Genomic DNA, 55,627 nt, shown 5'->3' with positions numbered 1-55,627 from the left:
CACTTGCACGGCACGATCCGTATCTTTCTGATGAATTCCAAATACAAGACTTGTTTCTGAAGAACCTTGATTGATCATTTCAATATTTACTTGTTGATTGGCAAGAGCTGTTGCTGCTCGAGCCGTTACTCCGACTGTATTGTTCATACCTTCTCCTACCAACATCACCATAGAGAAGTCATGTTCAATATGCACATCATCTACCTCGAGCTCTTGGGAGATGCGCTCAATGATTCGTTGCTCAAGAGCAGGAGTTAATTGTGCTTGTCGAATAATGACGCTTGTATCATCAATTCCAGATGGAATGTGTTCATACGATATTGATACATCCTCAAGAATTTCTAATAGCCTCCGACCAAAACCAACCTCTCTATTCATTAAATATTTTCGAACGTAAATCGTTGCAAATCCTTCATCAGCCGCAATCCCGATCACCGGGTTTAAAGAATACTCTCTTTCCGCAACAATAAGAGTCCCACTACTTTTAGGGTTATTCGTATTTTTTACACAAACAGGTATTTTGTTGCGAAATGCAGGTATTAATGCTTCATCGTGAAAAACGGAAAATCCTGCATAAGACAATTCTCTCATTTCTCGATAGGTCATGCGTTTAATCTCAACTGGATTTTTGACGATTGCTGGATTAGCAGCATAAACCGAATCAACATCCGTAAAGTTTTCATAAAGTTCTGCTTGTACAGCAGCAGCTAATATAGCACCCGTGATATCCGATCCACCTCTAGGAAATGTCACTAAAATTCCATTTTTTGAATACCCAAAAAAGCCAGGAAATACGACGACTTCTTTGCGTTCTCGTAAGCGATAAAGATAATCATAGGCTTCAGGCAAGACCTGAGCATTACCAGCCTCATCACTAACGAGTAAACCTGCGTCCTTTGGATTGATGTAAACGGCATCCTGTCCAGTACTGTTTAAATAAGCAGCTACCAACTTGGCATTATTGTCTTCCCCACTTGCTTTCAGTGTATCTAAAAATCTGCCATCGTTTTCATATGTAGAATGTAGTTTCGTACGTAAATCATCTTCAATTTCCTGAAGGATTGCCTCATCTAGCTCAAGCTCAGTCGCAATTTCCTCATAGCGTGTTAGTACGGCAGCTAATTCTAATTCACTATTTTTATTCTCAATAGAGGCTTCGCCTAATTTAATTAATAAATCTGTTGTTTTTTCATCATTTTTATGTCGTTTTCCTGGTGCTGAAACTACAACAATTTTACGATCTTTGTCCTCTTTAATGATTGCCGCGACTTTTTTTATCTGTTCAGCGCTAGCAACCGACGATCCTCCAAACTTTGCAACCTTCATTCTCTCCCCAGCCCCACTCTCTTATCTCTAACTTCAGAATTAATTATACATGTTACCATAGTGTGTTATTAGTGCCAACTAAAAATCAAAAAAAGAGCCCATAACTGAGCTCTAAGGTTTGTGCTTATCCATCGTACTTGATTGATCTTTTGTTGCTTTTTTATCCTGTTCTTCCTCTTTTTCTTTTTTTATTTCATCTAATGGTAATTCGTCATGAGGCGACTCTAATAAATCATTATCTTTCGTTTCTTTCCAAGCTCTTTTTTCGTCTTCTCTTTTTCTGGTCACTTATATCACTCCTTCTCTTATAAGGAAGATTTCCTAATTAGCGCCATTTCAAACCTACATGAACCAAGCAAACCATAAAGGACCTCTTTGAGATTGTAGTTCTACGGCTGTACAAGATGATTCAGGTAAAAATACACTATGGTCATCAACTTCTCCATATGTTGTCTCATCAATATTATTTGTAAAACCAGCCGTATCAAAGCAGGCAATTGCGCTATATTGGTTTAATGTATAATCAATAATAACTCGTTCCTCTTCCCCTGGTCCATGTTCAACTTGAATAATAAACCCCATTGCCACAATAATGAGGCTGGCTATTAATCCTACTACCCATCGGTGCTTTCTCATTTTTCACCCTCCCACGCTTCATTTTCATTTTATACACAATCCCATTAACGTTCAATTCTTTTTCTCAAATAGAGAAGTCGATGAAGAATGTTAGATTTTCTAACAAAATGATTCACACATCTCTGTGAATTGTGATATATTATTACACATTAACCAACGTGGCTTTTACTTATTAGCGAGGTGGAGTGGCTTGTCTTATAAAGATAAAAAAGTAATTACGATTGGTGTTGTCAGTGAATTAACAGGTCTTACTGAGCGTAAAATACGTTATTATGAAGAAAGAAAGCTTCTATTTCCTGAACGTTCAAAAGGCGGAACCCGTAAATATTCTTTTTTAGATGTTGAGCGGCTTGTTGATATCGCCAATAAAATGGAAGACGGTATGCAAACATTTGAAATTCGCAAAATGGAACAAAAAGCCATACGAAAACAAGAAGTACGAGAGCGCATGTTGCGTGGGCAACTTAATGCTGCTTTTAATATTCGAAAATAAAAACCGGGTAGATCGAGCGAATCGATCTACCCGGTTTTTCCTTTATCTACCTTACATGATCTAGTCAATAGTTGAGACAAACTACGTAAAAAGGAGGCAAATCATAATGGTAAAGCATTTGGTAAAGCAAGCTGTAATCGTTCTAACATTATGCCTTCTTCTACCTAATTCTGTTTGTTACGCCGCTGAAAAACAAGTCGCAATTGTTATTGATGATTTTGGTAACGATGTAAAAGGAGCTCAATCTTTTTTACAAGGAAATTTTCCTATAACAGTAGCGATTATGCCTTTTCTAGATCAATCAACAGAACAAGCAGCTATTGCAAGTGAGAATGGGCTTGAAGTCATTATTCATTTACCACTTGAGCCTAAGAAAGGAAAAAAATCGTGGCTTGGACCTGATGCAATTACAACAGACTTAAGTGATGAACAAATAAACGACCGTCTTCATCGTGCTTTAACTCTCGTTCCTCAAGCAAAAGGACTAAATAATCATATGGGATCAAAAGTGATGGAGGATCGAAGAATTGTTACTTTAATCGTTAAATTTGCTAAAGATCATAACCTTTACTTAATCGATAGTAAAACTACTCCTGACTCTGTCATGCCAGAAATTGCGAGCGATCACAATGTACCCTGTTTTCCACGCTCAACCTTTTTAGACGACACACTTTCGTCTTATTCACATGTAAAAAAACAGTTAATTAATTTTGCAGAAGAAGCGCCTTTTTATGACCATCCGATTGCGATTGGTCACGTCGGCATTAAGGGTGAGCAAACTTATAATGCCATTACCGATTCTTTATCGATGTTAGCAGAACAGGATTTAAAACTTGTGTTTCCATCAATATGGACCTACCCGCAAGTTGAGCAAGATCTAATTTCTTTAACGAAAGGAGAATACGATTTTAATGAAACAAGGAATTAAATGGGCAATTGGCCTTAGTCTCCTGCTAATAGTGGCTATGGTTTCCCTAGGACCAAGTAAACCGTACAGCACAGAACAATTAAAAACACTTACGACCGATCGTGTAACAAATGCTTCAATGGATCATTTAATGGCTGAAGATATCGCTAGAACAACTTCCTTACTTATTGCCTCTTTGACAGGACAGATGGAAAAATGGGGTGATGTCGATGTTGAAACATTAACTGCTGATATTGCAGAAGAATTAAATGAACACCCATACATTAAAGGAATTGCCATTCGAGATAAAGACAATCGGATAATTGATGGTCTAGGTACTCTTCAAACCGTTTCTTCTGAAGATATCTCGTTCTCAAATCAATATGACGGGATTCTTTATTCCAATCCTTATCAGGTAAATGGTGAAAATCATCTTTTTGTGGGAAAAAAATTGGACAATCAACACCAATTGATAGGTGATGTCGATTTACGATTTATTCAATCATACTTAGCTGACTTCGCTGCCATTGCCGATAGTAATGGAACGTTTTTTGTTTCCGGCTCACATCCAAATGTTCAGTTTTCAGCGATGAATGAATTACCAGATCAAGCTGAAACTGTTTCTGTACCAGGACTGAATTGGAATATTGTTGTTCAATCTGAACCAAAGAAATTGGATCAAAAAGTATACAAGCATCAAGTAGTTGCTAAACTTCATTCATCAACAAATATTCAGGAGTGGGCAGCGAAACATCAATACGAAGTAATCAGCTGGAATCGCCCGTTTATTGTAATTGGCAAAGAAGGCGTGCACGAAGATGAGCTTGTCAATGCCTTAAGACAGGATAACGCCGTGTTGTATGCTGAACCCAATTTTGCTTTTGCAAATCAAGCCGTGATTTCCCAAGCAAAGGTTGAGCCAAATGATGAGTTTTTTAAATCCTATCAATGGAACTTAGAACAAATTCAAGTTGAAGATGGGTGGAACGTGGCCAATGGCGCAGACGTAACGATTGCCATTATTGATTCTGGTGTCGACTCAAATCATATTGATCTTAAAGATAAATTAACAAATGGATATAATGCTATAACTGATACAGAAGATTACGCTGATGGCAATGGACATGGAACGCATGTTGCTGGCATTGCAGCCGCTATTACAAACAATGTTGAAGGTATTGCCGGCGTTTCTTGGCAAAGTAATATTATGCCCATTAAAGTATTAGATGATAATGGTGAAGGCTCTTCCTACGCTGTTGCACGTGGCATCTATTGGGCCGTTGATAATGGAGCAGATGTTATTAACATGAGCCTTGGTGATTATTATCACTCCGATGTTTTGTACGATGCCATTGAATATGCTTATGAAAAAGATGTTGTTCTTATAGGAGCTTCCGGCAATGAGAATACAGGCGATTTAATGTACCCTGCCGCGTACCCGCAAGTGATTACTGTAGCATCCGTTAATGAAGATCAGAATCGTTCCTTTTTCTCAAATTATGGCGATCATGTTGATGTTGCCGCTCCTGGAGAACATATCCCTAGTACGTATGTTGATGATCAGTATGTTATGCTTTCAGGGACTTCAATGGCCTCACCTCATGTTGCTGGTTTAGCAGCTTTATTACGCTCTGTTAATCCAAGTCTGACAAATGAAGAGGTTGGTAATTTAATTCTTGGAAATGCCAAGCAACTTGGCGATGGTGAATTTAATGTTTATTATGGTTATGGAGAGATTGACGTAAACAAAACGTTACAACACCTTATTAACGAATAAAAAGACGGAAGTGAGTCAATCGTTGACTTCCTTCCGTCTTTCTTTTACTGAATCCATGCGCATAATTGTTGCGGATTTTCGTTTAACAAACTCACAAACATATCCTTCTCTTTGTCGTTTAATAAACGTCATTCGACTGATTGGTTTTAGACTAGACCAAGCTACTGAATCTAGATTAGACCATTTGTCATGCGTAATATACTCTTGTTTAAAATAGTACGTATACCCTGATGTAAACTCTTCACAAACATACTTAACAGTTTGTTTTGAATGCATTGGTCACCCAGCTCCATTTCAACATTTTTCTGCAGTAAATGATAGTATTGACCAATTTAAACGTTTTTATTTTCGTCTCCTCTTTTCTTGACGGGTGATACAAAAAGCGTTTACCATTAAAAGAGAAGGTTTAAGAAAATCTAATACAAAGAAGTGATACATGTATGAATTCATTAAAAGACAGACTTTTAACCGATAATGAAATTGCACCGCTTATTATTTCTGCTGATAAAGTTGCTCATGTTCAAATGAATAATCCCTTACAACACGCCCTCTTAGTCTTAATTAAATCAGGCTATACAGCAATTCCTGTTCTTGATTCGACTTTTCATTTACGTGGCATGATTAGTAAATCATTAATTCTCGATTCATTATTAGGTGAAGAAGATTTTGAGCTAGATCGCTTGTCAACATTAACTGTAAGTGACTGCATGATGAAAGATGTCCCATGCATTAAACCAGACGCTCCATTTTCAAAAGCATTATCTTTATCAATTAATCATCCGTTTTTATGTGTGGTTGATCAAAACCAGTCATTTTCTGGGATTTTAACAAGGCGTTCCATACTTGCTCTCATTAGCAAATATCTTCACCAACCACCCTATTAAGAGGAAAAATACGAAAGAAGTTTCTTCTCTCTCGTTTTGAACATTTGTGTTAGTCCAGAAGATAGAATGGATGGAAACCATTTTGCTTGAAATGAAACTTGATCGATCATTTCCGTATGGTTTCCATTTCGTTGAAACTGATGACGATGTTCCCAAAACGTAAACGGATAAGGTGGCTTCTCCATGCGGTCAACAAAATAGTCTGGTGCACTTATGTCAAGTATTTCCGTATTAATTGACATAAGTCCACACGTCAAAGGAACCGTAACTTTTATGTTCTTACTAGTGACAGCTACGCGCACAGGAGGAATTGTTTGAATGATTTCCATATTTTTCGGCTCTGAAAAAAATTGCCACGCCTCCTCCTGACTTATAGGCAAATTCGTATGATAGCGATAAATGTATGTATCCAATTTAAAACTCCTTATACATAAAATTGAATAATTAAACCCTGTAATTCCCCAATTCTTTTTAATAAATCAAACTCCGTCTTCTGTTGATTAAAGACATCTTTAGTTAAAGCTTCTAACTCATAATCAATTGTTTTTACTAATTGATGATGCTTAAACCTTCCACTAGCCATACTTGTTGTCCGCTCTAACTCTAAACCCTCATTTACTAAATAATCAAGACAAGCGCGCACTTTAGCACGATAGTTTTTTAAGTCACCCGCTGTTCTGCTCTGAGCTAGTCGCTTTCCATCTTCAAGTAAATCTTCAATTCTGTCTGAAAAAGTTTGTTTTGAGTGAACGTGCATCGCTTGATTAAAAGACGATTTAAATGCTTTTGTACCTACTGTTTTTTTAGGTACGAAATTGGTTTGATTTAAATGATTTTTTTGCGTTCGTTCAATATCAATCAACAGGTTGTCCCCCAGTTTAAAAATGTGAAATGGATTGTACATGTATTATACTAAAACAAAAGGATCCCTTCCAGTTGATAACTAAAAAGCTTTGCACTCTAAGTGGAGGTGCAAAGCTTTTTTTACTGACTTATGATTTATTAGTAGCTGTCTTTATAATTGCAACAACAACTGTTGCTACTTTTTCAAGTGAATCGATTGAAATTCGTTCATTTGTTGTATGAATTTTTTCATAACCAACCGACAAATTAATTGTCGGTATGCCAAATCCAGAAATAACGTTGGCATCACTTCCACCACCGCTTGATTTAATGGAAGTTTTTAATCCGCAGCTTTCAATCGCTCTCTTGGCAACTTGTACGACTTGAGCCTGGTCTGACTCTTTATAGCCCGGATAAGCATGTCTTACCTCCACTTCACATGAGGTGCCCATTTCTTCTGCTGCCAGCTCAAAGCCCTTTGTCATTGCTGCTACTTGTCGATCCAGTTTTTCTTTTACTAAGGAGCGGGCCTCTGCTGTAATTTCAACGTAATCACAGACAATATTTGTTTGTGTACCTCCCTCAAATCGTCCAATGTTCGCAGTTGTCTCATTGTCTATTCTACCTAAAGGCATCTTCGAAATAGCTTTCGATGCAACTGAAATCGCCGAAATCCCTTTTTCTGGTTCAACGCCGGCATGTGCGGTCTTACCAAAGATTTTTGCAATAAGCTTTGCTTGAGATGGAGCAGCTGTAATCATGCCGCCAACTTCACCATCACTATCTAACGCATATCCGTAGACAGCCTTAACACTTTCTTTTTCTAAAGCTTTCGCGCCAACTAATCCTGATTCTTCTCCAACTGTAATCACAAACTGGACTTGTCCATGATCAATCTGTTCTTCTTTTAATACTTTTATCGCCTCAAGCATTGCGGCAATACCTGCTTTATCATCTGCACCTAATATGGTTGTTCCATCCGTTTTTATGTAACCAGCCTCTATAATAGGCTTTATTTGATTTCCAGGAACGACCGTGTCCATGTGAGAAGTAAAATAGATCGGATCGAGACCTTCCTTTGTAGCAGGAAGCGTACAAATCAAATTCCCAGCACCATGGCCCGTTTTTTCTTTTGCATCATCCTCTTGTACTTCGAGACCAAGCTCTGTAAATTTTTGCGTTAACAATTCTGCAATTTCTGCTTCATGCTTTGTTTCTGAGCTTACTTGTACAAGCTCAATAAATTCCTCTACTAATCGACTCGTCACTTTCATTCACTCCATTATGTATTAGATTCTTTTCAATCATATCGCATGTTTTCATTTGATTCACGTTATTCGCCTCACATAGTTCAATAAGTATGCCGTTTGTATAGCTTGGTTTTATAAAACTTATGAGCCGATTATGACTTCCTCGCTCTATGGTATGCGTAAACTCGAAACCATTAGCTTGAAAAAGATTCCGAGCTCTTACTAAATGAGGAACCGAATAAGCTAGATGATGAAAGCAAGGGGTCCGATGCTTCTTTATAAAGCGAATCAAGGACTGATTGGCTGCAAGTGGTTGAATCAACTCAATTGTAAAAGCGTTTGAATATAAAAAAATAACATCGACCCCTTGATTCTCAATTCTTTCTTCTTCTGAATCAATAATATTAAACCTTTTTGTAAATAGTTTCACCTGTTCTCTTGATTCAATGGCATAAGCAATATGATCGAAACGGAGTGAATTCATAAAACACCTCTTGCTAGCTAGGTTTATAATCAGTTAAACTATGGATAGATTATTAGTAGGGGGAATTTGTATGCCACGTAAATTTCAACGTGTCATTGTGTATATTATGATTGGAACCCTTGTTCTTGGAGGCATTTTAGGTGGCGCCGCAGGTCTGGGAATGTTTTAAAAGCAGGCATATGCTTGCTTTTTTATTTACTCTCCTTTATCAAGCCATAATTCTGAGCAATCACTTTAAATGATTTTGCTTCGTTGACAATCACTACAGCGCTGCCAATTTCAAGTTTCTCATAGAGACGCTCAACCGACGTGTTCGCTAATCGGATGCAACCAAGAGAAGCATGATAACCAATTGAACTAGGACGGTTTGTTCCGTGCAAACCAAAGGTTCTTCCCTCTGTTCCATTTGCATCAAATCCAATCCACCTTGTTCCTAATGGATTATCTTTGTCTCCTCCTTGAATATTCTTCTTTCGATAATAAGGCTGTTTTGCCTTTACCAATACATGAAAATGACCAACTGGCGTTTCTTCACCTTTTTTTCCAGTGGCGACAGGATGAATTTCTGAAATGTGATTCGCTTCTATTAACGCGAGCGTATTTGTATGAATATTAACAATTACGCTAGCTTTTTCTATTTCAAATTCTTCAGCCGGGAGAGTGACTGGATTTAATAAAAGTAGTAGGAAACATAAAAAAGACCATTTCACCCAAAGCATCTCCTTTCATTGATCACTTTAGGGTTTACGAAATAGTCTTCTCTTATCCGATTTATGTGTCCATAAAGCTTCTTTCGTTAACAAATATTGCTCTAATTCAAAAACAACATACATTAACGAGGACCTTGTTTCAAATTCTTCACGAGATTTTGGCAACGGCATTTCTCTGAACGCTTTACGCATTTCTTCTAAGCGTAACAAAAAATAAGGGACCGAGTTTGTAGGACTAACAGCTTTACTTAATTCATTCAAGAAATTAGCAACTTCCTCTCTCTGCGAGAAAGATCCCGTAATTCGTGTTAAATGGGGCATAATTCGTTCAATTATATCTAATTGACGCTCACGCATTCCGAAATAATGATAGAAATGATCCTCCTCACGCAACAGATGATTATTCATCGATTGCATCGCTTGCTGTTTACTTTCTTTTAAAAGCGCATCAGCCTCTGAAAGCTCTTTTCCATCCCATTGACTCTCTCCATGTTGAATATAAGCGGATAGCTCACGTAAAATAATCACAAGCTTTTTCTCAATTAATAAGCGTTTTGACCGTAGCTCTTTATCTTTTGACGGCATATATAGATTCATTAACAGAGCTGTTCCAATTCCTATTAAGATAAGTTGTAATTCATTCCAAAAAAAAGCGAGCGATGCTTCTCCTACAACGTATAGATGTAGGACGATGACTGAACTAGTCACGATGCCATCAGTAGCCCGAACGATTAACATGACGGGAATAAACAACAGAATAAATAGTCCTAAACTAAATGGATGATAGCCAATCGCTTCGAACAGTACTGCACTCATCCCTAACCCAATCATGCACGCAATAAAACGAGCCCATGATACAAGCAATGAGTTTTTTCTTGTAACAGAAATGCAGAGAATGGTTATAATTGCTGCAGATGAAGCAAAATCAAGCGCTAATGCTTCCGCAACGCTTAAGGCAATAATTACGCCTACAGCCGTTTTTATCGTACGGTATCCAATTCGAAATGACATCTAATCCCTATTTTCTGTATATGATAGACATAGTCTACCATGAACCGTTCTTAAAATCGAACAGGACCTAGCGATTACGAGCGCGAAAAGGACACCCACCTTGCACTGGTTCACAATCATCTCCAATAAAAAATTGTTTCCATTCACGGTGATCTTTATCGCCGTAGTGACTAATATCGGGATGCTTAGGAATTTGATCCCATGCTTCGACGCGTTTACGAACGGCTTCACGTGAATTAATGCCTTTCGGTTCCGTCCCTTCTAAGCCTTGGAAAATTTCTCTTGGTTGAAAGCCTAATATTAAACTCTGACCTAAATCACGTGTAATGCGTTGTTTATACGCTGGAGCATTGGCAAACGCAAACATCGATCTTCCTGCAAAACAGTAAGACCATAAATGATGGTCCGGGTCTTCAGGTGTATGTTCTGGCCACCCCTTCTCGTCATTTTGGTTACAGTATTGCAAAATATCCCAAAAGTAACGACGGTAATAGTCCAAATTCTGTTCTTTTTCCTCTGGCTCAACAAATACAAACAATCCCCTGCGCACAAGGGGCATTTGATTCATCAAAAGCAGAAATTCTTCTAGCGTTTGTGGCAAACTAGACCAGTCATTATGGTCAATATACGAATAGCGTAACTCCCCTTTCCTCTCTCCCTTTTGTCCAAAAAAACAAGGAAATGTTGGTTTTGTTACAACTTGTTCATACTGACGATAAGACTCATTCACCCATTTCGGCACTTCATTTGATTTCATTTCAGCAGTTGTTAACAAACGAGATTGTCTCATTTGATTCCTCCTCTTCCATTTAATCCTATGAACGCCTCCTGCTCCTTAGACATTTAACTACATAAAAAGCATGTCTACTTTTCATCCATACATCATTATGTAGTAAGAGACTTGTACGATGGATGGGAGGATTTTTGATGATTGAAGCTCTTTCAGCAATAATTTTAGGTCTTTCACTTGCCGTACCAGTAGGACCAATCTGTCTAGAAATTATGAAACGAGGGTTATCTTATGGTTTCTTTAGTGCCCTATCTGTTGGTATAGGCGGTATTACTGCCGATTTCTTCTTTATGATTTTAATCTATTTTGGTTTGGCTCACTTCATCATGATCGATACAGTTCAGCTTGTGTTGTACTTTTTTGGGTCAAGCTTTTTACTTTATATTGGTTTTCAAACAATTAATCATCGCCACCGTCCTGTCATTCAGATGACGACTGAAAATAGAAACAGCCATCTTTTTTCATCTTATTTTACTGGATTAACAATTGCTCTTATTAATCCAATCAATCTCATGTTTTGGTTCGGTATTTATGGTTCTACCCTCGCTAATTTATCTACTAATAACTCCACCGCTACTTTCCTCACCATGACGGCGTTTTTATTTTTAGGAATTCTTATTTGGAACGTTTGTCTTGCTTTTTTAGCAAGTTTCAGCGGACGATTTTTAAGTACAACACTATTTCCAATAATTAATATTGGCGCAGGGATCTGCCTTTTAATTTTCGGTTTTCATTTTGCTTATAAACTTGCTGCTTTACTATTCATTTAAAAAGAAAAACAGTCGACCTTTTGTCGACTGTTTTTCTAATGAAGATGAGATGTCATCTTGTTGATATACTTTTGTTCATGCCGCATTACCTAAAACTAAAATAGAACAAATAGAAGATGAACAAAAAATAATCCACCGATCGCATACATTGTTTTTGAAACGTCTTTTGCCTTGCCCATTGCCAGCATCAAGATTGGGTAGGCAACAAATCCAGCTGCTATTCCATCGGCAATGGAGTAGCTCAATGGTATACCTGCGATAATCATGTATGCGGAAAACCAGCCAGCAAATGAATCAAATGATAACTGGGCCACTTCTTTAAACATCAAACCACCTACAATAAGTAGGATTGGCGCAATCGCACTATCAGGTATTGCACCTAAAAAAGGAAGAGCAATAATCGTCAGACCAAATAAGAGACCTGTTGTAACTGTCGTAAGCCCTGTGCGCCCTCCTGCAGCAATCCCTGCCGCTGTTTCAGCAGTAGAAACCGTTGGGCTTGTTCCAAAGAAGCCAGCACTCATCGCAGAAACAGCATTAGCCTGAAGCGCTCTTGTTGCCTTTTCAGGTTGATTTAACGTTTTCGTGTATCCAGAGATTAAACCAATATTCTCAAAGGTAAGCACCATCGTTAAAGCAAAAACAGAAGTCCAGAATGGAATCGTCAGGATGGCGCTAAATGATAATTGTCCAATCACAGCTGTTGCGTCACCTAGCGAAAATGTAATCGCACTAGCTGCAGTTGTTACATTTAACACAACTCCGATTATAAAACCAATTATAATTGTCCATAAAAAATGACCTGGTATTTGCTTTACAAATAAAACGACTGCTACAAGTAATGTTAATAAGGTTGCTAAAGGCATGGGCTCAGTCAAATTAGCTAATTGAACAAACGTGTCCGAATTGCTTTCAATTAACCCACCTTTTTGTAAACCAATGAAGGTTAAAAATAAGCCAATACCAGCTGTAATACCTGCCTTAAGTGTATCGGGAATAGCTTTAGTCAGACTTGCTGCAATTGGAGTAAATGCAATAACCATGAATAAAACGCCAGCAGTAAATACAACAGCCAAAGCTTCTTGCCACATCAACCCAGACCCTTGAACAAACGTATACGTAAACATCGCATTAATACCCATCCCAGGTATCAACAAAATAGGAGCATTGCTCCAAAAACCCATTAACAAACAGCCGAGAAAACAAGTAATAATCGTCGCAAGCGCTGCACCCGCAATCGGAACACCCGCGTCTGCAAGGATCGTTGAATTAATAGCAACTATATAGACAGATGTTAAAAATGCAATCGTTCCTGCTGACACCTCTTGTTTAATCGTTGTTTGATGTGCTTTTAATGAAAACACTCGTTCTAAATTCATTAACAACTCTTCTCTTACTTCTTAATCCCTCGCCCACCCAGTGCACAGCACCACAAGACATCTTAGCACAGCGATCTAAAAAAGAAAAGTTGACTATGAGCAGATCATAGGAAGCACCAATCTGGTTATGTTATACTGTATAAACCCTTCAATGATTGGAGTGTGACAAATGAGTCAATTACAAAAAGCGACGTTTGCAGGAGGTTGCTTCTGGTGTATGGTAAAACCATTCGATTCCTATGACGGGATTGAATCAGTTGTATCAGGCTATACTGGAGGGCATACAGAAAACCCAACGTATAAAGAAGTATGTAGTGAAACAACGGGGCATTTTGAAGCCGTTGAAATTACGTATGATCCTGAGCGTTTTTCTTATGAAAAATTACTTGAGTTGTACTGGCAACAAATTGACCCTACAGATCCAGGTGGTCAGTTCCACGATCGAGGAAACTCTTATCGTACCGCTATCTTTTACCATAATGACGAACAGCGGTTACTAGCGGAACAGTCCAAAAAGGAGCTTGCTGAGAGCGAAAAATTCTCAAAGCCAATCGCCACCTTACTTTTAGAAGCAAAACCATTTTATCCAGCCGAAACGTATCATCAAGATTATTATAAAAAGAATGCCTTTCACTATAATCTTTACCGAAAAGGTTCAGGCAGAGCAGACTTTATTGATAAACATTGGGGGCAATGAGATGAGCGAAAAACAAGATGATCTTAAGAAGAAATTAACACCGATGCAGTATCACGTGACACAGGAAAATGGGACAGAACCTCCTTTTAAAAATGAATTTTACCAGCTTGAAGAAGATGGAATTTATGTTGACATTGTTTCTGGAAAACCATTGTTTTCTTCAAACGATAAATACGATGCTGGCTGTGGATGGCCAAGCTTCACGAAGCCGATTGAGGAAAAAGAAGTGATTGAAAAAGAAGATCGAAGTCACTTTATGGTTCGTACTGAAGTACGTAGCAATGAGTCCGATTCCCACCTCGGCCACGTCTTCCCTGACGGACCAGGTCCAAATGGACTTCGGTACTGTATTAACTCTGCTGCACTTCGATTTATCCCGAAAGAGGAGCTTGAAAAAGAAGGCTACGCTGTTTATAAAAAGCTGTTTGCTTAGAATCGACAAAAGTCGGTTCTTTTTTTTCGTTTTCATTAAGTTTAAGGCCTGTTTCTGATATGATAGAGATGCGTCATGAATTTGTTTCGAAAAGGATGATGAAAAATGGAAACGCGTACAGAGAGAGACACAATAGGAGAAATTCAGGTACCAGTTGATCGCTATTGGGGTGCTCAAACACAGCGCAGCCTCGAAAATTTTAAAATTGGAACCGAACAAATTCCTACAGAAGTCGTTCGGGCATTTGCTGAATTAAAAAAAGCTGCTGCAATTGTAAACGGCAAGCTAAAAGGTCTTGATTCTCGTAAGGTTGAGGCAATTACATATGCAGCCGATAAAGTCATCGCTGGTGAGTTGAATGACCATTTTCCACTTGTAGTATGGCAAACAGGTAGCGGTACTCAATCAAATATGAATATGAATGAAGTTCTTGCTTTCCTTGCAAACCGTTTTCTCGAAGATAAAGGGGAAACAGACGTTAAAGTCCACCCTAATGATGATGTCAACCATTCACAAAGCTCCAATGATACTTTCCCAACTGCTATGCATGTTGCGACTGTTATTTTTGCAGAAGAAAAGCTTCTCCCAGCGGTTGTCCAATTTAAGAACACGCTTGCAGCAAAAGAAGAGCAATTCCAAGACCTTGTTAAAATTGGTCGTACACATTTACAAGATGCAACGCCACTAACATTTGGTCAAGAAATCAGCGGTTGGAAGCATATGCTTGTTACATGTGAAAAAATGATTACCGAATCACTTGAGCATGTTCGCTCGCTTACAATCGGTGGTACAGCTGTCGGAACTGGGTTAAACGCTCCAATTGGCTTTAGCGAAGCCGTATCAGCACAGTTGAGTAAGCAAATTGGTCTTTCTTATAAAGCATCAGAAAATCACTTCCATGGCTTAACAAGTCATGATGAGCTTGTTCACTTCCACGGAGCTCTTAAAGCGCTTGCTGCCGATGCCTTTAAAATCGCCAACGACATCCGCCTTCTTGCAAGTGGACCTCGTTGTGGAATCGGTGAAGTCATCATTCCAGCAAATGAGCCTGGCAGCTCAATTATGCCAGGTAAGGTGAATCCGACTCAGAGTGAAGCATTGACAATGGTCACAGCGCAAATTATCGGAAATGACGCCGCGGTTGGATTTGCTGCAACACAAGGACATTTTCAGCTTAACGTCTTTAAACCCGTCATTATCTATAACGTTATTCAATCAATGCGTTTATTAGCAGACGGTTTAACTAATTTCCATGATAAATGTTTAGTAGGTCTTGAGGCAGATGAAGAAAAAATGGCTCAACTCTTAAACGAATCCCTGATGCTCGTAACAGCTTTAAATCCTCATATTGGTTATGAGAACGCAGCTAAGATAGCCAAAAAAGCACATGCTGAAAATACGACGTTAAAAGAAGCGGCAATTGATAGTGGATTATTAACTGAAGAGCAATTCGATGAATATGTCGTACCTGGTGATATGATTGCACCTAAATAAATAAAAACAACAACAAGACAGGATCGACACCTGTCTTGTTGTTTTATTCTTTCCAAATCGCCTTAAAACGCGTTGCTTCAAATAATTCATCTCGTTTTACATTAAAGAAAGAAGCAATATCTCGGCAAACAGAGGCGCTAACCTGTCGTTTACCTGATTCAATTTGTGATAAAAAACCAGCGGATATTCCTACTTGATTAGCCACTTCTTCCAAACTAAACCCTCTTTGTATTCTTAATAGACGAATACTGCTTTCACCCATGGCCACTACCTCCCTTGAGTAGTTCTTGACACAATTGCAATTCTATTTCTATCGTTGGTGTACTCATTACATAACTTCATCATACGTATAGCGAACAACGTATCTGTTTGTTTTTAGACGCTTTACTTCTACTAACGGACCTACTTCATACTTATGATGCCAATTGTCTTCAAGCTTTGCTTTTAAGCACCCCGCTTGAAATTTAGACCGAAACACATCCTTGTAATAGACCCATCTAGGCTTATGTCGTCTCACTCTATATCCCTCCAAAATGAATTGGTTTCGTAAACTATCCATTAGGCTATCCATAATCATCTATTTTATCATATGATTATTAAGTTGATGAATCTATCTAGATCTCGCGTAAATATGGTAAACTAGTTTAAAGAGATTTTATTGAAAGGAAGTTGGAAATGACAAAGATGGAAGGAAGCTTATCTGAGCTGATAATTGAAAGTACATATTTAAATCAATCGATTACACTTTCTGTATATAAACCAGCGAATTACACGCCACTAAAGTCTTATCGCTTGTTAATTTGTCAAGATGGACAGGATTTTTTCCGATTAGGTCGAATACCTCGTCAAGCAGATAAACTTATTGAAGATATTGAAATAGAAGAACTAATTATTGTTGGTGTGCCGTACCCAAGCGTAAGTACTCGAAGAAAATGGTACCACCCCGATGGTGAACAAGCTGCTTCTTACCGTCGTTTTCTTGCTTGTGAACTGCTTCCTTTTTTAGATGAACAACTTGCAACAGAACCTTTAGCGGAAGCACGTATCCTTGCTGGTGATTCTCTTGCAGCAACGATTTCTTTTTTAACCGCACTTGAGTACCCAAGCTTATTTAAAAACATCGTCATGTATTCACCTTATGTAAATGAGACTGTGTTAAAATCGGTAAAAAATTATTCAAAAAATGAAACGTTGACACTTTATCATATTATAGGTGAGAATGAGACAGAAGTCACTACTACAACGGGTTCGAAAGAAGATTTTTTATCCCCAAATCGGGAATTAAACAAAGAAATACAAAAACACAACTTCACTTACTCGTACGATGAGTTTGCGGGTGATCATACTTGGACTTATTGGCAAAAAGAAATACCGCGTACATTAAAAACTTTATTGCCACTTTAAATAGAATTAGGGAGGTTTTATAAATGAATTACGGCATTGTGCTTTTCCCATCTAAATCATTTCAAGATTTAGCTAACGGCTACCGCCGCCGTTATGACTCTCATTATGCGAATATTGCTCCTCACATAACTGTAAAAGAACGCTTCTCATTAGAAGACAAAGGTGAATTATCAAAATTAGTAGAAGCCCTGCGTGAGCTCGCTCGGCAAACGCCTCCAATATCAATTGATGTTTACAAAGTGGATACATTCTACCCACAATCAACAACGATTTTTTATAAGATTCGAGAAAATGCGGAATTAAGCGCGCTGAACATGAAGCTATATGAACCTCCATTTCCAACTGATCGAGCACACTCTATTTTCATTCCACATGTAACAATTGCCCAAAAGCTACCTCAATCTGAGCATGCTGATATTGTTGGACAGCTCAAAATGACGGATATTTCACATCAAGAAACGATTGACCGTGTTCAGTTACTGTATCAACTTGATAATGAATCATGGACAGTCTACGAGACCTTTTTGTTACAAGGCCAAGCTTAGTACCTGTTAATCGATTTCATCTTTTATTCTTAATTTTTGCTTTCATGACATCTTTTTAACACCATTCTACTGTAGGTTTAAAAATTCTGTTAAACAAAAAGACAGTCGCAATAATTAATTGCGACTGTCTTTTAATTGGTCATTAACCGTTTTTAGTTTTTTCTCCAAAGAAGACGATTGATCTCTTCGGTCATCAATGCGAATATTTAATGCTACTCTTTCCGCTCCATGCTCAAACGGCACTTTGTGAAGTTCTTCTAATACTTTATACAATGTAGGTACTTCTGCCTCAATTAAGGTACTCATTGGTGTTAGCTGATACTTAAGTGAATACTCGGTCTCAAGTTTTTGCAAGCGCTTATGCACTTCAACAACATAGGAGCTTACACTTGGCGTACCAGTTCCCACAGGAATAATCGTCACATCTGCAATAGCCATTTTTTTTCGCCTCCTTCTCTCAATTTTTCGATCAATTAATGCGTCTGAAAACACTTGGTAGCCCAATTTTTGATACGATTCAATTGCACACAATAGATGCTTGCGCTCAGGTTCTTTTGTTGTTAGCTTTGTCTGTAACCAATAGGACAGAGGGAGAATTAGCCGCTCAACCCATGCCATTTTTGCGCTCCGATGAAACAAATGGTAGATCGCTACTACTAGCACAGCTCCATACGAGGCAATCGCCAAACTCTTTGAAAAAGGGAAGAATATCCAGTAGCCCAGTAGGATGACTATCGCGCTCAGAAAATAGACAACAACTAAGCTTGTTGAACATCCACGGTTGCGAATGGATGCTTTGCGAATTCTGCTTAATCGATGTTTATTGATACGACCTTTCATACTGAAAATCTTGTGCTCAGCACCGTGGTATTGCTTTAGAGTGCTTGGAAAGATAAAGTGTGTTCCAAATAGTAAATAAATCAACGCATAATAAGGTAGCCCGTTCCAACCAATAGGTAAAATCTTTGGAACGAGCACAAACGCTACTACTGAAAGTAACAAGCTTTTAAACCAGAATGGTGTTGTAGTAAGCGAGAGCATAAATGCTTGTAGAAGAGTCTTTCCATTTAAAGGCTTAACCCAAGAGTTTAATTTTCCGTTTCCATCGTGAAATGCACAGGATAAAAAGCCCTTAGCTGTAAAAAAAACGCCTGCCTGAAACGACATTCCACTAATTCTCAAGAAGATCACTCAATTCATATGTGCTTGTCCAGTATTGAACATTTTCAGCTTCTCCAAAAGTTGGGTTTTGAAAAACAGCATCTTCTATTAATAAATCCTCATGGTTCGTCCATGTATGTAACAATGTAATTGATGCATCATCAATCAATTCGGCTGGTATTTGCTGGCGAATAGTGCCTCTCGTTCCTACAGGCTGATGCTCATCCATCGTAGTAGGAATTTCGAATACAACTCCATCCTCCACCAGCACTCCGTCAAAACGCTGTTCCGGCTCAACTGGTAGACTTACTTCACCAGCTACTAAATCAAGCGGGTTAGAGAAGGATAGACCGATATAGTCCGTGCCATAAATTCCTTCAGAAGGCATTTTCGGCCAATTCCATGAAACTTCAATGATTCCATCTTCCACTCTCTCAGCAGTAACTATAATTTCGTTCTTTAATTGCTCGTTTGTCAATACTTCGTCTTGGTTTAAATAATAGATACCCGCAATTGCAATAAACACCATAAGTATCGCCGGTAAGATTAACACAACCCAATGCTTTTTCACCTAATTACTCCTTGTCTAATTGCTGGCGATAAGCAGCATGATTTGTTGGCCCTTTTCCTTCCCCTAACTCAAAGCCATACTTAATTGCCTTCGTTATAAATGCTTTGGCGACGCGAACGGCATTTACTCGATTTGATCCCTTAGCAAGTTCAGCCGCAATAGCTGCTGCGAACGTACAGCCTGTCCCGTGTGTATGAGTCGCTTTAATACGCGCCGCAGAAAACGGAATAAATTCCCTTCCATCGTAAAACAAATCAACCGCATCACCTTCGAGGTGACCACCTTTTAAGACAATGGCTCTTGGACCTAACTGATGCAATTGTATCGCGAATTCCTTCATTTCTGCAATTGTTTTAGGCTCTTTTTGATTTAATAGAAGTGCCGCTTCAGGCAAATTAGGTGTCAACAAGGTTGTCTTTGGCAGAAGCTGCTTTCTTAGAACTGCTAACCCTTCATTTGTTAATAATTGTGTTCCACTTGTCGATGAAATAACTGGGTCTACCACCACTTCAGCAGGTGTATATTTATCGATTAATTGACTAACGACCTTAATCTGACCTTCGCCGACTAGCATCCCTGTTTTAATTACATTTGCTCCTATATCGGCTAAGACCGCATCAGCTTGCGCATAAACCATTTCAGGTTCAATTGCCTTCACTTGATGGACACCAACGGTATTTTGCGCTGTGATCGCGGTAATGGCGCTCGTTGCAAACACGCCTAATTCTTGACACGTTTTTAGATCAGCTTGAATGCCTGCTCCACCACCTGAATCAGACCCGGCAATGCTTAAAACAACAGGAATCGTCATCGTATCACCTCTTCTCTACGTAAATCGTTCAGGTCGGAACGATTCTAATGAAATGGCTAGTTCTTGACCTAAGAGTTCTTGCTTAACCACTTCTGCTGTAATCGCACTTAATAATATCCCATTACGGTAATGTCCACAAGCGAAGTATACATTCGGGTAGTCCGTTAATCGGCCAATAAATGGGAAGCCATCTTGAGTTGCAGGTCTTAGGCCTGCCCATGTATGAAAAGGTTCCACCTCTTCAAGCATCGGCATCATTCGCTTATTCCAATTTAATAAACGCTGTATGCCCTTTTCCGTGACATCCGTTCGATAACCAGCAATGTCTTCAGATGCACCATTGACAATCGTTCGATTTGCTTTTGGTACTAAATATCCTTGGCTAGTGTAAATGATGTGATTGAGCCTCTGCTCTTCAAATTGATAGGCACAGATCTGTCCTCGTATAGGGTAAAGAGGGAGCTTAACATGAAAACGGTCTGCTTGTAAGTGTGCCCACGCACCTGTGGCAACAATTAACGTTTGTGCAGAAAAAGTCTGGCCTGTTTCCGCAACCAAGGTAATCGTTCCTTCTAATTCAGCAAGCGATACATCACCAAGCTCTTCAAAAATAATAACACCTTTCTTAATGCATGCTTGTTCAAGGGCTTTTACGTAATCGGGCGCATAAACATGCGCTTCTTCAGAATTATATAGTGCACCAATGATATCTTTTGAAAGAAGTGGCTCTTGCTCTGCCAACTGATCTTGGTATAAGATCGTCATTTCTGCACCATACTTTTCTTGCCACGCTTTTCTCGTCTCGAGCGACAGCAAATCAGCCTCATGATAGACACAATGCAAACTACCAACTTCACTATAATCAAAATCCATACCAGAGATGTCATTAACCAATTGCTGCCAGCTTTTAAATTCACGCAATCCCGCTAAACACAACTCAAAAAAATCATCAGGATCTTCACCAATCTCTGAGAAAGGAGCAAGCATTCCCGCAGCCGCACCTGAAGCTTGTCCTCCACAAGTTTGTTTTTCTAAAAGCGTTACCTCAATCCCTTCAAGGGCTAGCTTCAAGGCAATTGATAAGCCAATGACACCTCCGCCTAAAACAACGGTTTGCTTCATTTAAATTACTCCTTTTGTAAAGGGGATACAAGCGACTCATACTGAGAACTTGCTGTTGCAAAACGTTTTTTTGAAATTCTTCCAGCCTCATAAGACATCCGCCCAGCTTCAATTGCCAACTTCATTGCTTCAGCCATTTTCACTGGATCCTTTGCTTTGGCAACTGGTGTATTCATTAAGATTCCATCAACACCTAACTCCATTGCGAGCGCTACATCACTGGCTGCACCTAACCCTGCATCCACAATGATTGGTACATTTGCTTCCTCAACAATAAGTCCGAGATTATACGGGTTTAAAATTCCAAGGCCTGTACCGATTGGTGCCGCTCCAGGCATTACGGCGGCAGCACCAGCTTCCTCAAGACGTTTGCATAAGATAGGATCATCTGAAGTATATGGAAGCACGACAAATCCTTCTTTCGTTAAAGCCTCAGTGGCTTTGAGTGTTTCAATTGGATCTGGGAGCAACGTTTTTTCGGAAGCACTTATTTCAATTTTTATCCAATTACTTAAGCCTGCTGCACGAGCCAAACGCGCAATCCGAATGGCCTCTTCTGCATTAGTCGCTCCTGATGTATTCGGTAAATACTGGAGTTCTCGCCCGTCTAAATGTTGTAGAATCGAGTCTTCAGTAGGAGCTTCTAAATTAACTCTTCTAATCGCAAAAGTTAACACCTCTGCTTCAGAAACACGAATGGCTTCATTTTGGATAAAGGGATTAGGGTATCTACCGGTTCCAAGGAAAAATCGGGACGCTAACTTTTTTCCACCTATAATGAGTGGTTTCTTATTCATGTCGCTCAACCTCCTCCTACAAAATGTACAAGCTCAATTTTCATCCCATCTTTTAACGTCAATGAATCCCAGTGCTCACGGTCAACGATCACACCATCTACTTCAGTAACAACTAGTTGCTTCGTTAACTCAAATTCTACAATTAATTCGTCCAGCGTCACGCTCGAAACGGTATGCTCTTTGCCATTCACATGTAAAATCATTGTTTTGCCTCAATCAAGACTTGCTTGAAATCAATCGTTGCCTGCTTTACATCTTCTGCAGCAACAATTTCTGTAATCACACATACCCGTTCAGCACCTGCATCTACAACCTCTTGTAGATTGTGTTTCTTAATGCCGCCAATTGCTACGAACGGAATTGAGATCGCTGCTTTCACCTCTTGAATATAAGAAGTGGTAACTGGGTCAACTACATCGACTTTACTCTTGGTTGCAAATATCGGGCCAACACCAATGTAATCAGCACCTTCTTTTTCAGCTGTAATCGCCTCGGATAAACAATGAGAAGAAACACCAATGATCTTATCTGGTCCCACCAATTTCCTCACTTCTGTTAAAGGTAAGTCCTCCTGACCTACATGCACACCATCTGCTTCAACAGCTAAGGCAACGTCAATGTGATCATTTACGATAAATGGAATATCATAAGAAGCACAGAGAGCTTTTAATTTTTTCGCCTTTTCAAACACTGTTTTTTTGTCACTTGTTTTATCACGAAGTTGTATGATATCTGCACCTCCTTGAATCGCCTCTTCCATTACTTCTACAACATCTCTTTCAGGATGAAATTCTTCACCTGTTATGACATATAGTTCGAAATCTCTCATCTTCAACACTCCTTTTAATCATAAAAAAGACCACAACCAAGGGTTGTGGCCAATATGTTCGACATATTGCGCGCGACTTCCCTCCGCTGGTATCACCCAGATCAGGTTAAAAGGGTAAAAGAAACATGTTCTAATTCTCAGCCCACCTTCTGCGGGCACCCCTAGTCAATCCATATATAGTATTGCATAAAGCTCGTCCGAAATTAAAGGGCTAGCCGATCTTGTTAAAGCGGTAAGAAACGAGAACCTGCAATTCCTGGCTTCGTCATTTCCTTTGGATCCAGTATTTCATTTAATTCTTCTTCTGTCAAAATTCCACGCTCAAGACAGATTTCCCTAATCGGACGTTCTGTTTCAAGAGCTTCTTTTGCAATCCGTGTAGCCACTTCATACCCTACATGAGGATTGATTGCCGTCACGATCCCAACGCTGTTCTCAACGAGTTCACGACAGCGCTCAATATTTGCTGTAATTCCAGAAATCGCGAATTCTCTAAACACACGCATTCCGTTTTCAAGAATGGTCAGAGATTGTAACAAATTAAAGACAAGAACGGGCTCCATTACATTTAACTCTAGCTGCCCTGCTTCAGATGCTAAGCTAATCGTATGATCATTCCCGATTACTTGAAATGATAGCTGGTTAATCACTTCACACATAACCGGATTTACTTTTCCAGGCATAATAGACGAACCTGGTTGTCTCGGCGGAAGGTTAATTTCATTTAAGCCCGTTCTTGGACCTGAGCTCATCAAGCGCAAATCATTGGCTATCTTAGACAAATTAATCGCTAATATCTTTAATGAACTTGAGAGTTCCGTGTATGCATCTGTGTTTTGTGTTGCATCCACAAGATCTTCTGCGGTTTTAAACGGAAGTTCTGTAATGTCTGCCAAGTGCTCTGCTACTTTCTCAATATACTCAGGCTTAGCATTTAATCCTGTTCCAACCGCAGTTGCACCCATATTAATTTCATGCAAGTGATCGGCAGAACGACTTATCCGTTTCAAATCACGAACTAATACTTTTCGATACGACCCGAATTCTTGGCCAAGACGGATCGGAACGGCATCTTGTAAATGCGTTCGACCCATTTTTAAGACGCTATCAAATTCAACTGATTTAGCTTCCATTTCACGAATCAGAGCACGTAATTCATCTGTAAGCCCTTGAGTCATACTTACAGCTGCAATGTGAATCGCCGTTGGAAATGCATCATTTGTTGATTGTGCCATATTGACGTGCGTATTAGGGCTTACTTTTAAATAATCGCCTTTTTCGCCGCCTAGTATTTCAATCGCACGATTGGCAATAACCTCATTTGCGTTCATGTTAAATGATGTTCCTGCCCCGCCCTGAATGGAATCAACAATGAAATGTTGGTTTAGTTGTCCAGTAATTACATCTTCACTTGCTTTAATTATCGCTTCAGCAATATGAGGACGCAGGACACCTACATCGCGATTGGCAAGCGCCGCAGCTTTTTTTACAAAGCCAAATGCGCGGATTAATTCCGGATGAGGTGGATAGCCCGTGATTGGAAAATTATCTTTTGCTCGTAAAGATTGAATTCCATAATAAGCATCCTTAGGTACTTGTTTTTCCCCTAATAAATCTCGTTCAATTCGATACTCAACCATTTGTTTGCTGACCCCTTTTATTTCTACCTAGTAATCTCTTCTTTTTGTGCTTGGATGGCTAACCATACGGCACCGTAAATTCCTGCATCATTTCCTAAATGTGCTTGCTTAATTTCCGCGGATTCAGCAACACGCTCTAGCGCATATTGGTTAAATACTTCTCTAAGTGGGACGAGAAGTGAATCACCGGCTTTAGAAACGCCGCCACCGATTATAATTTTTGCTGGGTTCAGGGCATTGGCTAAATTAGCAATTGCATAACCCAAATGTTCTACAGCTTCTTTAATAACAGCGCGAGCAACTGTGTCACCTTTTTCTGCTGCTTCAAAAATCGCTTTTGTGGTAAGTTCATTTTCTTCTAATTGATTTAAAAGACTTGATTGATTTTCTGTTCTTTTTTCTTTAGCAAGCCTGACTATCCCTGTAGCAGATGAAACTGTTTCAAGACAGCCAAATTTACCACAGTTACATGGCGCGCCACCTTCACGTATAGAAGTAATGTGGCCAATTTCTCCCCCCATACCGTTCTCGCCATGAAGTATTTGACCTCGAGTTATTATTCCGCCACCTACTCCCGTTCCTAGCGTAACAAAAAGCTCTTCGTTTGTGCCATCTCCAGCACCTTTCCATTTCTCACCAAGCGCGGCTAAGTTGGCATCGTTATCAATTCGGACAACAACTCCAAGCGCTTTCTCAAGCTCATCTTTTAATGGATAGTCCCGCCATCCAATGTTTACAGCATGATAGATGAATCCCGTTTCCATTTCAATAAAACCAGGGGCTCCCACACCGGCTCCTAATAAAGAACTTTCAGACGGAAGCTCCTTTGAAATACTTAATGTAATATCATCAACAATTCGTGCTCCGTTATCTTGACGATCTGTAGGGATCTCCCATTTCTTAATCATTTCACCTGCACGAGTTAAAAAAGCAAGTTTGACGGAAGTCCCTCCAATATCGATTCCTGCAAATAAATCTTGTTCCATCTTATTAAATCCCCCGTTCACTGTATCAGTTGTTCTTCGTGTCTAATGACGAGAACTGCTTTTTGATACTCTTCAATTGAAATCATACCATACTGATAAAGTTCTTTAACTTCTTCTAGCATTAATTGAAGATCAAGTTTGCGATCCCTTGTATAGATAAATGAACCATACTGTTTGAGGAGCTGCCTCAAATCGACAACCGTTTTCATTTCCTCACCTCAAGCTTATTATAACAGTTTCACAACTGTTATAAAGAGAAATGTAACGAGCGGTAAAAATGCGACAAGATAGACATTTTTAACCCAAATCAATATTGAATTATACAGTAAAATACCGAAAAATACTGCACCTGAGAAGAAAAAAGCCATTAAAAGTGTAAATAGAGTACCATAATTAAACATCCCCCATTGAAACCCCATTAAAAAAAACAGGATACTCAATATAAGTCCAAGAGGTTTAAAAAAGAATTGATAACCAAAAGCAGGATGATAGGAACGGAGAATGGCAACAATGAGTAAAAACGAACAAATGGCGATAATAATGTCTAACAATCGGAATCCGAACCAGCCAAATGGACCAATTATTGCAAGAAACATCCCTATATAGGAAAAAAATAAAAAGGAACAAGCAAGTGTTACAAGAGCAATAATCGGTGGAATGGTCCGCATTGATGCAATGATTCCACCCAATGTCACTCCTAATGCACAGACAAAAAAGACGATGATGAACCAAATCCACATATACTCAACCCCTGTCTTAAAGATTGTTACCATTAAGTATATGTTTTTATTTGTGATTTCAGGACAGGTTTGCCATGATAAGAAGGGAACATCCAAGCTAAACTTTAGAAAATAAATGAGGTGTAAGCAATATGGCAAGGGACGTTAACGAAATACTAGAGAATGCAATTTATGGATCACCAGAAACAAAACCTGGAGAGAGAAAACTATTCCTAACAACAATTCTAGAACGCGTTTATTTAGCACTGACAAAAAATCAAGTTCGATCAGCAAAAACCTATCAAGAGGTTGAACAACTACTTAAAAAACATTCAAATCTTCACGTGTTTTTAAATGCCGAGCTCGGTTACAGTGCTTACTCAAACTATGTTCGTTTAATAAGCACACACAATGTTCCCTACACGATCGTCACTCCAACTGGTAATACGCCATTTGGTCTGGTGATTGCCGATAAGGATCAGGCTATTTATTCTGAAAATCCTTATGTAGTTGACGATGTTCATAAACAAGACATAGAAGCTTATTAAATAGAAAAAGGTAGACCTGCTACCGATCCGGATCTTGCGGATGGATAATAGCAGGTCTGCGGTTTTTTAGTGGCATTGGTATTCTTAAAAAAACATCACGAAGAGCTTTAACATTAAACGGGATAAATGGCCACATATATGGAACGTGTAACCCTTTTAAACGAACGAGTAAGATTAACCAAATCGTCGTAGAAAGAACAAAGCCCGCTACTCCAAAACTTGCTGTTGCAATTAAGAAGATGATTCGCATGAATCGATTTGCTAGTGAAAGCTCATAGCTTGGGGTGGCAAACGTCCCAACTGCGGCAATAGCCAAATATAATATGACTTCTGGAGAGAACATTCCGACCTCAATCGCAATGTCCCCAATTAACAAAGCAGCTACAAGCCCTAATGCTTCTGCAACAGCATTCGGGGTGTGAATCGATGCCATCCTCAGCATTTCTATTCCAGCTTCAGCAATCATAAACTGAACGAATAATGGAATACTGCCATCTTCCTGTGTTCCAATAAAATGAAATGCTTCTGGTACAAGCTCTTGATTTGTCGCTAGTAAATACCAAATAGGCAGTAAGAATAACGAAACGAACACAGCGGCAAAGCGAACGAGTCGTAGCAATGCACCGATTATTGGCTTTTGCCGGTATTCTTCCGCATGCTGTAAGAGATTCCAAAATGTAATAGGCGTAATCATCGCGCTCGGCGATCCATCTACAAGCAACAGCACATGACCTTCAAAAAGATGTGTTGCACAAACATCGGGTCTTTCCGAATAACGGACAAGCGGGTAAGGATTATTCCCTTCCTTAAAAATAAACTCCTCAATCGTCTTGTCCGCCATTGGTAACCCATCTGTATCGATTGCATCAATTGACTCCCGAATCTGCTGGACATACTCTTTGTCAGCAATGTCGCCAATGTACATTAAAGCCATATCTGTTTTAGACCTTCGTCCTGCCTGCATAAATTCTACACGCAGGGTTCGATCCCGGACTCTTCTTCTAATTAATGCAGCACTCATTACAAGCGTTTCGACCAAACCATCTCGAGAACCACGGACGACTTTTTCTGTATCAGGCTCCTCTGGTCCACGGACAGGGTATTCCCTTGTATCAATTAATATACAATAGTCCAGACCTTCAACAATTAATGCTGCTGGTCCCGCTAACACTTGGTCAATGACAATGTCTAAATCCTTTTCACTCTCAACTTCTGCGTAAGGAATGCGACTTTGCATTAACGAGTGATAATGGTCCTCCAGCTCTTCCTCCGTTGTATGCGATAACTCCCGTTGAATTTGGGTTAACGCAATGTCTTTTCCGAACCCATCAACTAAAAATAAGGCCATTTTTCGATTGGCATGGTTCATTTCAAGACAAATAATATCAAAATTTTCTTCAACAGCTAGTTCTTCTTTTAAGTATGTTAAGCTTTGCTCATAAGAATGAATGATGTGCTTTTCGTCTGGCATTGAATCTACTCCTTTACCTTCCCTCATAGATTGCTCTTTAGAAATAAAATCTATGTATAGAAAAAGCCTGCGTTTTCACGCAGGCACAAGGATTATTCTAGCTGTTGCTCAATTTCGTCTTGAATTTCATAATATTGATCCATTTCTGGAACATTTAAATTTTCTGCAGCTTCAATCGCCTGTTGAATCGCTTCAGCGGCTTCATTTGTTTCTCCTAAATCAAGATGGATTAAAGCTAAGTTATACCAAGCTTCAGGAAATTCAGCGCGATTTTCCGTTGCTCGCTCAAGTAAACGTTTCGCCTCATCAATGTTTTCTTCTTGTAACTCAAGGTAAGATTTCATAAATAAAAGCTCAGGCTGTTCAGAATCAAGCTCTAATCCCTCTTCAATAATTGGTTTGGCTTCATCATACTGCCCTTCTTCAAATAACCGATTTGCTTCTAGTACTGCTAGTTCGGCAGACTTAGAAGAATGCTCCTGGCCAAACCAAAGCAGCGTGGCAGTTAATACAACAATGCTGACTATTGATAAAAAGGACCAAATGAATGGTGTCTTTTTTTCCTCTTTAGGCATTCGAACCATAACAGCAGCCAAAAAGCCACCAATGAGTCCACCAATATGGGCACCATTATCAATTCCAGGTACAACAAAACCTAGTATAAGGTTAAAACCTAATAAAAAAATAATATTACGACCAAGCGTCCGATAAAACAACGCTGGCTGTTTTAAACCAAAATATAGCAGTGCTCCGAATAAACCAAATAGTGCTCCAGATGCCCCTGCTGAAACTGAATCGTTAAAAGCAAAGCTAACAATCGATCCAGAAATTCCGGCAATAAAATAAATAAATAAAAACCTTATAGAACCAAAAAGTTGCTCTACTGCTGTTCCAAGAAAATAAAGAGCCATTCCGTTGAACAATAGATGAATTAAACCAATATGCAAGAACATGGATGTAACGAGTCTCCACCACTCACCTTCGACCATTAGCGGATTGTACTTTGCCCCGTAATCAATCAATACTTGGATATTTGTACTTCCACCGTTTAGTTCAAGGACCGTGTACATTGCAAGAATTGCAAGCAATAAGACGTAGATCATCCGCGGTTTCCCATAGAATAACGTCCGTTCGTCCTTTTTCTGTCTGCCTTTATTGACTTTACTTATTGATGAACGGATCGAGTCAATCTTTTCTTCCATTTCTACGTCAGTATGTTCAAGTGAGAACAAAGGTATTTGATCAGATGGAAGTTCTGCACTGGCCGTTTCGTAATAAACATCTGGATTTGAATGCAAAGCAATACTTTTCATCTGCCCTTTTCGTTTTCCAATTGAAGTTGATTCCATCACTTCTACCCAAGAATCAACAGGAGGCTGGCTCATTATGTAAACATTTTCTCCTTGTATGTCCCATACACCCAGCTGTTTATGAATCGATTCGAACTGTAGTTTTGCATGGCTTATATCTCTTCTTAATCGATTTGACCAGTCAACTTCAGAAAGGACGATGCGCATAACTCTTCGTGGTTTAACTGAATCATCTTCAAACCATGCTTGTGTATCATGAAGAGCGAGCAACCGAGATTGTTTCGTTACAGCATAGTGCTCGATAATTTTCCAATATAAATAACGGTGTTCTAATGGATTCAAACGCTCTCCCCCTGTCTATAAGCTGATTATAGCAATTTTTACCGAAAATGAAACGTACAACGCCTTTAAGCTCTGACACATGTCAGAGCTTAAACCATCAGACTGAACTTTTAGTTGGTGGTTGGCTTGGAAACGTAAACAAACTGCCCATGATTCTCTGACGGATGAAAGGGAATCGAAGGACGGTCATTATAGCAAACTGTCGCAGCATCGGTTGTCTTAAGAAAAGGTTCATTAGCTTGTACCGGAATTTGTAAATGCTAGCCAACGTTAGTAAAACAGATCCAATCGCTATCAGTTGACGCATGCGATCACCCCCCATTCCTTACTATACCGAAAAAGAAATCATTTTATCCTTAATCAATGAACAAAACTAGTTGCCAATATACTTGCTAAAAATAGATCTAGCTCGTCCCAAATCTTCCGTACCTTGAACTAAAATACGTCCATCTGGAAAAACTACAACTGTTTCTTCCTCGTTAAGCCTTGCTCGAACTAAAAATGGCGTTTTTTTAATCTCAGCAACTTTATTCAAACGCTCGGCTATTGGATCAAGTTCCAAAGGTTTGTTCGCTGAAATTTGAATGGTATTTCGTCCACATAACGTCACTTCAGCTTCTTTCTGAACACGTAAACTAGGATACTCTTTTGTTTGACAAGTAGGACACTCTGGTTTTGCTTGTTGAAATTGAATATCATGACGATAATTTGACCAACTATCAAAAGTAGAAAGAGAACGACGGTTTTTGTCGAATGCTCCAACTAAATATTTAATCGTCTCCATCGCTTGCATTGATGCTACCATATCAACAACAGGGGACAGAACGCCTACCGTATCACATGTTTCTCCTGTTGATCCACCACTTTCAATAAAGCAGCGGAAGCACGGCGTCTTTCCTGGTACAAGAAATGCATTCATCCCTCTTGCACTAACAGCTCCACCGTAACTAAATGGAATGCCTTTTTTAAAACAGGCATCGTTTAGTAAGAATCTTGTTTGAAAGTTATCCGTTCCGTCAACAACCACATCAATTCCATCCATCAACTGCTCAATATTTTGCACAGTCACGTCTTCAACGAAAGCTTGGACCTCAATTGAGGAATTAATGTTTCTTAAAGCCTGTTTTGCAGCAATCGCTTTTGGTAACAGCTGTTCGACATCTTTTTCCGTAAACAGCATCTGCCGCTGTAAATTGCTCATCTCCACATAATCCCGGTCAACGAGTCGAATTAAACCAACACCTGAACGTGATAAATGATTTGCAATCACTGTGCCGAGCGCACCTACTCCAACTATTAATACTTTACTGTTTACTAAACGTTCTTGTCCTGCTTCACCAATGCCCGGAAACAATAATTGCCGTGAATAGCGCTCAAAACGATGCATAAAGCATTCCTCCTAACCAAAGAATTGTAAAGCAACGATACTTAATAGGGCGCCTGCTCCTGTACAGCATAAATTAACAACGTCATTGGTAACAAATGAAAAACCTTTTACTCGAGTGGTTTTTTGACAGTGAAACGTTTTTTCGGTCATAAGACCACAGCTTGGGCACTGGTATAAGCTTTGAACAGATGCTCCTAAAGCAGAATCAACTAAATGCGCAATGAATCCAATAACTGTAAAAAGAAGCAACCACATATGACTTGAACCAGTTAAATTCCACCACAAAAAAACGGCCCCGGCAGCAATAATAAAACTACCCGCAATCGCTGCAGCCAACCCAAGACTTGAAACAGCCCCCGAAACACCTGCATCAACCCTCTTTCGGGTAAATAAATGAACAGGCTTATCCTTACTAAATTTACCTAATTCGGAAGACCAGGTATCCGCTGTCGCAGCGGCGAGACTACCTACAAAACCAACGAGTCCCACCAAAGCAAATGTCGGAAAAACAAACATAAGAAAAGAACAGAAAGCAGCGACACCACCGTTTGCAATGACCTGAGCTGCATCCCTTGCACCGCTTTTCTCAACAATTGCTTCGTCTCGATTGGCATCTTTTAATCGACTCCATACTATAGAACTTCCAAAAAATAAAAGAAACAGTAGCAAACCATTGCTTCCAACGCCCAACACGGTAAATAAGCCAACAAAGTAAGCTGCAATCGCTCCGGATCTCGTCAATTTATTTGCCCTTACTAAAAGGACACAAATCAATCCTATAATTACAAACCAAAAAAGAAGCATCATTGAATTGCTCCTTCGGTTAAAACGTGATTCATCCTTTTATCGTGCTTTTCTGTAGGAAGATCTGTGACAATTTGTTCAGAAAAGCAAAGCGCAACGGTTAAAGAGTTGGTCTTGGTTAAATACCGGTCATAAAAACCGCCACCAAGCCCGAGACGTTTTCCGTCATATGTAAAAGAGACTCCTGGAACAACGATTAAATTAAGCTCACTAGGCTGAACCATTCGACTTTTGTCAGCTAGAGGTTCATACAAACCAAACGATCTTTTTTCCAACTGCTGGAAAGAGGTTACGTAGTAAAAATGCATGGTTTTGTCAGACATATTCGTTCTTGGTAAAGCAACTAATTTCTGACTCCTTAGTGATGTGTTAATTAAGTCTGTTGTGTTTACTTCAGGAAAACGGGAAACGGTTAACCCTATTACCTTCGCCTTTTTCCAATAATCTGTTTGAATCAATGCATTCGTTAATTGAAGCGATCGCTTCTCATAATCAGCTCGCGTCATGTCACGAAGCGACGATAATATGTTGGTTCTAATATCTCGTTTGGTAGCCAAGCTAAAACACCTCCATCAAACACTATTCACAAAAAAATAAGCAGCGGAAATCCGGCTGCTTATTTCGTTTCACGATGAAGTGTGTGGCGCTTTAAACGCGGGCTATATTTTTTAAGTTCAATACGCTCTGGGTTTGTGCGCTTGTTTTTTGATGTGATATACGTACGATCACCTGATTCCGTACAAGCAAGTGTTACTTGAACACGCATCTGCTATCCCTCCAAACTCGTCTTACATACTTAAATAGAATAGCAAAAGGTGTTGGTAAAATCAAGCTTTAATTATCTCAATTTGTGCATGACTACTCCATCAAACGTTCATTAGCCAGTTTTAATTCCGATAAATGCTTACCGACTAACTGCCAAGCTTGAGCTTTATAAACAAGATTCGGCTCAAGAGTGCTGGAACATGCGATGACACTTTCAACACTTGTTGCTGAAAAAGGAGAGAAAAACAGCTTTCCTTCATGATCATTCCAGTTGCGCTTCATATCACCAGCACCATGTTGGATATGATAGGCTAATGGCATGCTTACTGAATGCAAAGAAAACATATCTTGTGTGTGATGTATCAATGACTTTTCATTAGGAGAATAAAAAACAACCCCCTTTTCATTCGAAAGAGACACTTGATGTACGATCAATTTTATCGGTCGAACCATTGACGATTCGTTTTTAAGCGTAATGTTTCTTATAAAACCTAAGCGATCCTCTGTTTGTTTGTCATGAATGGTCATCTTAATATTCCATAATTTATGGTAAGCCTGACTGATGACTGTAGAGGCGGTTTTTGAGAAAGCTGCGTTTACAATCCAATATGGATCTCCAATCCACGAAGTTACCCCTTCATGCCATAAACCAATCTTAGATAAATTTGCGGGATGATCTAACGTGCGTAGACGCATATGAATGTCTACGAAAAAAGATGGGTCAGAATAATTCGAATTTAATCCTTCTGTGATAAGTTGACTGATTTGCATGAGCAGCTTCTCTCCTTTAATTCAATATGATAAAACGCAAAGCTTCAATAACTGTTTATTTTTTTTGCCTGACACTTGGTGTTATTAATCTATATTTAGCATACTCTCTTCATTCCTTTCTAACAAGAAGTGCAAATTGTATGATTTTGTAGAGATATAAACAGAAGCTACGCCAAGGGATTGACACCTTCTTTTTAAAATACGTAAGTCCTTTCTTGTTTTCATGTCCAAATGTGTCAAAAAAAACCGCATCCAGTTAGAAATTTTATAAATCTAGCTTTCTCTCTCATTATTTCATGTATAATGGAATGGAAAAACGACTGCTTACTTAGGAGGTACTACTTAAATGGAATGGACGTTAGCACTTTTACTTGGGACAGCTATTGTTCTGCTCGTTCTTTCTTTTTTCAAAGAAGACAAATCTTCAAAAATAGAAGATCAATTAGAACATCTTTCAATTTCATTTATGCAGGAATTGCATAATGTAAAAAACCAAGTACGTAATATGGAACTTGATGCAGAAATTGCTGCTCAAGAGGCCTCTAATCAAAACAGAACTTCCTCTCATCAAAAACTATTAAGAGAAATCCTTGATTTGCATAAACGAGGTTACTCAACTGAAGGAATTGCCTTTGAAACAAAGCTTGAGGAGTATGAGGTTGAACGTTTACTTGCGCCTTATACCGAATCGATTGCCGATCGAAAGAAGGTCGCAAATGACGCCTAAAACAATGCGCAGCTTTGCAGGAGGACTTATTTTAGCGTCACTTGCGCTTGGAATTACTTATTTTGCAAGTGATCAAACGCCTGTGTCGTCAGAGGAAGTTAATTTGTCAGAAGAAGAAATGCAAGAAGCCCTTCAAAATGCAGGTTACAGTGTTGAAACGCAGGAGATATGGGATGAACGAGAGCAGGAACTTGCCGAAGCGAGAGCGATAATTGAAAACGAAAACGAAGAAACACCTGAAGAAACTGAAGACAACGAAGAAAATCAAGAAACGATTTACCAAACCATTATCCAAGTGAATGCTGGGATGACGAGCATAGATGTTGGTGAAATGCTTGAAGCAACTGGAATTGTCGACAGTGCTTATGCATTTTTTGAGGAAGTTGAAAATCGCGGTCTTTCCAATAGCTTGCGTCCACAAACAACTGGGACACTAACTAGCGATATGAGCTTAGGAGAAGTGGTCGACGCTTTTTTCTAATACTGATTGATTCGACGTATTTTTTTATTTTCCTTTAAAATTCTACAATTATTTTATAAAAAAGTAAAAGGATGTGTGAGTATAAACTCACACATCCTTTTTTTATTCATCAAACAAGTCAACCTCATCGATAACCGAATCAACCGACTGAGGACCAGAACGATTTTCTTTTAGTTCAAAATAACTGTTGACTAGTTCTTGACTAATTAATTCAGATATTTTGCTTGTAGCTTGCCCAGTCGGGACTCGCGCAGCACTGGGAGTAATAACGGCAAAAGCAATTTCAGGGTCGTCATACGGAGCGTAGCCTACAAAGCTCAGGTTGTTAACATCTACTTGTCTGCGATTATCGCCCTCTCCAATCGTAATTTTGGATTGTGAGGTACCTGTTTTTGCAGCAATTGGTACGTCTGTTTTGATGTTTCGTGCCGTACCTCTTTGTCCAGTAACAACACGACGTAACGTACTCTGCACAAAGTTAATATGTTCTTCGCTCATATCGATTTTATTTAATACTTCTGGAGGGTTTGATTGTATGACAATCTTTTCTTCCCCATTTGTAGTAGGTTCAAGAATTTCTTGCACTAAGCGTGGTCGCATTCGAACACCGTCATTTGCGATTGTGCTTATATATTGAGCAAGCTGCATCGTTGAATACGTATCATACTGACCTATCATAAAGTCAAGGGAATTACCTGGCTCTACGACAGTTAACGGTGAAAGTCCTGTTTCTTCTCGTGGCAAATCAATGCCCGTTTCTGTACCTAATCCAAATTGATTAAAATAATATCGAGTCTTATCTAGAACTTCATTTGCTTTCGCCTCAGTAAATAAAGTACGCTGACCTTTTGTTAAGGAATTATCGTATTCATAATTCGCCATACGCATGGCAATTTCAAACATATAAATATTTGAGGAACGCTCCATAGCCGCACCCATATCAACACGGCCCATATTTACAACTGAACGTTTAGTAGGAGTGCCTCGGAATTCCAATGGTCGGTCATTGACCACTGTTCCAGGGTTAACAACTCCAGTTTCCAACCCAACTAAGACCGAAGCAGCTTTGATGGCTGATCCTGTTTCGTATACATTATTAACTGTGCCTAGCGGGTTAAAATCTGTATTTCCCCCAACAATATCTTGATAGCCACTCATTGCCAACACATCACCAGTCTTTGGGTTCATCACAACTGCATAAGCACTTGCATCACGCTCAAAGATACCGCGATTTCTCGTCACATGAGTTTCCAGTATTTCATCTGCTAGTTGCTGGTATTCCATATCAATACTAAGAACGAGGTCATTTCCTCGGCTCCCTGGTTTTTCTTCAACCTCCTGTTCCATCGGTCCAGCGCCTTCACGTGTTCTTGTTCTTGATATTTCTGCTTTTTGACCACGCAACACTTCTTCATAATTGCCTTCAAGATTACTAACACCTATTAAATCAGAGCGCTTATAACCTTTTGTTAAGTACTGGTCAACCGTCTCAGATGGAATTGATCCCACTCTTCCAAATAAAGATTTAAGCGTGTTTCCATACACATACTCACGGCTAGAATCTCTTTGCAAATCAATATAAGGCAGTCTATCTAAATGCTCTGAAAGCAGATGGGCTTCTTCAGTCGTAATTGATTGTTTTATGCGTTGCGGCGAGCCACTTGACCCTCTTAACATATGAGAGAAAATGGCAATAACCTGTTCCTCTTCAGCAGAATAACCTGAAACCATTTCTTCTGATATCTGCGCAATCATTCGTTGATACTCTGTTGTTTCATCGTCTTCATCATACTCAATGTCTTCAATAAGCGCTTTACGTTCTTCCGGTTTTAAAATCGTATAGTAATATTCTTGTAAATCCCTTGTTCGTAAATTCTCTGTATCAACTTCAATGTATTCAGATAGCAGCTCTGCTAGCTCAATCATTTCCGATGTTTTGTGGCTACCTGGATTCGTGTACGTTACTGAAATTTCCAAAGAATTATCAACCACAACGTTATTGTAAGCATCAAACATTTTTCCACGTGGCGCATCAATTAATGCTGTTTGATTTGACACATGAGTTAATTCTTCTTCATAATCTTCTCCATTAACAATTTGAACAACGCCTAAGCGCAAGATCAGAGCGGAAAAAAGTATGAAAACGAAAACAAATAGTATATTTAAACGCAACGATAATTGTTGACTTTTTTGATTTTTAGAATCAACCAAATTCATCCCCCCACATCTGTGTATGTACGCTTTTCATAAAAAAAGACACCCCGGTTAAAGCGGATGTCTTTTGTTCATAAGGTCATTACCCGCTTGTGCCGTTGCAATGAATGTTTTATGAACCTACACTAAGTAGGTGGGTGTCCGCAGTTAGCTGTTCGAAGTCTGGCAAAATCCAGCTTGACGTCAAGCTATTCATATAAAACTCCCTTATTTCCATTCAAGGTTCAAAACATAGAAACGCTTACGAACACGGCAGGTATAATCTATAGATAATTATAAAACAGCGCGCGAACACTGTCAAAGGCTGTAACAATTTTACACAGTTTTATCAGGTCCACCATCCCCTTCTGTCAAATGAACAGACGGGATTACTTCTTGATCTTCTTTTCTTAAACGTATGGTACGAACAAAAAAATAAATCCAAAGATGACCAGAACCGACTACAAGTAAGACAATTGGAATGACTTTTTCTTCATTGAAGAGTGTAATTGCTGCAATAAAGAAAAGAATGGACGAAATCCGACCTATATTTAAAAAACATTCTCGCACAACAATATATTCCACCCGGAGTTCACCAGAACGATTTGCTTTTCCAATGACATCGTAAGTTAATGAAACATAAGGGATGAGCAAGAGTGGATAAGCAATTGAGATAAAAACACCATACGTAATTAGCTTTGCAAAGCTAAGGTTTATTAAGAGCAAAAAAATTGCCCCGTATAAAAGTAACCCGCCCACTAAAATCGCTTTTTTTCGGTATAGAGGTTTTAATAAACGTGCTGTTAAGTAATAACAGATAAATTGAATTCCCGATGTCACTAAACCAAATGTACCTAATGCAAGCTCATTATTTGTTACTACATAAACCCATACGACAATGACAAATACAAAGGTACCTTCACGCAAACCTTGGGTGACATGAGCCCACAAAATCCTTCGCCAGTTTTTATTTCGTTTACGTTCTTTTAATACATGTATAAGTTGGAATTTGCCTTTTGCATGGCGTTTTCCAAGCAACCAGGTTAAACAAACTGCTACTAAAAATAAAAACAACGAAAATCCAAAGATTAAAAAATACCCTTGAAAACCTGTCATTTTCGTAATAATAATTCCTGCTAAAAAAGGCCCCGTCATCCCTGCAAACGAAGTTAATAAGCCTAAAAAACCATTAAAAAAATCTCGTGTCTCAGGCTCAGTAACCTCAAAAGTAAGGACATTAAAAGCAAGCCAATAACAGCCTGTACCTATCCCCAGTAGCGCTCCCAGCACTAATAAATAGGAAGCTGCATTAGACCCCACAATTAAAACGGTTATATAAAACAAAGACATCATGATGACGCCCATCCTCAAGACGTATACACGGTCAATCCGTTTTGTTAACTTACCAGCTAATAAGAAAGCAAGGGGTTGAAAAATAACGGACATTAAATTGTACAACGCTAAATCAAGAAATTGTCCAGACTGCTTCCATAAAAAAATATTTACGAATGTATTAGAAAGAGCCACACTAAGCGCGTATAGGCCGCCAATGGATAGTAACAGCTTTAAATCTTTTGTTGCATCGACATGGCCAAATACTTTATCAAACCACTGTTTTGGCAAGACCTCACCACCTTGTTAGTAGTGTGTCTGTTTGAATTCGGCATATGCATTTAATCCTTAATATAAAATGTGAAAAAGCTACGATTGCCATCGTAGCTCCAGAAGTTAAGTATTCAAATTCTCTTCTTCATTCTCCACTTTATCCGTTACGTATTCATTAGGCTCATGCCCATTAAGACTATGGTTTTTAAATTGGCTTAGACGACCGTTTCTCACTTCACCATGGTTGGCATTTTCTTTAAATTGGTTGTTGTGTTTCTTTTCTTTATTATTTCCCATATAAACACCTCTTTCATAAATAGGATGTCAGGATAAACAAAAAGTATACAAAAAAACCGCAAAGCAAAATGCTTTACGGTTCATTTTAATATTTATTTAGCTGCTTCGAAACGTTTAGTTGCTTCGTCCCAATTTACTACATTCCAGAATGCAGCAATATAGTCAGGGCGACGGTTTTGATAGTTTAAATAATAAGCATGCTCCCAAACATCTAAACCTAAAACAGGCGTTTTACCATCTGTTAAAGGAGAATCTTGATTAGCAGTGCTTGTAATTTCTAAAGAGCCATTATTTACAACAAGCCAAGCCCATCCTGATCCAAAACGACCTTTTGCTGCATCCGCAAACTTCGTTTTAAAATCCTCAAGACTTCCAAATGTAGATTTAATTTCATCTGCAAGAGCACCAGTTGGTTCTCCGCCACCATCCGGACTTAAAAGTTGCCAGAATAACGAGTGGTTTGCATGCCCCCCACCGTTATTGCGTACAGCAGTACGAATGTTCTCAGGAACTGAATCTAAGTTTGCTACTAGCTCGTCAATATCTTTGCTAGCCAAATCATCGTGTCCTTCAAGTGCAGCATTTAAATTCGTAACATATGTGTTGTGGTGTTTACCATGATGAATGTTCATTGTTTCCTCATCAATGTGTGGTGCTAATGCATTTGCAGCATAAGGTAGTTCAGGTAATTTGTAAGCCATAGTATAGTTCCTCCTTTAAATTTCATAACTGTATTCTCAATTAGATTACCATTAAAGAAAGCGCATCGCAAAGAATATGCTTTACTTTCTCATTTATCTTTTCTATTCCCATTGTACTTATACATAAACATAAAAAAACACTTCCAGAAGAAGTGTTTTTTTATAAAAGGAGGAAGAGGGATTCGAACCCCCGCGCGGTTTGACCCGCCTGTCGGTTTTCAAGACCGATCCCTTCAGCCGAACTTGGGTATTCCTCCGAGTGGTGGACCCTGTAGGACTCGAACCTACGACCAATCGGTTATGAGCCGAGTGCTCTAACCAACTGAGCTAAGGGTCCATTTAATGGGGCGGCTGATGGGAATTGAACCCACGAATGCCGGAATCACAATCCGGTGCGTTAACCACTTCGCCACAACCGCCAAGTTGTATGTATGTATCTAACAAAATAAATATGGTAGCGGCGGAGGGGATCGAACCCCCGACCTCACGGGTATGAACCGTACGCTCTAGCCAGCTGAGCTACACCGCCATAATGGCTCCACAGGCAGGACTCGAACCTGCGACCGATCGGTTAACAGCCGATAGCTCTACCACTGAGCTACTGTGGATCGTTTATTTTTCTTTAAGGACAAGAGTTATAATACCATGGATTTTTCCAATGTGCAATACTTTTTAAAAAAGATCGGGCAAAAGCCCGATCTTTTTTAATGTTCATCAATTACAGCTTCAGCAATATTAACGGAATGATCTCCGATTCGTTCTAGATTGGAGATAATATCAACAAAAATGATTCCGGCAGCTCCTGAGCATTCACCGTCATTCATCCGTTTTATATGCTGCTTTCTTAATTTACGCTCCATCTTATCAATCAATTCTTCATGTTTAAGAACATCATGAGCTTTATCTAGATCATCTTTTTCCAACGATTCCATTGCCTCTTCTAATGTTGCATATGTTAAATTAAACATTTCGTTTAAATCATTAAGGGCAACATCGGATAACGTTACTTTATTGGCTTTTTGATAATCTTTTAATTCAACGATATTCTCCATATGATCACCAATCCGCTCAATATCTCGGACAGCGTTTAATAAAGTGGAGTGTAAATTTGAATCAGAGGCAGATAATGACCGCGATGATACTTTAACCAAGTAATCGGTTATTTCTCTGTCCAAGTTGTTAATCGCTTGTTCATACTGGAGCGCCAAATCCGCATCTTTCTTTTCGCCTGATTCCATATAACGTATAGCTTGCTTAAGTCCTCGTTTCGAATAATCTGCCATGTGTATTACTTCTTGTTTTGCTTGTCCAAGAGCAATTGCAGGAGAGTTTCCGATAAAAATTGGGTCTAAGTGCTTTGGCTTATAATCTAAATCTAACTCGTCACCAGGGACTAGTTTCGTCACAATATAAGCAAGCACAAAAATAAACGGAAACTGTATTATGACGTTTGCTACGTTGTAAACACCGTGTGCGGAAGCTATTTGCAGTCTTGGATTTAAGCCAAATTGACCTGCTAAAAATTCAACAAAACTTACAAACAACGGGAAAGCAATCATGACTAAGACTGCACCTATTACGTTAAAAATAACATGTGTTAGTGCAGCTCTTCTAGCGGCAACAGTCGCTCCGATTGCTACTAGTACAGCTGTTAATGTTGTACCGATATTATCACCGATTAGAACGGGTAAGGCAGCCTGTAAATCCATTGCACCTTGCTCATAAAGCTGTTGAACAAGCCCTATTGCTGCTGATGAACTTTGCAGAGCTACAGCTAATATTACGCCGACAACTATTCCTAACAACGGGTTGTCACTCATGCTAGCTGTGAAATTAACAAATGGTTCCCAACCGCTTAAAGGACGTAAGCTTGTCCCCATTAGATCAAGACCATAAAACAGTCCACCAAATCCAAAAGCAACTTGACCAATAGCGTTCACTTTTTTCTTTTTAAAGAAGAAAATTAAAAATGCACCGACAGCCATTATTGGTAAACTATACTCTTTAATTGGTAAACCAATGATAAAAGCAGTCGTAGTTGTACCAATATTTGCCCCCATAATAACAGCGATAGCTTGTCTTAACTTCATGAATCCAGCGTTAACTAATCCAATGGTTAAAACTGTAGTTGCTGTACTACTTTGCAATAAGATCGTCACAACAATACCAGAAATCAGACCCATAAAAGGATTTGTCGTGTATTTATCTAATAAATCCCTTAAACGGTCACCTGCTGTTTTTTGAAGCCCATCCCCCATATACTTTACGGAGAACAGGAATATTCCGATCCCCCCCAGGAACGTAAACAGCAATGTTTGAAACTCTCCCACTCATCTCATCCCTTCATTCAACTCATTTTTTAGTTGTCATTCGACAAACCTCAACAATGATGTTCCGTGTCTATTATTAAACGAACGTGAAGTATTTGTAAACATACTTTCTTATATCTTTACACTTTTTTTACAAAACTATTATAGATACGAATATGCGTACGATAAATCAACGCTTTTCTACTGCAATTTATGTACATCCGGAAGCGCTCTTTTTACTACTAGGTTTTCTATGTAAACGTAATGTAAATCATTTTCAAAATAAAAAACCGACCTAATTAGAGGTCGGTTGTAAAAAAATTACGTGTTTTTTTCATCACTTCCGTCATCGGTTTCACTGTGATCATTCGACGTTTCTTTAATTTCTTTAATTAAAATTCGCGTTCCATCAACGGAAACAACTTCAACAATAGCTCCTTCTTTTACCCATTGGCTTCCACTTGTGGCACTATAAGGCTCTCCATCAATCTCAACAGTTCCAGCTGGTCGGAAAGGTGTTAATGCTTTTCCCTGCTTACCAACAAGCGTTTTATACCCTTGGTTCATCGAATTATAGCCGGCCTCTGACGTTAATGAATCCTTCAATGTCATCTTTGACCACATATTCCGATGCGGAAATACCTTTAAGAACAGAAGCGATGCAAATGCACCAACAACCGTTGCCATCCCTACTAAAATACTATAGACCATATCAGGCGCAGGAACAGCTAACCCAACAATCATAAATAAAATACCAATTGCTGCGATTGTCCCGTCAGACGTTACGTTCCCATCAAAAATAATTAACGCTAGGCCAATTAAGTAAAAGATAATGACCCATGTACTTGCATCACCACTTAAATGATGGAGAAAATAGACACTAATTAACCCAATACCTAATATTCCGAATAAACCTTTAGCTCGAACCAGTAGCTCCCCTATTAAAAACAATGTCCCTAAGGCAACAACAAGAAAGCCTATCGTTGCTGAATCTAACCAATCGATCATCGTTGCACCCTCCAATCATGTGACTTTTTCTTACTTTACGTTATTATCCCCTATTAGGTTTCAAAGCAAAACAAAAAAGAGAGGATATCTCCCCTCTATTATGAACTAAATAAGTTACGAATGGAATTAAAAAAACCTTTTAAGGCATCAATTATTCCATCTAAGAAAGATTTTGCCTCATCGCTCTTCATAAAATCCGTGAGATTTTCACGTGCTTTATCTAATTGATCGCTAACCACATTCCAATCTATATTTAGATCTTTCATTTTCATAAATAGTGCAGTTAATTCATTCATTTGGTTTTCCGTAATCGTTATATTTAGATCTTCAGCAATTTGTACAATGAGTGTTCTCATTTCCTCAGTTGATTCGATGGAAGTCGTTGCAATCTCTTCTTTTATACGAATGATTAATTCATTGGCTTCTTTATTTCCAATCGTTTCTGCTAATTCTGCTGTTCGCACCATTTCTTCGTTGGCTACTTCTTTTTGTTCTTCTGGTATTGCTATATCAGCAGCTGATTCATAGGCTTTAATTAATCCTGTAAGTGCCGCTGTACCAGATACATCAAATGGGGCTGTCACGTATACATCAGCGTCTTTTACACCTGCTGTAATAAGGGCGTTTGCGTACATCTCGTTTGTTACCCAGTTAATTCTATCTGACTTTACATGAATGCCGGTCCCGCTTTCTCCAATTGTTATTTTTGATGAGGATAACGCTCTATTCCCTATTTGTCTAGCGCTTATATAATCGCCGAGATACGTATGTTCTTCTTCATTTGTCACAACTAATGTCTCCACATCAGAAGAAACTTCCATGCGATTTAACAATTCATCTTTTTGTTCAGATGTTAAATCTTCCCCTAGTGTAATAAAAACATCACCTGGCACAGCGTCCGCTAATGCTACTGATGGCATTAAAAATCCAATAAGCAAAGATGATACAAGTAGCAAGTGAATTAGCTTACGTTTCATATTCAAATGATTAACTCCCTTTTTTATGTAGTAGTAAATCCTCTCTTTAAAAGGTACCGTTTCCTCCAATATTCGAGAAGGGTCTAAAGACTTAGAAAGTTGTTTAAAGATATGTATTAATGCACGATAATTTGGAAGAAATAAGTAAAACGTCTAATTCATATGTAAGCAGGACATTTAAACAGTCAGAAAGAATCTTATTGTAAAGACATCAATTAATATTTAGGGAGGGTTATGGTTGAAAAGAATCGTTTATCCAATTCTGCTCCTTATTGTCATATTAGGAATACGACATGACTTAACTGGGGGAACCCTTATCGAAGATGACGTTCCTCCTCCTTCTTCGTTACAACCTGATTTAGTAACAGATACTTCTGCGGTAGATGAACCTCATCAGGAAGTGATCATTGAACCAGGTCAGACAGTCTTATCCATTGTCGAACGACTGCACAGTGGTCAGGTTAACGTCTCGATTGATCAGATTTTAATGGATTTTAAACGATTAAATAATGATGTAAACCCAAATGCCCTGCAAATAGGAAAAAGCTATCTTTTCCCACTTTATCAGTAATAAGTGAATTTCCTTGCCAGATTCCGTATATCATTGATAGAATAAACTTGTGTCTCCATTGGAGAAAAAGACGGGCAAATGCCCCTCAAAGGAGCGATATGGTCTATGGCCGAAAGAGTTCACCGAAAAAATACGCGCCCAGTTAAAGTTGGTAACTTAACAATTGGTGGGAACGATGAAGTAATTATTCAAAGTATGGCAACTACAAAAACACATGATATTGAAGCAACTGTAGCAGAGATCAGTCGATTAGAAGAAGCTGGCTGTCAAATTGTACGTGTTGCTTGCCCTGATATGCGAGCTGCGGAAGCCATTTCAGAAATTAAAAAAAGAATAAACATTCCTCTCGTTGTTGATATTCACTTCAACTATAAATTTGCACTAAAAGCCATTGAAGGCGGTGCAGATAAAATCCGCATTAATCCTGGGAACATTGGGAAGCGTGAAAATGTGGAGGCTGTTGTTCAAGCGGCTAAAGCAAAAGGAATACCTATTCGAATTGGTGTAAATGCTGGTTCGCTTGAGCGTCATTTGCTTGAAAAATATGGTTATCCTACAGCCGATGCTATGGTAGAAAGTGCCCTCCACCATATCAAAATCTTAGAAGATCTTGACTTTCACGACATTATTGTCTCGATGAAAGCTTCAGATGTTCACTTAGCAGTAGAAGCATACGACAAAGCAAGTAAAGCGTTTGATTATCCTTTACACCTTGGCATTACGGAGTCAGGAACGTTATTTGCCGGAACTGTAAAAAGCGCAGCTGGCATCGGCGTTTTGCTAAACATGGGAATTGGGAATACTCTACGGATTTCTTTATCGGCAGATCCAGTAGAAGAAGTAAAAGTGGCGCGAGAGTTGTTAAAATCATTTGGTCTAGCCGCAAATGCTGCAACACTTATTTCTTGCCCTACATGTGGACGTATTGAAATTGATTTAATCAGTATTGCAAATGAAGTGGAAGACTACATTGCAACAATAAAGGCACCAATTAAAGTAGCCGTTCTAGGATGCGCAGTTAATGGACCAGGTGAAGCGCGTGAAGCAGACATCGGTATTGCTGGTGCTCGCGGAGAAGGATTATTGTTTATGAAAGGCGAGATTGTACGTAAAGTGCCTGAAGAAACAATGGTTGAGGAACTTAAAAAAGAAATCGATAAACTTGCTGAAGAGCACTATGCAAAACAACGTGAAGCTCAGTTAAATTAGTTGGATCAAAAAGCCGGCTCTCGTAAAGCGAGCCGGCTTCTTTTTATTGCAGGAATGGCGAGAAAATAAGAGTCGATGCAACCGAAACAACACCTACAGCCATTGACCAAAGACCTAGTGCCCTTGCCCCTTTACGCAAAGCAATGAAACCGCAAATAACGCCAGCAGGACCTAATAGAAGTGGTACAAAGAACAAAGATGTAATGGAAAGAACAAGCGCCATTGTACCTATTCCTTTGCCATGTATATCATCTTGTTCATTGTCCCTATGCCAATGAGATTCATCGGCCGCAAATTCATTAGCAATCTCTTCCTCATAGGAATCTTTCGCTTTGGCATTATAAATATACTCAGTTCCTTTTTCACCATCATGTCCTTCTACATGCGTATTTAAAAACGTCAAAGAAGGATCATTTTCATCAAGTAAACGGTATTTGGGATCATGATTTTCTTTATTTGACACTTCATTTCCTTCTTTCTAATTAAGGATTATCTTTAGTGTCTCAAGCAAAATCAATCTAATCCATGAAAGTATTTCTAAATCAGAGGTGGCTTAATATGAAAAAACGTTTTGGACTAGACATTGATGGGACTATTACAGACCCAGCTACATTTATTCCATATATTAATAAAGACTTTAACCAAATTCTTCAATTAGAGGATTTAACGGAATATGATTTAACAAAAATCCTACAAATTACTGATAAAGAATTTTGGGATTGGATGGAGCACAAAGAACCAATTATTTACGCTCAAGCAGAGTTGGCACTTGATGCAGAACGTGTTTTGCACAAGTGGAGTAAAACCCATGATTTAATTTACATCACAGCAAGACGCTCACATTTAACCGAAGTCACAACGTCATGGTTTACTAATCAAGCATTACCCTACACTGACATTGAATTGGTTGGAAAACATGACAAAATTGATGCAGTTAAAAAACATCGTCTTGATGTCTTTTTTGAAGACAAACATGATAATGCTGTTGCAATTGCTGAAGAATGTTCCATCCCAGTCCTTTTATTTGATACGCCATACAACAGAATGTCAATTCCTTCTAATGTTATACGAGTTACTCACTGGAGTGAGGCTGAACAATGGATTGAAAAATGGATAGAGGATTGTTCGGATATGCCATCCATTTAAAAATAAGCAAAAACCAACCTGTCTGTTTCTTTACAGACAGATTGGTTTTTAGTGTTTAGGCTTAAATGTATGACAGCACGTTTCCGTACTTTCCCCTGCATACTCTGGTTCATCACTGCTTAGCTCGTTACTTAATTCAGTGCTATAATCTTCATGAGCATCTGTTTGAACAAGAATCTCGTCAGCTCCACATTTGTTGCCATTTGACCAATGAGCGCAATTTGCTACATGACAGTGTACAATTGGTGCCATATAATCTCCCCCTTAAAAATAGGGTTTGCAAAATCATCTATTTCATACTTAGATGTCAAATAACAAGGCGCGCTATTTCCCTTTTATAAGCTAGAAGAAGCAAAATAAACACCGTCAGTTGACGGTGTTTATTGTTGGCATTGTTGACACATGCCATATATTTCAAACTTGTGTCCAGTAACTTGAAAATGCGGGAATCGCTGAGCTAATGACTCATCCATTGGGCAATTATGAAAATGCTCCGTCTTACCACAATCTAAGCAAATTAAATGGTGATGATGCTCATTTGTTTTACAGCTAAAACGAAACTTTTTTTCACCATCTAACTCTGTCGTTTCAAGCAAATGAAGTTCTGAGAAAAGAGATAAATTCCTGTAGATAGTATCGAAACTAAGCGAAGGGTGAGCATGTTGCATCGATTCTAAAACGTCTTTGGCTGATAAATAACGTGAATCCGATGCGAATAAACGAAGCATATCCTCGCGCTTACCCGTATACTTATATCCTTCTTCTTTTAACCGATTAAGTGCATGTGCAAGATCCATTTAATCAACCCTTTTTTAATCGTCTTCTGTTTAGTGTAACGAATTTCTCTACTTCTGACTAGAGAATTGGCTTTTCTTTTTCAAAGGAAACCTGCCTCTTTTACCACTATTCCGTCCAAACAAAATTGATAGCAACAACAAGATAACGGAGAGAACAACAATGACTCCTCCGGGGGCCAAACTTAATTGAAAGGCAATCATTAAGCCGCCAATAACAGCAATTTCCCCAAAAATAACGGCATATAAAAACAATTGTTTAAATCCTTTTGCAAAACGCATTGCACTGGCTACTGGGAGAGTCATTAAAGCTGAGACAAGAAGAATTCCTACAACTCGCATCGAAGCAGCTATAACTAAAGCAACCATCACCATAAAAACAACATGGACAAGCTTGCGATTTATTCCCGAAACACGAGCTTGCTCTTCATCAAACGATAAGAAAAACAACTCTTTGTAAAAGAAAAATAAAACAAATAGGACAACGACCGTTATGATGGCAATCGTAATAAAATCACTTTGATTAACAGCAATAACTGAGCCAAATAAATAGTTGAGTAAATCGTTATTAAACCCATTTGCCATAGAAATGAATACAACTCCAAGCCCAATCCCGGCCGACATGATAATTGGTATGGCAATTTCTTTATAGTGAACATATACTTGTCTTAATTTCTCCATAAATAATGAACCACTAACTGAAAATGCCATCCCCATATAAAGTGGATTAACGCCTTGCATAAAGGGTATATAGCTCCCTAACAACAAGCTAAAAGCAATTCCTGATAGCGTGATATGAGAAAGTGCATCGGCTATTAATGACATTCTTCTTACAACCAAAAAAACGCCAAGTAAAGGAGCGATCAGGCCGATCATCACTCCAGTGAATAGCGCATACTGTAGAAAATCATAAGTTAAAAAAGCATTAATCATGCGCTACTCCTTCATGACTATGTGTGAGTAAATGCACATCATGTCCGTAGAAATCGAGTTTATCTTTTTTCTCGGCAAATTCACTTGAATAACCGTGAAAATGAATCGTTTTATTTAAACAAGCAACTTTGTTTACATGATCAGTCATTGCCCCAATATCATGACTTATAAGCAAAAGCGTTTTCCCGTGATTCGTATTTAAATCATGTAATAGTCCATAAAAAGACTCTACACTTTTTGCGTCAACTCCTACAGTTGGCTCATCTAAAATGAGTAACTCTGGGTTGCTCACTAATGCACGCGCAATAAAAACGCGTTGCTGTTGCCCGCCCGACAATTCACCTATATTTTCATACAAATAATCGGTCATTCCAACTTGTTCAACTGCTCGAAAGATCATTTCTTTATGACGCTTTCTTAAGAAACGGAACAAGCCAACCTTTCCGTACAGACCCATTGAGACTACTTCATACACAGTAGCAGGAAAACCACTACTAAAGCTGTTTGCCTTTTGCGAAACATAGCCAATTCGATCCCATTGATTAAACTTAGAAGAAGATTGACCGAACAAGCTAACTTGCCCTTCCACCGGCTCTAATAAGTTTAGTAAAAGTTTGATTAATGTCGATTTTCCCGAGCCGTTTGGCCCAACAATGCCTAGAAAATCACCTTTTTCGATAACTAAAGAAACATTACTTAAGACAGGCCTTTTGCCATATGAGAACACAATATTGTTTAACTGTACAAGTGCGTCCGAATTCACTTCTTCGTCACGCTCCCTTTTAAGAATCATTCCGATTTAATACTTTATCTATTATAACGCTTTTTGTAGAATTGTCTAGAATTAATTCAAATGAACGCAAAAAAGCAACCTTTCGGTTGCTCTTTAATCAACGTCATAAGCAAATGCTGCATTCTGATGTTGAGCTGCTTTTTCTTTTATAGTTGATGCATATTCACTGTTTGCATGACCGTTTTGATTGATATACTGCTGTAGGCCACCCATTCCTCTATTGTAAGCCGTTAAGGCTTCACTCCAATTCCCGTATTCTCCATACAGAAAATCTAGGTATTCAATTGATAGCTGGATTGCGTAATATGGGTCAAACAACAGTTCCTTTTCATATTCAACCCCTGCTTTCTCAGCAATCCATGGGGCCGTATTCGTCATAAACTGTGCCATTCCATAAGCGTTCCCATATTGGGTATCTGGACCAATTGCATCCGTATCAAATGTTTCTCCACTCTCCACTTTTAGCAATTCATAAACTAAATACGGGTTTATTTCTTTATCAGAAGCCAGATGACCTAAATAAAGACCCCATTCTTTTTTAAAATAGCCATTACTGTCTAAATGAAGATCAATTGCAACATTCATCGAATCGGCCCAGACTTGATGATTCTCATCAAATTCGAACGCCGTTGTTGCTACTGGGATCGTCTCAATATCATTTCTCATAGATTTGTATAAGTCATCTAATTCTTCATGTGTAGCTTGTAAATCTCGCTTCATTTCTTGATATTCTTTTATAATTAAAACAGTACTAATGAATACTGTAACTATGAACATGGCAACAATTATTTTCTTAACTTTACGGATGTTTATCACTCCCATCATTCTATTGAACGGGAGTAGCGTAGTTTAAAAAAGGGACTTAATCAATTCGTAACAAAGCGTACATTTTGATCATTAGTATAAAAAAAGCCGCTATTTCGGCTTCTTAATCCTTCATGCTTTGAAATGCTCGTCATTTCAACATAATATGAAATGATCAGCATACGTATCATCATTTATTGGCTCATTTAAAGAGATGGTAATAGATGAAACAATTCCCTTTTATAGAAGTAAAGGGAATATAATTTTTACATTTGTGCCAACATTCGTCTCACTAGAAACTTCGAATTGACCACCGTGGTCCTCAACTATTTTTTTACATAAAGGAATCCCAACTCCCGTTCCTTTATCTTTAGTAGTAAAAAAAGGTCGTCCAAGCTGATTTAACACTTCCTTAGGCATCCCTTTACCATTATCAATTAATTCAATATGGACAAATTCGCCTATCTCTTTGCTATGTACTTTTAAATAACGGTACGACGTTTCCTCATCAAAAGCTTCAATGGCATTTCTCAACAAATTTAACATAACTTGTTTGAACATGGATTCATTTATGTGACAAATTGACGGTGTTTTGTCAAATTGAACTTGAAGCTCCACGCTATGCAACAAACACTCTGCTTTCATTAGTTCGGTTAAAGACTGTATTAAATTGGCGGGTGACTGCCATTTACGAGTATTCTTTTTTCTGGATACAGATAAAAAATCCTCAATAATAATATTCATTCGATTCAATTCTGAAATAATTGTGTTGTAATACTTTTGAAAGTCACAGGTTAAATGAGACAGTTGTAAAAACCCTTTTATTACGGATAATGGATTTCTTAATTCGTGGGCAACACCTGCGGCGATATGAGATACTGTTTGCATTTGATGTTGAAACGTTAGAAGTTCTTCATACTTTAGCTGCAGAGAAAGATCTTCCAAGATAACATAAAAAAAGATGCCGTTATCTTCCGTTTTAGGAAAGATTGTTACATGAATGACTTCTTCTTCATGCTCATACACATTTTTTATAATTTGTTTATATTTTTTGCTTAGATTCAATTGTCCATAAATGAACTCAATCAATAAATCAGTGGCAGCTAGTTCTGCTAATGTATACTGACCAAAATCAGCTTCGTTTACATCCATTATGTAGCTAAATGAGTCACTCCAATGCAATTGCTTTAATGAATTATCAACCTTTATGTATGGTAGGTCCAGTTCTTTAATCAATGAAAACATGGACATATTTGTGTTGGAATATGATGAACGCTCACTATTCATTTCTTTTTGTAACATATGTATACTCCCTTTAGGGCCCTCAACTTGACTATTGCTTTGGTTCACCACTAGTGGCCCCTCCCCTTTTCAATAATCAGCATTCTTTAAAGACATCTTTTTTCTTTCTTTTACTTATTCTAGAAAAGTACGCCTTTTCCTTTTTTTGTTCTACTAATTTATTTCAACTCATACAATAATCGTGACTTTTATTAAAGGGGCGGTGTCATCATGAACTTCATCATGCAACAGCTCATCAATCAAAAGGTAAATTCTATTAATGAACACGATTTCCTACAATTGGCACAGAAACAAGGATACACCCTATCTCATGAACAAGCGACGCAAATATTAAAAATTGTTCACGCACAAAAAATAGATGTTGGTAATAAAGCACAAATTGAACAAATTGTGCAGCGATTAAAACGTGAGACAGATCCTCAAGTAGCAACAATTGTTGAAGACCTTTTTCAACAATATAGCCATTTATTGTAAAGATTGAGCTAAAAATCAGCGAAAGTACAATAAGCTAAACCACAAGTTTCATAAACCGTGGTCTAGCTTATTTTTATTTTTCAATTGGTGTACTAATTTCGCGACGAAGTAAAGCTATTTCATGGCGATAAGGAGGTTTTTTATCCTTTTTATCCTCACCAATAAAAGGCGTTTCTAAAATTTTTGGGACCTCTTTTAATTGGTCATGATGAACAATGTAATCGAGCGTTTTTAATCCGATGAATCCATGTCCGATGTTCTCATGACGGTCTTTTTTAGCAGATCGTTCATTTTTAGAATCATTAATATGAAGCACTTTAATGCGGTCAATACCAACAATCTTATCAAATTCTGATAAAACCCCGTCAAAATCGTTCACAATATCATAACCTGCGTCATGCGTATGGCATGTATCAAAGCAGACGGATAAACGGTCGTTGTTTGTGACACCTTCAATAATTCTAGCAATTTCTTCAAAAGACCGACCACATTCTGTTCCTTTTCCAGCCATGGTTTCAAGGGCAATTTGCACATCACGGTTTTCCGTAAGTACTTCGTTTAAGCCTTCAATAATTTTATTGATGCCAGCATCTACCCCAGCACCAACATGGGCACCAGGATGTAGGACGATTTGTTTTGCTCCAAGTGCTTCTGTTCGTTCAATTTCTGAACGCAGAAAGTCTACCCCAAGTTGAAATGTTGCGGGCTTTTCTGTATTAGCGATATTAATAATATAGGGAGCGTGCACTACGATATTAGAAATACCGTGCTCCCTCATGTGCGCCTGTCCTGCTTCAATGTTTAGATCTTCAATCGCTTTACGTCGCGTATTTTGCGGCGCACCCGTATAAATCATAAACGTGTTTGCACCATAAGAAGCTGCTTCTTCACTTGATTGTAGCAACATTTTTTTTCCGCTCATTGAAACGTGAGAACCAATCCTTAATGTCACATGTTACACTCCTTTATTTATTTTTCTTGGATCGCGCTTTTGAATCTCTTCTCTGACGCTTTTCATTAGCCGTTCTTGCTTTCCGTCGGTAAGCAGGCTTAACTTTCTTCGGTTTAGCTTTGGCTTTCCCACCAGTTCGTTTTTCTTGTTCTGTTTGTTTTCCAGAAGAATTGATTTGTCCTTCTGGCTTCTCTTGCTTTTGCTTCATTCGGGCAGCGCCAAGCGGAGCTTTTACTTCAATCCATTCTCCTTGCTTCCGTTCAACAAAAGTAAAACGAATACCTCGTTTAACAAGCTTTGCACAAGCAGCCTCATCCGAAAGCTCATAAAGCGATAACGCTTTGCCATCAGCCCCAGCCCTCGCTGTTCGCCCAACACGGTGAATGTAAAAATCAAGATCATCTGGGAACTCGTAATTAATGATATGAGTTACCCCTTTTATATCAATCCCTCTTGCTGCCAAATCAGTCGCAACTAAAAACTGCACTGATAAATCTTCTACTTTCTTCATTACTTTCTTACGTTCACGCGGCGGCAACCCACCGTGTAGTCGATCAATTAAGAGACCTTCTCCAGCTAATTCATCCGCTATTTGATCAACTTGTTCTTTCGTATTCGCAAAAATAATCGCTAAATATGGCGTTATTCCTGCTACCGTTTCTTTTAAAACAGTCATCTTTTCTTTATGGCGAACCGGAATCAGCTGATGTGTTACCTTTTCAGCAGCCAATTTCTCAGGTTGCACATGAACATGCCTTGGGTTATTCATATATTTTCGCAAAAACGGCTGTAAATTCTCGGGTACCGTTGCCGAAAAGACTAGCATTTGTAGATCATCAGCCATGCTTGAAGCAATTCCATCAACTTCTTCGATAAAGCCCATATCAAGCATTTGATCCGTTTCATCAACCACAAAGGTTGTTGCAGTATGTGGATGAAGCGCTTGATTTTGAATCAAATCTTTAATTCTACCAGGTGTGCCAATAATAATATGCGGCTGTGCCTGTCCAAGTTTTTGAATTTGTTTTTGGCGATCTGTACCCCCAACAAATAACTGGGCATCCACTTCATTCTCATAATGGACGATCAATTTCTTTAATTCATCAAACAACTGGCTACACAGTTCTCGTGTCGGCGCTGTAATAATAGCTTGAACAGATTGATTGGTTAAGTCCAACTGCTCAATAATTGGCAAAAGAAAAGCAAAAGTCTTACCTGTACCAGTCTGAGATTGCCCAATTACGTCTTTTTTATTTAAAATTGCTGGAATTAATCGCTCCTGTATTTCCGTTGGCTTTGTTATATTCATATCAACTAAAGCATGTTGAAGGCGCTCTTTAATCCCTAGTCTAGTAAAATTTTCTGCATTCATTTTCTATTCCTACTTTCCAATTCCTTTATGCAATAGTTCATTTTATCATAAGCATACACCTACGTCCATCGCCTCTTTACGCACAATTGTTTGAAAGGACGCATATATTATTTATAAGAAGCTTACGGAAGGAGAATGAACATGCAGCCCTATTTAGGACCACCATCTAGCCCGATCCCTATGCAACCCATGATCTCCGGTTCAAGCCGCTTACTTGGATCATCCGCTCCGATGATGCAAGCTGGAGCCTCTTCTTTTATGCCTGGGCAAGTTGCTAATATGGCTACTAGTCGAGCAGGTGGTGGACTGCTTGCAAGATTACTTGGTGGAAGTGGCTTCGCGTCAGGTTCATTTGGAGGTGGCGGATTAAGCGGTGGTGGACTTAATCTAACGACTATACTAAATCATACGCAGCGAGTAATGGGCATTACTCAACAAGTTGCTCCAATGGTTCAACAATACGGCCCTTTCGTTAAAAATGTACCGACATTATGGAAAATGATGCGCTCAATGAAATCACCTAAACCCTCTTCTTTTAATCAATCTACACAAGCAGTATCTAATACGGATCAAATAAAAGAGGAAAAGACTGTTCAAACCAACGAGTTAGCGACTGAGATACCTACCCCGACTACAATTTCAACTTTACCAAAACCAAATAAGGAACCAGCCCGAACGGGTATGTCTGTTCCGAAACTATATGTGTGAAAACTAATTAAATGTGTTGACAAGCTTCCACATACAGTAGTATAATTTGAAATTTGCGTTCAATTGTGTTATGATTGTTACTATCATTTGATTGGAGGAATGTCCATGTTTAAAGTAGGAGACAACGTTGTTTACCCGTACCATGGTGCAGGAACGATTCAAGATATTGAGGAGAAAAACGTGCTAGGTGAAACACATTCATATTTCATTTTGCACTTTCCATTAGTTGATGTCACACTTATGCTTCCAGAAACACGTATTGATCAATCTGGACTCAGAAAAGTGATCTCCTCCGCTGAAATTGAGAACGTTGCCGTAGCACTTAAAAATGGACCAGAAATTCCGCCATCGACAAGCCAGTTTTCACGCGACACAGAAAATTTACTTAAAAGCGGTAGTATTAT

General features: G+C 38.8%; 69 protein-coding genes, 5 tRNA genes, 1 other RNA gene, 1 pseudogene and 1 riboswitch (2 of these 77 only partly in view). Of the genes and pseudogenes, 20 read left to right on the top strand and 56 right to left on the bottom strand.

Features of this window, described 5'->3' with window-relative positions:
* The 3 genes from JOC54_RS06945 to JOC54_RS06935 form a co-directional block, all read right to left on the bottom strand.
* On the bottom strand, positions 1–1,326 hold the 5' portion of the coding sequence (locus tag JOC54_RS06945) for an aspartate kinase (protein ID WP_204465315.1). 39 nt of this gene lie to the left of the window's left edge; the window shows 1,326 of its 1,365 coding nt (coding positions 1–1,326); it begins with the start codon at positions 1,324–1,326; its stop codon lies beyond the left edge, outside the window.
* A gap of 111 nt (positions 1,327–1,437) precedes the next feature.
* Entirely contained in the window at positions 1,438–1,614 is a 177-nt protein-coding gene (locus JOC54_RS06940; protein ID WP_204465314.1) for a hypothetical protein, read from the bottom strand.
* Positions 1,615–1,668: 54 nt separating this feature from the next.
* The gene (locus JOC54_RS06935; protein ID WP_054793969.1) at positions 1,669–1,962 is read right to left on the bottom strand and encodes a hypothetical protein; all 294 of its coding nucleotides are present in this window, start codon (positions 1,960–1,962) and stop codon (positions 1,669–1,671) included.
* 190 nt (positions 1,963–2,152) lie between these two features.
* On the opposite strand from JOC54_RS06935, the gene JOC54_RS06930 reads away from it, so the two are divergent.
* From JOC54_RS06930 to JOC54_RS06920, 3 genes are all read left to right on the top strand, one after another.
* Entirely contained in the window at positions 2,153–2,455 is a 303-nt protein-coding gene (locus JOC54_RS06930) for a MerR family transcriptional regulator (RefSeq protein ID WP_035441835.1), read from the top strand.
* A gap of 106 nt (positions 2,456–2,561) precedes the next feature.
* Complete coding sequence (locus tag JOC54_RS06925) at positions 2,562–3,383, top strand: divergent polysaccharide deacetylase family protein (RefSeq protein ID WP_204465313.1); 822 nt, start codon at positions 2,562–2,564, stop codon at positions 3,381–3,383.
* Positions 3,367–5,139: a S8 family peptidase gene (locus tag JOC54_RS06920; protein WP_204465312.1), complete on the top strand. Its 1,773-nt coding sequence runs from the start codon at positions 3,367–3,369 to the stop codon at positions 5,137–5,139. Before JOC54_RS06925 ends, JOC54_RS06920 begins: the two co-directional genes overlap by 17 nt.
* A 15-nt stretch (positions 5,140–5,154) precedes the next feature.
* Here JOC54_RS06920 and JOC54_RS06915 read toward each other — a convergent pair whose 3' ends face one another.
* Entirely contained in the window at positions 5,155–5,415 is a 261-nt protein-coding gene (locus JOC54_RS06915) for a hypothetical protein (protein WP_204465311.1), read from the bottom strand.
* Positions 5,416–5,579: 164 nt separating this feature from the next.
* On the opposite strand from JOC54_RS06915, the gene cbpB reads away from it, so the two are divergent.
* Positions 5,580–6,023, top strand: coding sequence for a cyclic-di-AMP-binding protein CbpB (gene cbpB, locus JOC54_RS06910; protein ID WP_035418348.1), 444 nt, complete (start codon positions 5,580–5,582; stop codon positions 6,021–6,023).
* On the opposite strand, the gene JOC54_RS06905 is transcribed toward cbpB, so the two are convergent.
* The 4 genes from JOC54_RS06905 to JOC54_RS06890 all read right to left on the bottom strand — a co-directional run bounded on the left by JOC54_RS06905 (position 6,020) and on the right by JOC54_RS06890 (position 8,600).
* Positions 6,020–6,436, bottom strand: coding sequence for an SRPBCC family protein (locus tag JOC54_RS06905; protein WP_054793964.1), 417 nt, complete (start codon positions 6,434–6,436; stop codon positions 6,020–6,022). The genes cbpB and JOC54_RS06905 overlap by 4 nt on opposite strands.
* A gap of 11 nt (positions 6,437–6,447) precedes the next feature.
* Entirely contained in the window at positions 6,448–6,885 is a 438-nt protein-coding gene (locus JOC54_RS06900) for a YaaR family protein (RefSeq protein WP_204465310.1), read from the bottom strand.
* Positions 6,886–7,015: 130 nt separating this feature from the next.
* A complete protein-coding gene (locus JOC54_RS06895) occupies positions 7,016–8,134 on the bottom strand; it encodes a M20/M25/M40 family metallo-hydrolase (RefSeq protein ID WP_367617771.1) in 1,119 nt (372 codons plus the stop codon).
* On the bottom strand, positions 8,103–8,600 hold the full coding sequence (locus JOC54_RS06890; RefSeq protein WP_204465308.1) for a VOC family protein: 498 nt from the start codon (positions 8,598–8,600) through the stop codon (positions 8,103–8,105). The genes JOC54_RS06895 and JOC54_RS06890 overlap by 32 nt, the downstream gene beginning before the upstream one ends.
* A 70-nt stretch (positions 8,601–8,670) precedes the next feature.
* On the opposite strand from JOC54_RS06890, the gene prli42 reads away from it, so the two are divergent.
* Positions 8,671–8,769 carry a stressosome-associated protein Prli42 gene (gene prli42 / locus JOC54_RS06885; RefSeq protein ID WP_157684249.1) on the top strand — a complete coding sequence of 33 codons (99 nt, stop codon included), beginning with the start codon at positions 8,671–8,673 and terminating at the stop codon, positions 8,767–8,769.
* A 22-nt stretch (positions 8,770–8,791) separates the two neighbouring features.
* Here the strand turns inward: prli42 and JOC54_RS06880 are convergent, their stop codons facing one another.
* From JOC54_RS06880 to JOC54_RS06870, 3 genes are all read right to left on the bottom strand, one after another.
* Complete coding sequence (locus JOC54_RS06880) at positions 8,792–9,310, bottom strand: L,D-transpeptidase (RefSeq protein ID WP_204465306.1); 519 nt, start codon at positions 9,308–9,310, stop codon at positions 8,792–8,794.
* Between the two features lie 27 nt (positions 9,311–9,337).
* Entirely contained in the window at positions 9,338–10,321 is a 984-nt protein-coding gene (locus JOC54_RS06875; protein ID WP_035418344.1) for an aromatic acid exporter family protein, read from the bottom strand.
* Between the two features lie 67 nt (positions 10,322–10,388).
* Positions 10,389–11,111 carry a YqcI/YcgG family protein gene (locus tag JOC54_RS06870; protein ID WP_204465305.1) on the bottom strand — a complete coding sequence of 241 codons (723 nt, stop codon included), beginning with the start codon at positions 11,109–11,111 and terminating at the stop codon, positions 10,389–10,391.
* A 137-nt stretch (positions 11,112–11,248) separates the two neighbouring features.
* On the opposite strand from JOC54_RS06870, the gene JOC54_RS06865 reads away from it, so the two are divergent.
* Positions 11,249–11,881, top strand: a complete 633-nt coding sequence (locus tag JOC54_RS06865) for a LysE family translocator (protein ID WP_035418340.1) — start codon at positions 11,249–11,251, stop codon at positions 11,879–11,881.
* 95 nt (positions 11,882–11,976) lie between these two features.
* Here the strand turns inward: JOC54_RS06865 and JOC54_RS06860 are convergent, their stop codons facing one another.
* Positions 11,977–13,260: an NCS2 family permease gene (locus JOC54_RS06860; protein WP_437183519.1), complete on the bottom strand. Its 1,284-nt coding sequence runs from the start codon at positions 13,258–13,260 to the stop codon at positions 11,977–11,979.
* Positions 13,261–13,429: 169 nt separating this feature from the next.
* Here JOC54_RS06860 and msrA point away from each other — a divergent pair, with 169 nt between their 5' ends.
* The 3 genes from msrA to fumC all read left to right on the top strand — a co-directional run bounded on the left by msrA (position 13,430) and on the right by fumC (position 15,884).
* The gene (gene msrA, locus JOC54_RS06855) at positions 13,430–13,957 is read left to right on the top strand and encodes a peptide-methionine (S)-S-oxide reductase MsrA (protein ID WP_204465302.1); all 528 of its coding nucleotides are present in this window, start codon (positions 13,430–13,432) and stop codon (positions 13,955–13,957) included.
* Position 13,958: 1 nt separating this feature from the next.
* Positions 13,959–14,390, top strand: a complete 432-nt coding sequence (gene msrB / locus JOC54_RS06850) for a peptide-methionine (R)-S-oxide reductase MsrB (RefSeq protein ID WP_035418339.1) — start codon at positions 13,959–13,961, stop codon at positions 14,388–14,390.
* Positions 14,391–14,495: 105 nt separating this feature from the next.
* Positions 14,496–15,884 (top strand): class II fumarate hydratase, encoded by a 1,389-nt coding sequence (gene fumC, locus JOC54_RS06845; protein ID WP_035418337.1) that lies wholly within the window; start codon positions 14,496–14,498, stop codon positions 15,882–15,884.
* 43 nt (positions 15,885–15,927) lie between these two features.
* Here the strand turns inward: fumC and JOC54_RS06840 are convergent, their stop codons facing one another.
* On the bottom strand, positions 15,928–16,146 hold the full coding sequence (locus tag JOC54_RS06840) for a helix-turn-helix domain-containing protein (protein ID WP_035418336.1): 219 nt from the start codon (positions 16,144–16,146) through the stop codon (positions 15,928–15,930).
* Positions 16,147–16,212: 66 nt separating this feature from the next.
* A complete protein-coding gene (locus JOC54_RS06835) occupies positions 16,213–16,401 on the bottom strand; it encodes a hypothetical protein (protein WP_367617770.1) in 189 nt (62 codons plus the stop codon).
* A 158-nt stretch (positions 16,402–16,559) separates the two neighbouring features.
* On the opposite strand from JOC54_RS06835, the gene JOC54_RS06830 reads away from it, so the two are divergent.
* Positions 16,560–17,288 (top strand): alpha/beta hydrolase, encoded by a 729-nt coding sequence (locus JOC54_RS06830; protein ID WP_035418333.1) that lies wholly within the window; start codon positions 16,560–16,562, stop codon positions 17,286–17,288.
* 23 nt (positions 17,289–17,311) lie between these two features.
* On the top strand, positions 17,312–17,833 hold the full coding sequence (locus JOC54_RS06825; RefSeq protein WP_204465300.1) for a YjcG family protein: 522 nt from the start codon (positions 17,312–17,314) through the stop codon (positions 17,831–17,833).
* Between the two features lie 114 nt (positions 17,834–17,947).
* Here JOC54_RS06825 and JOC54_RS23350 read toward each other — a convergent pair whose 3' ends face one another.
* The 12 genes and pseudogenes from JOC54_RS23350 to JOC54_RS06770 form a co-directional block, all read right to left on the bottom strand.
* Complete coding sequence (locus JOC54_RS23350) at positions 17,948–18,271, bottom strand: MTH1187 family thiamine-binding protein (RefSeq protein WP_035418332.1); 324 nt, start codon at positions 18,269–18,271, stop codon at positions 17,948–17,950.
* A gap of 78 nt (positions 18,272–18,349) precedes the next feature.
* Positions 18,350–18,874 (bottom strand): annotated as a pseudogene (locus tag JOC54_RS23345) (DUF1385 domain-containing protein); the annotation flags it as partial.
* 130 nt (positions 18,875–19,004) lie between these two features.
* Positions 19,005–19,565 carry a hypothetical protein gene (locus JOC54_RS06815; protein ID WP_204465296.1) on the bottom strand — a complete coding sequence of 187 codons (561 nt, stop codon included), beginning with the start codon at positions 19,563–19,565 and terminating at the stop codon, positions 19,005–19,007.
* Between the two features lie 4 nt (positions 19,566–19,569).
* A complete protein-coding gene (gene thiD, locus JOC54_RS06810; RefSeq protein ID WP_204465294.1) occupies positions 19,570–20,376 on the bottom strand; it encodes a bifunctional hydroxymethylpyrimidine kinase/phosphomethylpyrimidine kinase in 807 nt (268 codons plus the stop codon).
* A 15-nt stretch (positions 20,377–20,391) separates the two neighbouring features.
* Positions 20,392–21,498: a glycine oxidase ThiO gene (gene thiO, locus JOC54_RS06805; RefSeq protein ID WP_204465292.1), complete on the bottom strand. Its 1,107-nt coding sequence runs from the start codon at positions 21,496–21,498 to the stop codon at positions 20,392–20,394.
* 5 nt (positions 21,499–21,503) lie between these two features.
* Entirely contained in the window at positions 21,504–22,295 is a 792-nt protein-coding gene (locus JOC54_RS06800; protein ID WP_204465290.1) for a thiazole synthase, read from the bottom strand.
* Positions 22,296–22,300: 5 nt separating this feature from the next.
* Positions 22,301–22,498, bottom strand: coding sequence for a sulfur carrier protein ThiS (gene thiS / locus JOC54_RS06795; RefSeq protein ID WP_054793956.1), 198 nt, complete (start codon positions 22,496–22,498; stop codon positions 22,301–22,303).
* Positions 22,495–23,124, bottom strand: a complete 630-nt coding sequence (gene thiE, locus JOC54_RS06790) for a thiamine phosphate synthase (protein ID WP_035418324.1) — start codon at positions 23,122–23,124, stop codon at positions 22,495–22,497. Before thiE ends, thiS begins: the two co-directional genes overlap by 4 nt.
* Before the next feature lie 61 nt (positions 23,125–23,185).
* Positions 23,186–23,297, bottom strand: a riboswitch (TPP riboswitch).
* A gap of 51 nt (positions 23,298–23,348) precedes the next feature.
* Complete coding sequence (aspA, locus tag JOC54_RS06785; protein WP_204465288.1) at positions 23,349–24,764, bottom strand: aspartate ammonia-lyase; 1,416 nt, start codon at positions 24,762–24,764, stop codon at positions 23,349–23,351.
* A gap of 23 nt (positions 24,765–24,787) precedes the next feature.
* A complete protein-coding gene (locus JOC54_RS06780) occupies positions 24,788–25,750 on the bottom strand; it encodes an ROK family glucokinase (RefSeq protein WP_204465286.1) in 963 nt (320 codons plus the stop codon).
* Positions 25,751–25,767: 17 nt separating this feature from the next.
* Entirely contained in the window at positions 25,768–25,959 is a 192-nt protein-coding gene (locus JOC54_RS06775; protein ID WP_054793954.1) for a YqgQ family protein, read from the bottom strand.
* A gap of 18 nt (positions 25,960–25,977) precedes the next feature.
* Positions 25,978–26,490, bottom strand: a complete 513-nt coding sequence (locus JOC54_RS06770) for a hypothetical protein (protein WP_035418322.1) — start codon at positions 26,488–26,490, stop codon at positions 25,978–25,980.
* 131 nt (positions 26,491–26,621) lie between these two features.
* On the opposite strand from JOC54_RS06770, the gene JOC54_RS06765 reads away from it, so the two are divergent.
* Positions 26,622–27,017 (top strand): YueI family protein, encoded by a 396-nt coding sequence (locus JOC54_RS06765; protein ID WP_035418321.1) that lies wholly within the window; start codon positions 26,622–26,624, stop codon positions 27,015–27,017.
* 19 nt (positions 27,018–27,036) lie between these two features.
* On the opposite strand, the gene JOC54_RS06760 is transcribed toward JOC54_RS06765, so the two are convergent.
* From JOC54_RS06760 to JOC54_RS06725, 8 genes are all read right to left on the bottom strand, one after another.
* Positions 27,037–28,488 carry a spore germination protein gene (locus tag JOC54_RS06760; RefSeq protein ID WP_204465284.1) on the bottom strand — a complete coding sequence of 484 codons (1,452 nt, stop codon included), beginning with the start codon at positions 28,486–28,488 and terminating at the stop codon, positions 27,037–27,039.
* A gap of 92 nt (positions 28,489–28,580) precedes the next feature.
* Positions 28,581–30,140: a rhomboid family intramembrane serine protease gene (locus tag JOC54_RS06755; protein ID WP_204465282.1), complete on the bottom strand. Its 1,560-nt coding sequence runs from the start codon at positions 30,138–30,140 to the stop codon at positions 28,581–28,583.
* 97 nt (positions 30,141–30,237) lie between these two features.
* Positions 30,238–30,447, bottom strand: a complete 210-nt coding sequence (gene yqgO, locus JOC54_RS06750) for a protein YqgO (RefSeq protein ID WP_148297861.1) — start codon at positions 30,445–30,447, stop codon at positions 30,238–30,240.
* A gap of 66 nt (positions 30,448–30,513) precedes the next feature.
* Positions 30,514–31,527 carry a ThiF family adenylyltransferase gene (locus tag JOC54_RS06745; protein WP_204465280.1) on the bottom strand — a complete coding sequence of 338 codons (1,014 nt, stop codon included), beginning with the start codon at positions 31,525–31,527 and terminating at the stop codon, positions 30,514–30,516.
* Between the two features lie 12 nt (positions 31,528–31,539).
* Positions 31,540–32,334: a DUF92 domain-containing protein gene (locus JOC54_RS06740; protein WP_204465278.1), complete on the bottom strand. Its 795-nt coding sequence runs from the start codon at positions 32,332–32,334 to the stop codon at positions 31,540–31,542.
* Positions 32,331–32,888 carry a 5-formyltetrahydrofolate cyclo-ligase gene (locus tag JOC54_RS06735; protein ID WP_204465276.1) on the bottom strand — a complete coding sequence of 186 codons (558 nt, stop codon included), beginning with the start codon at positions 32,886–32,888 and terminating at the stop codon, positions 32,331–32,333. Before JOC54_RS06735 ends, JOC54_RS06740 begins: the two co-directional genes overlap by 4 nt.
* A gap of 59 nt (positions 32,889–32,947) precedes the next feature.
* Positions 32,948–33,097: a 50S ribosomal protein L33 gene (gene rpmG / locus JOC54_RS06730; protein WP_035418314.1), complete on the bottom strand. Its 150-nt coding sequence runs from the start codon at positions 33,095–33,097 to the stop codon at positions 32,948–32,950.
* Between the two features lie 92 nt (positions 33,098–33,189).
* Positions 33,190–33,867, bottom strand: a complete 678-nt coding sequence (locus tag JOC54_RS06725) for a hypothetical protein (protein WP_035418313.1) — start codon at positions 33,865–33,867, stop codon at positions 33,190–33,192.
* 346 nt (positions 33,868–34,213) lie between these two features.
* Here JOC54_RS06725 and JOC54_RS06720 point away from each other — a divergent pair, with 346 nt between their 5' ends.
* The gene (locus JOC54_RS06720; RefSeq protein ID WP_035418311.1) at positions 34,214–34,594 is read left to right on the top strand and encodes a hypothetical protein; all 381 of its coding nucleotides are present in this window, start codon (positions 34,214–34,216) and stop codon (positions 34,592–34,594) included.
* A complete protein-coding gene (locus tag JOC54_RS06715; protein WP_204465274.1) occupies positions 34,584–35,075 on the top strand; it encodes a hypothetical protein in 492 nt (163 codons plus the stop codon). The genes JOC54_RS06720 and JOC54_RS06715 overlap by 11 nt, the downstream gene beginning before the upstream one ends.
* A gap of 102 nt (positions 35,076–35,177) precedes the next feature.
* Here the strand turns inward: JOC54_RS06715 and JOC54_RS06710 are convergent, their stop codons facing one another.
* The 13 genes from JOC54_RS06710 to JOC54_RS06650 all read right to left on the bottom strand — a co-directional run bounded on the left by JOC54_RS06710 (position 35,178) and on the right by JOC54_RS06650 (position 44,165).
* Positions 35,178–37,286, bottom strand: coding sequence for a peptidoglycan D,D-transpeptidase FtsI family protein (locus tag JOC54_RS06710; RefSeq protein WP_204465272.1), 2,109 nt, complete (start codon positions 37,284–37,286; stop codon positions 35,178–35,180).
* 82 nt (positions 37,287–37,368) lie between these two features.
* Positions 37,369–37,551: non-coding RNA, 6S RNA (gene ssrS, locus JOC54_RS06705), on the bottom strand.
* 53 nt (positions 37,552–37,604) lie between these two features.
* The gene (locus JOC54_RS06700) at positions 37,605–38,891 is read right to left on the bottom strand and encodes an MFS transporter (protein ID WP_204465270.1); all 1,287 of its coding nucleotides are present in this window, start codon (positions 38,889–38,891) and stop codon (positions 37,605–37,607) included.
* A gap of 105 nt (positions 38,892–38,996) precedes the next feature.
* Positions 38,997–39,170, bottom strand: coding sequence for a hypothetical protein (locus JOC54_RS06695; RefSeq protein WP_162831881.1), 174 nt, complete (start codon positions 39,168–39,170; stop codon positions 38,997–38,999).
* 92 nt (positions 39,171–39,262) lie between these two features.
* Entirely contained in the window at positions 39,263–39,871 is a 609-nt protein-coding gene (locus JOC54_RS06690) for a superoxide dismutase (protein WP_054793945.1), read from the bottom strand.
* 167 nt (positions 39,872–40,038) lie between these two features.
* Positions 40,039–40,128 (bottom strand) — tRNA-Ser (locus JOC54_RS06685).
* Positions 40,129–40,131: 3 nt separating this feature from the next.
* Positions 40,132–40,208: transfer RNA gene (locus tag JOC54_RS06680), tRNA-Ile, on the bottom strand.
* Between the two features lie 6 nt (positions 40,209–40,214).
* Positions 40,215–40,290, bottom strand: a tRNA-His gene (locus tag JOC54_RS06675).
* A 33-nt stretch (positions 40,291–40,323) separates the two neighbouring features.
* A tRNA-Met gene (locus JOC54_RS06670) sits at positions 40,324–40,400 on the bottom strand.
* 4 nt (positions 40,401–40,404) lie between these two features.
* Positions 40,405–40,479: transfer RNA gene (locus tag JOC54_RS06665), tRNA-Asn, on the bottom strand.
* 96 nt (positions 40,480–40,575) lie between these two features.
* On the bottom strand, positions 40,576–42,201 hold the full coding sequence (locus JOC54_RS06660) for a Na/Pi cotransporter family protein (protein WP_204465268.1): 1,626 nt from the start codon (positions 42,199–42,201) through the stop codon (positions 40,576–40,578).
* Positions 42,202–42,501: 300 nt separating this feature from the next.
* Entirely contained in the window at positions 42,502–43,185 is a 684-nt protein-coding gene (locus tag JOC54_RS06655) for an NfeD family protein (protein ID WP_204465443.1), read from the bottom strand.
* 101 nt (positions 43,186–43,286) lie between these two features.
* Positions 43,287–44,165: a DUF1002 domain-containing protein gene (locus tag JOC54_RS06650; RefSeq protein ID WP_204465440.1), complete on the bottom strand. Its 879-nt coding sequence runs from the start codon at positions 44,163–44,165 to the stop codon at positions 43,287–43,289.
* A gap of 238 nt (positions 44,166–44,403) precedes the next feature.
* Here JOC54_RS06650 and yqfZ point away from each other — a divergent pair, with 238 nt between their 5' ends.
* Together yqfZ and ispG are read left to right on the top strand one after the other, a co-directional pair.
* Positions 44,404–44,736, top strand: a complete 333-nt coding sequence (gene yqfZ, locus JOC54_RS06645; protein ID WP_204465266.1) for a protein YqfZ — start codon at positions 44,404–44,406, stop codon at positions 44,734–44,736.
* A gap of 105 nt (positions 44,737–44,841) precedes the next feature.
* Positions 44,842–45,945, top strand: a complete 1,104-nt coding sequence (gene ispG / locus JOC54_RS06640) for a flavodoxin-dependent (E)-4-hydroxy-3-methylbut-2-enyl-diphosphate synthase (RefSeq protein WP_035418306.1) — start codon at positions 44,842–44,844, stop codon at positions 45,943–45,945.
* Positions 45,946–45,988: 43 nt separating this feature from the next.
* Here ispG and JOC54_RS06635 read toward each other — a convergent pair whose 3' ends face one another.
* Positions 45,989–46,408 carry a DUF4190 domain-containing protein gene (locus JOC54_RS06635; RefSeq protein ID WP_204465264.1) on the bottom strand — a complete coding sequence of 140 codons (420 nt, stop codon included), beginning with the start codon at positions 46,406–46,408 and terminating at the stop codon, positions 45,989–45,991.
* 95 nt (positions 46,409–46,503) lie between these two features.
* Between JOC54_RS06635 and JOC54_RS06630 the strand changes: the two genes are divergently transcribed.
* On the top strand, positions 46,504–47,091 hold the full coding sequence (locus JOC54_RS06630; protein ID WP_204465262.1) for a hypothetical protein: 588 nt from the start codon (positions 46,504–46,506) through the stop codon (positions 47,089–47,091).
* A gap of 48 nt (positions 47,092–47,139) precedes the next feature.
* On the opposite strand, the gene JOC54_RS06625 is transcribed toward JOC54_RS06630, so the two are convergent.
* From JOC54_RS06625 to JOC54_RS06600, 6 genes are all read right to left on the bottom strand, one after another.
* Positions 47,140–47,343, bottom strand: coding sequence for a DUF1540 domain-containing protein (locus tag JOC54_RS06625; RefSeq protein ID WP_035418302.1), 204 nt, complete (start codon positions 47,341–47,343; stop codon positions 47,140–47,142).
* Between the two features lie 128 nt (positions 47,344–47,471).
* Positions 47,472–47,888 carry a Fur family transcriptional regulator gene (locus JOC54_RS06620; RefSeq protein ID WP_035418301.1) on the bottom strand — a complete coding sequence of 139 codons (417 nt, stop codon included), beginning with the start codon at positions 47,886–47,888 and terminating at the stop codon, positions 47,472–47,474.
* Between the two features lie 48 nt (positions 47,889–47,936).
* The gene (locus JOC54_RS06615) at positions 47,937–48,818 is read right to left on the bottom strand and encodes a metal ABC transporter permease (RefSeq protein WP_204465260.1); all 882 of its coding nucleotides are present in this window, start codon (positions 48,816–48,818) and stop codon (positions 47,937–47,939) included.
* Positions 48,811–49,611: a metal ABC transporter ATP-binding protein gene (locus tag JOC54_RS06610; protein ID WP_204465258.1), complete on the bottom strand. Its 801-nt coding sequence runs from the start codon at positions 49,609–49,611 to the stop codon at positions 48,811–48,813. Before JOC54_RS06610 ends, JOC54_RS06615 begins: the two co-directional genes overlap by 8 nt.
* A gap of 93 nt (positions 49,612–49,704) precedes the next feature.
* The gene (locus JOC54_RS06605; RefSeq protein WP_239586612.1) at positions 49,705–50,331 is read right to left on the bottom strand and encodes a lytic transglycosylase domain-containing protein; all 627 of its coding nucleotides are present in this window, start codon (positions 50,329–50,331) and stop codon (positions 49,705–49,707) included.
* A gap of 324 nt (positions 50,332–50,655) precedes the next feature.
* Positions 50,656–51,717 carry a two-component system sensor histidine kinase NtrB gene (locus JOC54_RS06600; protein WP_204465257.1) on the bottom strand — a complete coding sequence of 354 codons (1,062 nt, stop codon included), beginning with the start codon at positions 51,715–51,717 and terminating at the stop codon, positions 50,656–50,658.
* A gap of 210 nt (positions 51,718–51,927) precedes the next feature.
* Between JOC54_RS06600 and JOC54_RS06595 the strand changes: the two genes are divergently transcribed.
* Positions 51,928–52,191 carry a DUF2624 family protein gene (locus JOC54_RS06595; protein ID WP_204465255.1) on the top strand — a complete coding sequence of 88 codons (264 nt, stop codon included), beginning with the start codon at positions 51,928–51,930 and terminating at the stop codon, positions 52,189–52,191.
* A 73-nt stretch (positions 52,192–52,264) separates the two neighbouring features.
* Here the strand turns inward: JOC54_RS06595 and JOC54_RS06590 are convergent, their stop codons facing one another.
* Both JOC54_RS06590 and JOC54_RS06585 read right to left on the bottom strand, forming a co-directional pair.
* Positions 52,265–53,143 carry a deoxyribonuclease IV gene (locus JOC54_RS06590; protein ID WP_081765598.1) on the bottom strand — a complete coding sequence of 293 codons (879 nt, stop codon included), beginning with the start codon at positions 53,141–53,143 and terminating at the stop codon, positions 52,265–52,267.
* Between the two features lie 13 nt (positions 53,144–53,156).
* On the bottom strand, positions 53,157–54,515 hold the full coding sequence (locus JOC54_RS06585; protein WP_204465253.1) for a DEAD/DEAH box helicase: 1,359 nt from the start codon (positions 54,513–54,515) through the stop codon (positions 53,157–53,159).
* Positions 54,516–54,656: 141 nt separating this feature from the next.
* Between JOC54_RS06585 and vrrA the strand changes: the two genes are divergently transcribed.
* The gene (gene vrrA / locus JOC54_RS06580) at positions 54,657–55,223 is read left to right on the top strand and encodes a VrrA/YqfQ family protein (protein WP_204465251.1); all 567 of its coding nucleotides are present in this window, start codon (positions 54,657–54,659) and stop codon (positions 55,221–55,223) included.
* 105 nt (positions 55,224–55,328) lie between these two features.
* Positions 55,329–55,627 carry the 5' portion of a CarD family transcriptional regulator gene (locus tag JOC54_RS06575; RefSeq protein ID WP_035418299.1) on the top strand. Its footprint extends 193 nt past the window's final position, so the window shows 299 of its 492 coding nt (coding positions 1–299); it begins with the start codon at positions 55,329–55,331; the stop codon falls past the right edge of the window.

This window comes from Shouchella xiaoxiensis (assembly GCF_016907895.1).
GTDB lineage: Bacteria > Bacillota > Bacilli > Bacillales > Bacillaceae_D > Shouchella > Shouchella xiaoxiensis.
This window is presented reverse-complemented; position numbering and strand designations above follow the sequence as displayed.

Bases quoted from the DNA above. Each gene is read 5' to 3' on its own strand.
- JOC54_RS06630 (WP_204465262.1), top strand. From the start codon at position 46,504: ATGAAAAAACGTTTTGGACTAGACATTGATGGGACTATTACAGACCCA.
- prli42 (WP_157684249.1), top strand. From the start codon at position 8,671: ATGCCACGTAAATTTCAACGTGTCATTGTGTATATTATGATTGGAACC.
- yqgO (WP_148297861.1), bottom strand. From the start codon at position 30,447: ATGCGTCAACTGATAGCGATTGGATCTGTTTTACTAACGTTGGCTAGC.
- JOC54_RS06745 (WP_204465280.1), bottom strand. From the start codon at position 31,527: ATGCATCGTTTTGAGCGCTATTCACGGCAATTATTGTTTCCGGGCATT.
- cbpB (WP_035418348.1), top strand. From the start codon at position 5,580: ATGAATTCATTAAAAGACAGACTTTTAACCGATAATGAAATTGCACCG.
- rpmG (WP_035418314.1), bottom strand. From the start codon at position 33,097: ATGCGTGTTCAAGTAACACTTGCTTGTACGGAATCAGGTGATCGTACG.
- ispG (WP_035418306.1), top strand. From the start codon at position 44,842: ATGGCCGAAAGAGTTCACCGAAAAAATACGCGCCCAGTTAAAGTTGGT.
- JOC54_RS06695 (WP_162831881.1), bottom strand. From the start codon at position 39,170: ATGGGAAATAATAAAGAAAAGAAACACAACAACCAATTTAAAGAAAAT.
- JOC54_RS06920 (WP_204465312.1), top strand. From the start codon at position 3,367: ATGAAACAAGGAATTAAATGGGCAATTGGCCTTAGTCTCCTGCTAATA.
- thiD (WP_204465294.1), bottom strand. From the start codon at position 20,376: ATGACGATTCCTGTTGTTTTAAGCATTGCCGGGTCTGATTCAGGTGGT.
- JOC54_RS06915 (WP_204465311.1), bottom strand. From the start codon at position 5,415: ATGCATTCAAAACAAACTGTTAAGTATGTTTGTGAAGAGTTTACATCA.
- JOC54_RS06860 (WP_437183519.1), bottom strand. From the start codon at position 13,260: ATGAATTTAGAACGAGTGTTTTCATTAAAAGCACATCAAACAACGATT.
- msrA (WP_204465302.1), top strand. From the start codon at position 13,430: ATGAGTCAATTACAAAAAGCGACGTTTGCAGGAGGTTGCTTCTGGTGT.
- JOC54_RS06690 (WP_054793945.1), bottom strand. From the start codon at position 39,871: ATGGCTTACAAATTACCTGAACTACCTTATGCTGCAAATGCATTAGCA.
- JOC54_RS06625 (WP_035418302.1), bottom strand. From the start codon at position 47,343: ATGGCACCAATTGTACACTGTCATGTAGCAAATTGCGCTCATTGGTCA.
- JOC54_RS06770 (WP_035418322.1), bottom strand. From the start codon at position 26,490: ATGTGGATTTGGTTCATCATCGTCTTTTTTGTCTGTGCATTAGGAGTG.
- JOC54_RS06605 (WP_239586612.1), bottom strand. From the start codon at position 50,331: ATGAAGCGAGATTTACAAGCTACACATGAAGAATTAGATGACTTATAC.
- JOC54_RS06840 (WP_035418336.1), bottom strand. From the start codon at position 16,146: ATGGGTGAAAGCAGTATTCGTCTATTAAGAATACAAAGAGGGTTTAGT.
- JOC54_RS06600 (WP_204465257.1), bottom strand. From the start codon at position 51,717: ATGTTACAAAAAGAAATGAATAGTGAGCGTTCATCATATTCCAACACA.
- vrrA (WP_204465251.1), top strand. From the start codon at position 54,657: ATGCAGCCCTATTTAGGACCACCATCTAGCCCGATCCCTATGCAACCC.
- JOC54_RS06870 (WP_204465305.1), bottom strand. From the start codon at position 11,111: ATGAGACAATCTCGTTTGTTAACAACTGCTGAAATGAAATCAAATGAA.
- JOC54_RS06740 (WP_204465278.1), bottom strand. From the start codon at position 32,334: ATGATGCTTCTTTTTTGGTTTGTAATTATAGGATTGATTTGTGTCCTT.
- msrB (WP_035418339.1), top strand. From the start codon at position 13,959: ATGAGCGAAAAACAAGATGATCTTAAGAAGAAATTAACACCGATGCAG.
- JOC54_RS06800 (WP_204465290.1), bottom strand. From the start codon at position 22,295: ATGAATAAGAAACCACTCATTATAGGTGGAAAAAAGTTAGCGTCCCGA.
- JOC54_RS06760 (WP_204465284.1), bottom strand. From the start codon at position 28,488: ATGCCAGACGAAAAGCACATCATTCATTCTTATGAGCAAAGCTTAACA.
- JOC54_RS06615 (WP_204465260.1), bottom strand. From the start codon at position 48,818: ATGATTAATGCTTTTTTAACTTATGATTTTCTACAGTATGCGCTATTC.
- JOC54_RS06585 (WP_204465253.1), bottom strand. From the start codon at position 54,515: ATGAATGCAGAAAATTTTACTAGACTAGGGATTAAAGAGCGCCTTCAA.
- fumC (WP_035418337.1), top strand. From the start codon at position 14,496: ATGGAAACGCGTACAGAGAGAGACACAATAGGAGAAATTCAGGTACCA.
- JOC54_RS06725 (WP_035418313.1), bottom strand. From the start codon at position 33,867: ATGCAAATCAGTCAACTTATCACAGAAGGATTAAATTCGAATTATTCT.
- JOC54_RS06935 (WP_054793969.1), bottom strand. From the start codon at position 1,962: ATGAGAAAGCACCGATGGGTAGTAGGATTAATAGCCAGCCTCATTATT.
- JOC54_RS06620 (WP_035418301.1), bottom strand. From the start codon at position 47,888: ATGGATCTTGCACATGCACTTAATCGGTTAAAAGAAGAAGGATATAAG.
- JOC54_RS06650 (WP_204465440.1), bottom strand. From the start codon at position 44,165: ATGAAACGTAAGCTAATTCACTTGCTACTTGTATCATCTTTGCTTATT.
- JOC54_RS06780 (WP_204465286.1), bottom strand. From the start codon at position 25,750: ATGGAACAAGATTTATTTGCAGGAATCGATATTGGAGGGACTTCCGTC.
- JOC54_RS06925 (WP_204465313.1), top strand. From the start codon at position 2,562: ATGGTAAAGCATTTGGTAAAGCAAGCTGTAATCGTTCTAACATTATGC.
- JOC54_RS06720 (WP_035418311.1), top strand. From the start codon at position 34,214: ATGGAATGGACGTTAGCACTTTTACTTGGGACAGCTATTGTTCTGCTC.
- thiO (WP_204465292.1), bottom strand. From the start codon at position 21,498: ATGAAGCAAACCGTTGTTTTAGGCGGAGGTGTCATTGGCTTATCAATT.
- JOC54_RS06890 (WP_204465308.1), bottom strand. From the start codon at position 8,600: ATGAATTCACTCCGTTTCGATCATATTGCTTATGCCATTGAATCAAGA.
- JOC54_RS06830 (WP_035418333.1), top strand. From the start codon at position 16,560: ATGACAAAGATGGAAGGAAGCTTATCTGAGCTGATAATTGAAAGTACA.
- JOC54_RS06610 (WP_204465258.1), bottom strand. From the start codon at position 49,611: ATGATTCTTAAAAGGGAGCGTGACGAAGAAGTGAATTCGGACGCACTT.
- JOC54_RS06825 (WP_204465300.1), top strand. From the start codon at position 17,312: ATGAATTACGGCATTGTGCTTTTCCCATCTAAATCATTTCAAGATTTA.
- thiE (WP_035418324.1), bottom strand. From the start codon at position 23,124: ATGAGAGATTTCGAACTATATGTCATAACAGGTGAAGAATTTCATCCT.
- JOC54_RS06875 (WP_035418344.1), bottom strand. From the start codon at position 10,321: ATGTCATTTCGAATTGGATACCGTACGATAAAAACGGCTGTAGGCGTA.
- JOC54_RS06775 (WP_054793954.1), bottom strand. From the start codon at position 25,959: ATGAAAACGGTTGTCGATTTGAGGCAGCTCCTCAAACAGTATGGTTCA.
- JOC54_RS06595 (WP_204465255.1), top strand. From the start codon at position 51,928: ATGAACTTCATCATGCAACAGCTCATCAATCAAAAGGTAAATTCTATT.
- JOC54_RS06865 (WP_035418340.1), top strand. From the start codon at position 11,249: ATGATTGAAGCTCTTTCAGCAATAATTTTAGGTCTTTCACTTGCCGTA.
- thiS (WP_054793956.1), bottom strand. From the start codon at position 22,498: ATGATTTTACATGTGAATGGCAAAGAGCATACCGTTTCGAGCGTGACG.
- JOC54_RS06715 (WP_204465274.1), top strand. From the start codon at position 34,584: ATGACGCCTAAAACAATGCGCAGCTTTGCAGGAGGACTTATTTTAGCG.
- JOC54_RS23350 (WP_035418332.1), bottom strand. From the start codon at position 18,271: ATGGCTATTGCAGATGTGACGATTATTCCTGTGGGAACTGGTACGCCA.
- aspA (WP_204465288.1), bottom strand. From the start codon at position 24,764: ATGGTTGAGTATCGAATTGAACGAGATTTATTAGGGGAAAAACAAGTA.
- JOC54_RS06765 (WP_035418321.1), top strand. From the start codon at position 26,622: ATGGCAAGGGACGTTAACGAAATACTAGAGAATGCAATTTATGGATCA.